This window comes from Rhizobium sp. 05N49 (assembly GCF_056396805.1).
In genome coordinates this window covers 111,128-168,798 of record NZ_JBFTME010000009.1, presented here as the reverse complement: position 1 = coordinate 168,798, position 57,671 = coordinate 111,128, and the positions used below count along the sequence as shown (strand labels likewise).

Annotated in this window: 49 protein-coding genes and 1 tRNA gene (2 of these 50 running past the window's edge); 22 read left to right on the top strand and 28 right to left on the bottom strand. The window is 60.1% G+C overall.

Annotated elements, in window-relative coordinates:
- The 5 genes from AC1DF8_RS19565 to AC1DF8_RS19545 form a co-directional block, all read left to right on the top strand.
- Positions 1-621, top strand: the 3' portion of a protein-coding gene (locus AC1DF8_RS19565; RefSeq protein WP_112544232.1) for an N-acyl amino acid synthase FeeM domain-containing protein. Its footprint begins 132 nt before the window's first position; only the last 621 of its 753 coding nucleotides appear in the window; its start codon lies beyond the left edge, outside the window; the stop codon is at positions 619-621.
- 162 nt (positions 622-783) lie between these two features.
- Positions 784-1,008 (top strand): aa3-type cytochrome c oxidase subunit IV, encoded by a 225-nt coding sequence (locus AC1DF8_RS19560; RefSeq protein WP_112544230.1) that lies wholly within the window; start codon positions 784-786, stop codon positions 1,006-1,008.
- Positions 1,009-1,114: 106 nt separating this feature from the next.
- Complete coding sequence (locus tag AC1DF8_RS19555; RefSeq protein WP_478154494.1) at positions 1,115-2,263, top strand: Re/Si-specific NAD(P)(+) transhydrogenase subunit alpha; 1,149 nt, start codon at positions 1,115-1,117, stop codon at positions 2,261-2,263.
- Positions 2,263-2,661, top strand: coding sequence for a proton-translocating transhydrogenase family protein (locus tag AC1DF8_RS19550; protein ID WP_112544227.1), 399 nt, complete (start codon positions 2,263-2,265; stop codon positions 2,659-2,661). The genes AC1DF8_RS19555 and AC1DF8_RS19550 overlap by 1 nt, the downstream gene beginning before the upstream one ends.
- Positions 2,662-2,671: 10 nt before the next feature.
- On the top strand, positions 2,672-4,066 hold the full coding sequence (locus AC1DF8_RS19545; protein ID WP_112968760.1) for an NAD(P)(+) transhydrogenase (Re/Si-specific) subunit beta: 1,395 nt from the start codon (positions 2,672-2,674) through the stop codon (positions 4,064-4,066).
- A 46-nt stretch (positions 4,067-4,112) separates the two neighbouring features.
- Here the strand turns inward: AC1DF8_RS19545 and AC1DF8_RS19540 are convergent, their stop codons facing one another.
- The 6 genes from AC1DF8_RS19540 to AC1DF8_RS19515 all read right to left on the bottom strand — a co-directional run bounded on the left by AC1DF8_RS19540 (position 4,113) and on the right by AC1DF8_RS19515 (position 10,637).
- Complete coding sequence (locus tag AC1DF8_RS19540; RefSeq protein ID WP_478154493.1) at positions 4,113-4,595, bottom strand: DUF992 domain-containing protein; 483 nt, start codon at positions 4,593-4,595, stop codon at positions 4,113-4,115.
- Positions 4,596-4,657: 62 nt separating this feature from the next.
- Positions 4,658-6,301, bottom strand: coding sequence for a sensor histidine kinase (locus AC1DF8_RS19535; protein ID WP_112968762.1), 1,644 nt, complete (start codon positions 6,299-6,301; stop codon positions 4,658-4,660).
- Between the two features lie 213 nt (positions 6,302-6,514).
- Positions 6,515-7,585 (bottom strand): NAD(P)/FAD-dependent oxidoreductase, encoded by a 1,071-nt coding sequence (locus AC1DF8_RS19530; RefSeq protein WP_478154492.1) that lies wholly within the window; start codon positions 7,583-7,585, stop codon positions 6,515-6,517.
- A 24-nt stretch (positions 7,586-7,609) separates the two neighbouring features.
- Positions 7,610-8,476: a tetratricopeptide repeat protein gene (locus AC1DF8_RS19525; protein ID WP_112544219.1), complete on the bottom strand. Its 867-nt coding sequence runs from the start codon at positions 8,474-8,476 to the stop codon at positions 7,610-7,612.
- A gap of 140 nt (positions 8,477-8,616) precedes the next feature.
- Positions 8,617-8,829, bottom strand: a complete 213-nt coding sequence (gene rpsU / locus AC1DF8_RS19520; protein WP_003585885.1) for a 30S ribosomal protein S21 — start codon at positions 8,827-8,829, stop codon at positions 8,617-8,619.
- A 179-nt stretch (positions 8,830-9,008) separates the two neighbouring features.
- Positions 9,009-10,637, bottom strand: coding sequence for an adenylate/guanylate cyclase domain-containing protein (locus AC1DF8_RS19515; RefSeq protein WP_478154491.1), 1,629 nt, complete (start codon positions 10,635-10,637; stop codon positions 9,009-9,011).
- A gap of 255 nt (positions 10,638-10,892) precedes the next feature.
- Between AC1DF8_RS19515 and AC1DF8_RS19510 the strand changes: the two genes are divergently transcribed.
- A complete protein-coding gene (locus AC1DF8_RS19510) occupies positions 10,893-13,064 on the top strand; it encodes a CHASE2 domain-containing protein (RefSeq protein ID WP_478154490.1) in 2,172 nt (723 codons plus the stop codon).
- A gap of 4 nt (positions 13,065-13,068) precedes the next feature.
- Here the strand turns inward: AC1DF8_RS19510 and AC1DF8_RS19505 are convergent, their stop codons facing one another.
- Positions 13,069-14,283, bottom strand: coding sequence for a FecR family protein (locus AC1DF8_RS19505; RefSeq protein ID WP_478154489.1), 1,215 nt, complete (start codon positions 14,281-14,283; stop codon positions 13,069-13,071).
- Positions 14,284-14,523: 240 nt separating this feature from the next.
- On the opposite strand from AC1DF8_RS19505, the gene AC1DF8_RS19500 reads away from it, so the two are divergent.
- The 4 genes from AC1DF8_RS19500 to AC1DF8_RS19485 are packed head-to-tail and all read left to right on the top strand — an operon-like array spanning position 14,524 to position 19,663.
- Positions 14,524-15,777: a sarcosine oxidase subunit beta family protein gene (locus AC1DF8_RS19500; RefSeq protein ID WP_478154488.1), complete on the top strand. Its 1,254-nt coding sequence runs from the start codon at positions 14,524-14,526 to the stop codon at positions 15,775-15,777.
- Positions 15,778-15,790: 13 nt separating this feature from the next.
- Complete coding sequence (locus tag AC1DF8_RS19495) at positions 15,791-16,132, top strand: sarcosine oxidase subunit delta (protein ID WP_478154487.1); 342 nt, start codon at positions 15,791-15,793, stop codon at positions 16,130-16,132.
- Positions 16,129-19,122, top strand: a complete 2,994-nt coding sequence (locus tag AC1DF8_RS19490) for a sarcosine oxidase subunit alpha (RefSeq protein WP_478154486.1) — start codon at positions 16,129-16,131, stop codon at positions 19,120-19,122. The genes AC1DF8_RS19495 and AC1DF8_RS19490 overlap by 4 nt, the downstream gene beginning before the upstream one ends.
- Positions 19,115-19,663 (top strand): sarcosine oxidase subunit gamma, encoded by a 549-nt coding sequence (locus AC1DF8_RS19485; protein ID WP_478154485.1) that lies wholly within the window; start codon positions 19,115-19,117, stop codon positions 19,661-19,663. Before AC1DF8_RS19490 ends, AC1DF8_RS19485 begins: the two co-directional genes overlap by 8 nt.
- 14 nt (positions 19,664-19,677) lie before the next feature.
- Here the strand turns inward: AC1DF8_RS19485 and AC1DF8_RS19480 are convergent, their stop codons facing one another.
- The 13 genes from AC1DF8_RS19480 to AC1DF8_RS19420 all read right to left on the bottom strand — a co-directional run bounded on the left by AC1DF8_RS19480 (position 19,678) and on the right by AC1DF8_RS19420 (position 41,663).
- Positions 19,678-20,166, bottom strand: coding sequence for a MaoC family dehydratase (locus AC1DF8_RS19480; protein WP_112968770.1), 489 nt, complete (start codon positions 20,164-20,166; stop codon positions 19,678-19,680).
- A gap of 88 nt (positions 20,167-20,254) precedes the next feature.
- Positions 20,255-22,225 carry a glycogen debranching protein GlgX gene (gene glgX, locus AC1DF8_RS19475; protein WP_478154484.1) on the bottom strand — a complete coding sequence of 657 codons (1,971 nt, stop codon included), beginning with the start codon at positions 22,223-22,225 and terminating at the stop codon, positions 20,255-20,257.
- A 13-nt stretch (positions 22,226-22,238) separates the two neighbouring features.
- Entirely contained in the window at positions 22,239-23,870 is a 1,632-nt protein-coding gene (locus AC1DF8_RS19470) for an alpha-D-glucose phosphate-specific phosphoglucomutase (RefSeq protein WP_112968772.1), read from the bottom strand.
- Positions 23,871-23,876: 6 nt separating this feature from the next.
- Entirely contained in the window at positions 23,877-25,319 is a 1,443-nt protein-coding gene (glgA, locus tag AC1DF8_RS19465) for a glycogen synthase GlgA (protein WP_478154483.1), read from the bottom strand.
- 3 nt (positions 25,320-25,322) lie between these two features.
- Positions 25,323-26,585, bottom strand: a complete 1,263-nt coding sequence (gene glgC / locus AC1DF8_RS19460) for a glucose-1-phosphate adenylyltransferase (RefSeq protein ID WP_113117262.1) — start codon at positions 26,583-26,585, stop codon at positions 25,323-25,325.
- Between the two features lie 19 nt (positions 26,586-26,604).
- Positions 26,605-28,812 (bottom strand): 1,4-alpha-glucan branching protein GlgB, encoded by a 2,208-nt coding sequence (glgB, locus tag AC1DF8_RS19455; protein WP_113204547.1) that lies wholly within the window; start codon positions 28,810-28,812, stop codon positions 26,605-26,607.
- Positions 28,812-31,271 (bottom strand): glycogen/starch/alpha-glucan phosphorylase, encoded by a 2,460-nt coding sequence (locus tag AC1DF8_RS19450; RefSeq protein WP_112544181.1) that lies wholly within the window; start codon positions 31,269-31,271, stop codon positions 28,812-28,814. The genes glgB and AC1DF8_RS19450 overlap by 1 nt, the downstream gene beginning before the upstream one ends.
- 279 nt (positions 31,272-31,550) lie before the next feature.
- Positions 31,551-32,744 carry a vWA domain-containing protein gene (locus AC1DF8_RS19445; RefSeq protein ID WP_478154630.1) on the bottom strand — a complete coding sequence of 398 codons (1,194 nt, stop codon included), beginning with the start codon at positions 32,742-32,744 and terminating at the stop codon, positions 31,551-31,553.
- A 117-nt stretch (positions 32,745-32,861) separates the two neighbouring features.
- Positions 32,862-33,749, bottom strand: a complete 888-nt coding sequence (locus AC1DF8_RS19440) for a transglutaminase family protein (RefSeq protein WP_478154482.1) — start codon at positions 33,747-33,749, stop codon at positions 32,862-32,864.
- A complete protein-coding gene (locus tag AC1DF8_RS19435) occupies positions 33,746-36,163 on the bottom strand; it encodes a circularly permuted type 2 ATP-grasp protein (protein ID WP_478154481.1) in 2,418 nt (805 codons plus the stop codon). The genes AC1DF8_RS19440 and AC1DF8_RS19435 overlap by 4 nt, the downstream gene beginning before the upstream one ends.
- A gap of 14 nt (positions 36,164-36,177) precedes the next feature.
- Complete coding sequence (locus tag AC1DF8_RS19430; protein WP_478154480.1) at positions 36,178-39,498, bottom strand: transglutaminase family protein; 3,321 nt, start codon at positions 39,496-39,498, stop codon at positions 36,178-36,180.
- 108 nt (positions 39,499-39,606) lie between these two features.
- On the bottom strand, positions 39,607-40,989 hold the full coding sequence (locus AC1DF8_RS19425; protein ID WP_478154479.1) for a sensor histidine kinase: 1,383 nt from the start codon (positions 40,987-40,989) through the stop codon (positions 39,607-39,609).
- Positions 40,986-41,663, bottom strand: a complete 678-nt coding sequence (locus AC1DF8_RS19420) for a response regulator (RefSeq protein ID WP_478154478.1) — start codon at positions 41,661-41,663, stop codon at positions 40,986-40,988. Before AC1DF8_RS19420 ends, AC1DF8_RS19425 begins: the two co-directional genes overlap by 4 nt.
- A 262-nt stretch (positions 41,664-41,925) precedes the next feature.
- On the opposite strand from AC1DF8_RS19420, the gene AC1DF8_RS19415 reads away from it, so the two are divergent.
- Positions 41,926-42,438, top strand: a complete 513-nt coding sequence (locus tag AC1DF8_RS19415) for a GNAT family N-acetyltransferase (protein WP_112544175.1) — start codon at positions 41,926-41,928, stop codon at positions 42,436-42,438.
- Between the two features lie 65 nt (positions 42,439-42,503).
- Positions 42,504-43,568 (top strand): ABC transporter substrate-binding protein, encoded by a 1,065-nt coding sequence (locus tag AC1DF8_RS19410; protein WP_183890143.1) that lies wholly within the window; start codon positions 42,504-42,506, stop codon positions 43,566-43,568.
- A gap of 109 nt (positions 43,569-43,677) precedes the next feature.
- On the opposite strand, the gene AC1DF8_RS19405 is transcribed toward AC1DF8_RS19410, so the two are convergent.
- Positions 43,678-44,511 (bottom strand): class I SAM-dependent methyltransferase, encoded by an 834-nt coding sequence (locus AC1DF8_RS19405; protein WP_478154477.1) that lies wholly within the window; start codon positions 44,509-44,511, stop codon positions 43,678-43,680.
- 528 nt (positions 44,512-45,039) lie between these two features.
- Here AC1DF8_RS19405 and AC1DF8_RS19400 point away from each other — a divergent pair.
- The 4 genes from AC1DF8_RS19400 (at position 45,040) to AC1DF8_RS19385 (ending at position 48,544) form a co-directional block, all read left to right on the top strand.
- Positions 45,040-45,984, top strand: coding sequence for a Bug family tripartite tricarboxylate transporter substrate binding protein (locus AC1DF8_RS19400; RefSeq protein WP_112544171.1), 945 nt, complete (start codon positions 45,040-45,042; stop codon positions 45,982-45,984).
- Positions 45,981-46,472, top strand: coding sequence for a tripartite tricarboxylate transporter TctB family protein (locus tag AC1DF8_RS19395; protein WP_478154476.1), 492 nt, complete (start codon positions 45,981-45,983; stop codon positions 46,470-46,472). Before AC1DF8_RS19400 ends, AC1DF8_RS19395 begins: the two co-directional genes overlap by 4 nt.
- 93 nt (positions 46,473-46,565) lie before the next feature.
- Complete coding sequence (locus AC1DF8_RS19390; RefSeq protein ID WP_478154475.1) at positions 46,566-48,083, top strand: tripartite tricarboxylate transporter permease; 1,518 nt, start codon at positions 46,566-46,568, stop codon at positions 48,081-48,083.
- Positions 48,084-48,373: 290 nt separating this feature from the next.
- Positions 48,374-48,544, top strand: coding sequence for a hypothetical protein (locus AC1DF8_RS19385; RefSeq protein WP_007822797.1), 171 nt, complete (start codon positions 48,374-48,376; stop codon positions 48,542-48,544).
- A gap of 127 nt (positions 48,545-48,671) precedes the next feature.
- On the opposite strand, the gene AC1DF8_RS19380 is transcribed toward AC1DF8_RS19385, so the two are convergent.
- The gene (locus AC1DF8_RS19380; RefSeq protein WP_112544167.1) at positions 48,672-49,766 is read right to left on the bottom strand and encodes a DUF475 domain-containing protein; all 1,095 of its coding nucleotides are present in this window, start codon (positions 49,764-49,766) and stop codon (positions 48,672-48,674) included.
- A gap of 371 nt (positions 49,767-50,137) precedes the next feature.
- Between AC1DF8_RS19380 and AC1DF8_RS19375 the strand changes: the two genes are divergently transcribed.
- From AC1DF8_RS19375 to AC1DF8_RS19365, 3 genes are all read left to right on the top strand, one after another.
- The gene (locus AC1DF8_RS19375) at positions 50,138-50,377 is read left to right on the top strand and encodes a hypothetical protein (protein WP_112544165.1); all 240 of its coding nucleotides are present in this window, start codon (positions 50,138-50,140) and stop codon (positions 50,375-50,377) included.
- A gap of 38 nt (positions 50,378-50,415) precedes the next feature.
- On the top strand, positions 50,416-50,595 hold the full coding sequence (locus AC1DF8_RS19370) for a hypothetical protein (protein ID WP_113015503.1): 180 nt from the start codon (positions 50,416-50,418) through the stop codon (positions 50,593-50,595).
- Positions 50,596-50,753: 158 nt separating this feature from the next.
- Complete coding sequence (locus AC1DF8_RS19365) at positions 50,754-51,470, top strand: hypothetical protein (protein ID WP_478154474.1); 717 nt, start codon at positions 50,754-50,756, stop codon at positions 51,468-51,470.
- Positions 51,471-51,490: 20 nt separating this feature from the next.
- On the opposite strand, the gene AC1DF8_RS19360 is transcribed toward AC1DF8_RS19365, so the two are convergent.
- The 4 genes from AC1DF8_RS19360 to cpdR1 form a co-directional block, all read right to left on the bottom strand.
- Positions 51,491-51,979: a hypothetical protein gene (locus AC1DF8_RS19360; protein WP_113015505.1), complete on the bottom strand. Its 489-nt coding sequence runs from the start codon at positions 51,977-51,979 to the stop codon at positions 51,491-51,493.
- A gap of 180 nt (positions 51,980-52,159) precedes the next feature.
- Positions 52,160-52,438 carry a hypothetical protein gene (locus AC1DF8_RS19355; protein WP_478154473.1) on the bottom strand — a complete coding sequence of 93 codons (279 nt, stop codon included), beginning with the start codon at positions 52,436-52,438 and terminating at the stop codon, positions 52,160-52,162.
- Between the two features lie 196 nt (positions 52,439-52,634).
- Positions 52,635-52,709 (bottom strand) — tRNA-Val (locus AC1DF8_RS19350).
- Between the two features lie 84 nt (positions 52,710-52,793).
- Positions 52,794-53,156 carry a response regulator CpdR1 gene (cpdR1, locus tag AC1DF8_RS19345; RefSeq protein ID WP_007527565.1) on the bottom strand — a complete coding sequence of 121 codons (363 nt, stop codon included), beginning with the start codon at positions 53,154-53,156 and terminating at the stop codon, positions 52,794-52,796.
- 190 nt (positions 53,157-53,346) lie between these two features.
- Between cpdR1 and AC1DF8_RS19340 the strand changes: the two genes are divergently transcribed.
- Together AC1DF8_RS19340 and hisN are read left to right on the top strand one after the other, a co-directional pair.
- Positions 53,347-54,228, top strand: coding sequence for an N-formylglutamate amidohydrolase (locus AC1DF8_RS19340; RefSeq protein WP_112544156.1), 882 nt, complete (start codon positions 53,347-53,349; stop codon positions 54,226-54,228).
- Positions 54,229-54,478: 250 nt separating this feature from the next.
- Entirely contained in the window at positions 54,479-55,252 is a 774-nt protein-coding gene (hisN, locus tag AC1DF8_RS19335) for a histidinol-phosphatase (RefSeq protein ID WP_112544154.1), read from the top strand.
- A gap of 3 nt (positions 55,253-55,255) precedes the next feature.
- Here the strand turns inward: hisN and AC1DF8_RS19330 are convergent, their stop codons facing one another.
- On the bottom strand, positions 55,256-56,227 hold the full coding sequence (locus AC1DF8_RS19330) for an alpha/beta hydrolase (protein ID WP_113204539.1): 972 nt from the start codon (positions 56,225-56,227) through the stop codon (positions 55,256-55,258).
- Positions 56,228-56,910: 683 nt separating this feature from the next.
- Here AC1DF8_RS19330 and AC1DF8_RS19325 point away from each other — a divergent pair.
- On the top strand, positions 56,911-57,381 hold the full coding sequence (locus tag AC1DF8_RS19325) for an Hsp20 family protein (RefSeq protein ID WP_112544150.1): 471 nt from the start codon (positions 56,911-56,913) through the stop codon (positions 57,379-57,381).
- Between the two features lie 74 nt (positions 57,382-57,455).
- On the opposite strand, the gene AC1DF8_RS19320 is transcribed toward AC1DF8_RS19325, so the two are convergent.
- Positions 57,456-57,671: the final stretch of a bile acid:sodium symporter family protein gene (locus tag AC1DF8_RS19320; protein ID WP_183890137.1), read on the bottom strand. 789 nt of this gene lie beyond the right edge of the window; only the last 216 of its 1,005 coding nucleotides appear in the window; its start codon lies beyond the right edge, outside the window; the stop codon is at positions 57,456-57,458.

Here is a 57,671-nt window from a genome sequence, read left to right as displayed (position 1 = left end):
AAGGCGCACGACACGCTTGCCCTGGCACCGAAGGGACTGCTCGACGACACCGATTTCGACAGCCATGCCTATGTTTTCGGGCTCTATTATTACGGCGAGCTGGTCAGTACGATCCGCATCCACCATGTGACGCCTGAGCATCGCGTCAGTCAGTCGGCCGGCGCCTTTCCAGAAGCGATCGACGCGTTGCTGGATGCCGGTCTCAGCCTGATCGATCCGGCGCGTTTTGCTGCTGATCCGGAGCTGACGGCCGATCTGACCTGGATCCCATACCTGACGCTGCGACCGAGCATTGTCGCCGCGGCGCATTTCCGTGCGCACCGGGTGCTGCAGTTCGTTCGTCCTCCGCATGCGGCCTTCTACAAGCGTGTCTTTTACGCCGACACCGTCGTGCCGGGCCAGAGGGCCAAGAATTACGGGATCGATATGACGCTGATGGCGACCAATGTCATCGAGGTCGGCCGCAAGCTTCTCACGCGTTATCCGTTCTTCATTTCCAGCGCCAGCGAGCAGCGGATGATGTTCGCGCGCGGCCCGGAAAACACGCTGCCTTCGCTCACTATCGTCCCGACCGCGCGCTTCGTACCAGAAGGCCAGCTTGGAACTGACCTGCCGCTTTGATTCCCCGAGGGAGCGCCTTTTCCGCCCCCAGCGAAGGCGTTCCTGCGGCATTCTCATGCATTGCGCTTTCGCCCGTCATTGTGTAATCCCTGCGGAGAGGGATTTGCCTCGCTGACGCGGGGGAATCAGGCAGCGCTAAGGCATTTCAGGGAGACGATATTCATGGCCGAACATCATACCGGACCGGTCGAGACCGGCGCGCCGATGGACTACAAGGAACATGAAAAGACGTACGACATGTTCATTGCCGGCACGAAATACGGCACGATGTTTCTGATCGCCCTGATGCTTGCCATGACTGCCGGTTTCTTCGGCGGTGCCGGTTTCCTCGGCGGCATCCTCGTCTTCCTCATCATCCTCGTCGCCGGCATCTTCCTGCTCCGCTAAACGCGGCCCGTGGGAAGGCCCGGTCTTCCGAATTTTGTGATGTAGATGCTTGGCCCGTGCAGGCAAGCAGCCTGCCACGGCCCAGCTGACCCGGAGGAGGGGGCAGTTGGCCAATATTGTTTTCGTAGCCAAGGAAATCACGGGCGATGAGACTCGCGTTGCCGCGTCCGTCGAAACCGTGAAAAAGATAAAGGCGCTCGGCTTCGATGTCATCGTCGAAGCGGGCGCCGGGGCGCTTTCGCGCATTCCGGACAGTGAATTCGAGGCCGTCGGTGCCGCAATCGGCACCTTTGCGGATGCCGCGTCCGCCGATGTAATCCTCAAGGTTCGCCGGCCGGGCGAAAGCGAGATCGCCGGCTATAAGACCGGGGCGGTCGTCATTGCCATCATGGATCCCTATGGCAATGACGAGGCGGTCGCCGCGATGGCGCGGGCAGGTCTTTCCACCTTCGCCATGGAGCTGATGCCGCGCATCACGCGTGCGCAGTCGATGGACGTGCTGTCATCGCAGGCAAATCTTGCAGGTTATCAAGCGGTTGTCGAGGCAGCCGCCGTTTACGACCGGGCGATGCCGATGATGATGACGGCAGCGGGCACTATTCCTGCCGCCAAGGTTTTCGTGATGGGTGCAGGCGTTGCAGGCCTCCAGGCGATTGCGACGGCGCGCCGTCTCGGTGCCGCCGTTTCGGCAACCGACGTTCGCCCCGCGGCAAAGGAACAGGTTGCATCTCTTGGCGCGAAGTTCATCGCCGTCGAGGATAACGAGTTCAAGGCGGCGGAAACGGCTGGCGGCTATGCCAAGGAAATGTCGGCCGACTATCAGGCCAGGCAGGCCGCACTCGTGGCCGAACACATCGCCAAGCAGGACATTGTCATTACCACGGCTCTCATTCCCGGGCGTCCGGCGCCGCGGCTCGTTTCGCGTGCGATGCTCGCTTCGATGAAGCCCGGTGCAGTTGCCATCGATCTTGCGGTCGAGCGTGGAGGCAATATTGAAGGCGTGGTTACAGGACAGGTCGCCGATGTCGAAGGTGTGAAGGTGATCGGCTTTCCGAACATGGCGGGCCGTGTAGCGGCCAGCGCCTCAGCGCTCTACGCCAAGAACCTCGTCACTTTCCTGGAGACGATGGTGAACAAGGAAACGAAATCGGTTGTGCTCAACCTCGAGGACGAGCTCATCAAGGCGACGATGCTGACCTATGCGGGGGATGTCGTGCATCCGGCATTCGGCGGCGCCAAGAAGGGGGATAACTGATGGCCAGTGAAGCAATGGACAAGGCCCTGGAGCAGCTCGACCAGGCCGTTACCGCGGTTATCACCGCCGCTGCCCAGGCGCCGGAAGCGGCAAGCGCTGCCACTGGCGGCGCGATCGATCCCTTCGTCTTCCAGTTCGCGATCTTCGTATTGTCGATCTTCGTCGGCTACTATGTCGTCTGGTCGGTCACGCCCGCGCTGCATACGCCGCTGATGGCCGTTACCAACGCGATTTCCTCGGTCATCGTCGTCGGGGCTCTGCTTGCCGTCGGCATCTCGAGCAGCGGGCTTGCCACCGGCTTCGGTTTCGTGGCGCTCGTTCTTGTCTCGGTGAATATCTTCGGCGGCTTCCTCGTCACGCAGCGCATGCTGGCGATGTACCGCAAGAAGGACAAGTGAGGCCGCACGAATGACCAATATTGCAGCCTTCCTCTATCTTGTCTCCGGCGTCCTGTTCATTCTGGCGCTTCGCGGGCTCTCGCATCCTGCCACCAGCCGCAAGGGCAATCTCTACGGCATGATCGGCATGGGGATCGCCATCCTCACGACTCTGGCGCTGGCGACGCCGAATTTCGGCGGTTTCGTGCTCATCATTCTCGGCCTTGCCATCGGCGGCAGCGCTGGTGCCTATATCGCCCGCACCATTGCGATGACATCGATGCCGCAGCTTGTTGCCGGTTTCCACTCGCTGGTAGGCCTCGCGGCGGTTCTTGTCGCCGCATCAGCCCTCTATACGCCGGGCTCTTTCGGCATTGGCGAGATTGGCCAGATCCACACTGAAGCCCGTATCGAAATGGCGATCGGCGTGGCGATTGGTGCGCTGACCTTCACCGGCTCGATCATCGCCTTCCTGAAACTCGACGGGCGCATGTCCGGCAAGCCGATCCTGCTACCCTTCCGTCATGTGATCAACATCGCTTTGCTTGCCCTGATCGTGCTCTTCATCGTCGGGCTGGCGGTAACGGAAAGCCATTTCGATTTCTGGGCCGTCGTCGCCTTGTCGCTGGCTCTCGGCGTGCTGCTCATCGTGCCGATCGGTGGCGCCGACATGCCGGTTGTCGTATCCATGCTCAACTCTTACTCGGGCTGGGCTGCTGCCGGCATCGGCTTCACGCTCGGTAATCTGGCGCTCATCATCACCGGCGCACTGGTCGGTTCTTCGGGCGCGATCCTGTCCTACATCATGTGCAAGGGCATGAATCGCTCTTTCATCTCCGTGATCCTGGGCGGTTTTGGTGGGGAGACGGGCGGTAATGCGGCGGATAATTCGGACAAGACCGTCAAGCTCGGCTCGGCGGAGGACGCTGCCTACCTGATGGCGAACGCTTCCAAGGTCATCATCGTGCCGGGATATGGCATGGCGGTGGCGCAGGCGCAGCATGCATTGCGCGAGCTGGTCGACAATCTCAAGAAAAACGGCGTGGAAGTGAAATACGCGATCCATCCGGTCGCAGGCCGTATGCCTGGCCATATGAACGTGCTGCTCGCGGAAGCCAATGTGCCTTATGACGAGGTGTTCGAGCTTGAGGATATCAACTCGGAATTCGCCCAGGCTGACGTTGCCTATGTCATCGGCGCCAATGACGTCACCAATCCGGCCGCGCGTGACGACAAGACCTCGCCGATCTACGGGATGCCGATCCTTGACGTCGACAAGGCCAAGACCTGCCTCTTCGTCAAACGCTCGCTCGGCTCGGGTTACGCCGGCATCGACAACACGCTGTTCTACAAGGACGGCACGATGATGCTGCTTGGGGACGCCAAGAAGGTGACCGAAGAGATCAACAAGGCAATCGCGCACTGACCGAGGAGCCCGCTTTCGCGGGCTTTTCTCCTATTGTTGCAAACCGTCAGATTTCGCCCGGCACAAGCGTCATTTTCTCGACGCCGACCGCGAGATTGAGACCTTCCTGGGCCTGCACATTGAGCGGCTGCAGCATGAAGGCCTTGTTCGTGCCGCCGGCAATGACCTTGGCGCCGCCGCCGGCACCGAGGCTGGCGTCTGCGCCGATACCGTAATATTCGCCGGCGAGCGCGAAATCCGGCATATTGGTGCCGGTCTTTGCTAGTACCTGCCAGATCATTACGCTCTTGCCGGTCTGGCCGATATCGATGCCGAATTTTTCGATCTTGCCGGCATAGACTGCCTTAGGGCCGCCCGAAGCGGGCGTATAGGTGCAGATCAGATTCTTCTCGGATGTGACGATCAGTCCCTGGCCGCCATCCGATCCGCAGACGAGCCGGCCAAGCGAAATATAGTCGGCTGCTGCGGCCGAACTGGCCCAGGCTGCGGCCGAAACGATTGCCGCAGCAATCACGGTTTGCTTGAACATGGTCCTTCTCCTTTTGAATGACCTGTTCGAAACGGGTGGTTGCAGTGATTGTTCCGGCTGCGCTAGTCGCGCTCCATTGTTCCACGCTGGGCTGTGAGGGTCCAGACGAGACCTTCGGGACGGAAGTCGACATCGACCTTGCCCCGGAAAGCGGAAGCAGCATGTGCCTTGATGACGGTCGTGCCGAAACCGGTGCGCGCCGGCGGTTTGACCGGCGGCCCGCCACTTTCAGTCCAGGTGAAGCGCAGCATATTGTCCTCTGCCGGCTGCCATTCGAAGCGTACGCGACCCTGTGGCACGGAGAGCGCTCCGTATTTTACCGAATTGGTGGCGAGTTCATGGAGCGCGAGGCCGAGGTTCTGCACGGCATCGGGTTTGAGGATAAAATCTTTGCCCTCGATCTCCACCTGCTCGCGGGCCTGGGGAAAAGCCTGGAGATGAATATCGATGACGCGATGCAGCAAGACGCCGGACCACTGTTCGCCTGTCAGAAGCTCAATCGAGCGGACGAGCCCTTCGAGGCGATGGGCGACGGCCAGACGAAATGTCTCGACGCTGTCTGCCTGCTTGGAGAGCTGTCGCATCATGGCGAGAACGAGCGTCAGCAGGTTCTTTGTGCGATGGACCAGCTCATGCATGACGAAGCGCAGCCGGTCCTCGCTCTGACTGCGGTCGAAAGAGGCATTAGACAGTGCAATGGCCACCTGGTTGGCCTCGATGACACTGGTTTCGACCGGCGAAACGATGTGACCTTCGCCAAGCCGGTTCGCCATGTCGGCAATTTCACGGATCGTGGAGCGGACCTGACGGGCAACGGCATAGGTAGCAAGCACGGCGACGAGCAGCAGCACAAGACCACCGATCAGAAGGAAGCGCCAGGTGCTGAGAATCGGTGCCTGTGCGGTGGCAATCGGCCCCCATACCACCGTCTTCCAGGACCAGCCGGGAATTTGCGCATAGCCCAACAGGGCATGTGGAAGAATATCGCTGTCTTCAAATACGCCGCTGGATGCGACGAGCGAGGGCAGAATGCGCGGGTCGAAGGGTTCGCCAGGCTGCAGATTGGCAGGGCCTCGGCTCGCTACCACATGGCCTCCCTGATCGATGACGGCCGCCGACCAGCCGGAGGCAAGGCCCTCTGTCGTGACGAGTCTTGCAAGGTCGTTGGCATTCTGGGTGATGATCAATGCGGAGACGGGATCGTCATCGCGCGGCAGGGTGACGTTATAGACCCACATGCCGCTCGTTGCGCCCATGAAGACGTCGGAGGCTTCGATCCGCCCGGACTTCATCGCGGCCTCCAAAGCCGCGATGTTCGTCGTCTTGCCGAGCGGCGTGCCAAAGGCGCGACGGGTATTCAGAAATTGCTGCCCGGTCCTGTCGACGGCAATCACATAAAGCGTATCGCCGCGCAGCGCGGTTTCCGTGCGATTGTAGAAAGATTCATAGTCGCCGCTTTCCAGCTCCGGCGAGGAGGACAGCAGCCGCAATGTCGTTGCCATATCCTGAAGCTGGCGGTCGATGGTGCGTGAGAGGGCGAGCGCATCCTGTGCGGTTTCACGCTTGAGCGTAGATCGCTGGTTGTCCTCCAGCTGCATGAGAAGAAGGGCAACGAAAGCGAAGATCGGCAAGGCGATCGCCACTGCCATGGCGATGAGATATGTCCCGATCGAAGCTTTCGGAAAAAGACGTGTGGCGAACCTCATCGATGTCGCCCCCGAACTGCCGGGGTGGGATGCTGGGGAAGCTCGGTTTCGCAGAGTCCAACGAAAGCAAGAATCCGCATCGCTCGCAAACGCCCCTTACATCCGTACCGCCCAATAGCCTGCCATCAAAGCACGGTCATGTTAGGGGGCGGGGCATTTGGTTGCAACCTACTAAAATAGTCAGGTGCAAAATCGTCAATATTTAATGAACTGCTACCGGTCGGCGAAGCGTTGCAATCGGAAGGGCAGAAGGCTTTCGTCATTCTTGCCTGACAGAAGCTCGTCGGCGGCAAGCAGGCCGACAAGCGGAGCAAGCGTGACGCCGGAATGCATCACCGTTACATAGAGACCCGGCAAGCCAGTATTGCCGATGATGGGAAAACCATCGGCAGGAGTCGGGCGAAAACCGACCGTGAAGAAATCGAGCTTCAGATCGGCATTGTCCAAGATCGTCGCTTTCACGCGTGCAAAGAGTTCCGCTGCACTTGCCCGATGATCTTCACCCGGATCGCCGCCACCGAAATCCGAGCCAGCGATGATGCGGCCTTCCGCCGTCTGGCGCATATGCAGACGGGGTGTCATGACGAGACCGTTCAAGCGTTTGGAGACAGGACGGGAGTGTACGATCAGACCGGCGGGTGCTGACAGCGGCAACGTTATTCCTGCCGAGGCGGCGATCGGAACTGCGCCGGCACCTGCGGCCAGTACGACATGATCGGCTTCGAGCATGCCTTCGGAGGTTACAAGCCCGACTATTCGTCCAGCACTTTGGAGCAGGCCGTTGACCGTGGCATGAACGAACGTCGCGCCATGCGCTTTGGCATCCGCGAGCAGCAAACGTGCTGCGGCAACAGGCTCCGCCGCGCCTTCTTCTGCAACATGGAGGGCGAAATTAGGATATTCGCCAAGGCCGGGTTCGATCAGCGCGCTTTCTTGCCGGTTCAGCCGGCTGATCCCGTAGCCCCAACGGCCGTGTTCATCGGCATAGGCTTCGAGATCGGCTGCGGGCATATCCCAGCAGAGACCGCCGCACCACGCAAGCGGCAGGCCGGGCAGTTCCCGCGCCAGCCGCTTCCACTCGGCCATCGCCCGGCGGCGAAAGTGGAAATAGAATTCGGGATTACCCCAGCTTGCATTGATCCATGCAAAGGAACAGGGCGTTGCCACGCCGCCAAGCTCCTCGCCGACGACGGTGACCGTTGCACCCTTGCGTGTGAGATGCCAGGCAATGGAGGCGCCAATTATGCCTGCGCCGACGACGATCACATGCGGTTTCGCCGTCATCGTCGCCCTCCCTTTTCGAGTCCGTTAGCCGGTCGTGCCGCCGACGCGGGCAAGTCCGTCCCTTGCCGGCTGATATTTCGGATCGAGGCCGACAGCGTGGCGATAGGAGCGGATTGCCTTATCCTTTTCGCCACGGCGCTCATAGACGAGAGCCTGGTTTGCCCAGGATTCGGCAAGATTGCCGTTGAGTTCGATCGCGTGGTTGAAGTCGGCGAATGCGTTGTCGTTGTCGTTCAGCGCGATATAGGAAATGCCGCGGCCATTATAGGGCTCGGGTGAGTTCGGCGACAGCGAGATCGCCTTCGAGAAATCGTCGATCGCCTTGTCCTGCTGATTGCGCTTCTGGTAGATCAGGCCGCGATTGTGATAGGCGCGACCATCGGTGGTGCCGAGCTGAATCGCTTTTGAGAAATCATTGAAGGCCTGATCGTCCTGGCCGGCCATGCGATAGACGTTGCCGCGACCGATATAGGCGACGTCATAGCTCGGATTGATCTGCAGGGCGGCATTGTAGTCGGCGATCGCCTGCGGCTGCTGACCCATGTTGCGATACACCAGCGCGCGGTTGGCATAGGCCTGGAAGAAGCGCGGGTTGATCTGCAGCGCGGTGTTGAAGTCGTCGAGCGCCTTGCGGAATTCGCCGGCGCGACCATAGGCGGAACCGCGAACATTGTAGCCTTCCGGATCGCGCGGATTAGCGTTGATGACGGCCGTGAGCGACGCAATGTTTTCCTGTGAGCCCTGCGCCTTGTCGATGCGGATCACAGCATCCGACGTGTTGGTCGTTTCGCAACCGGCAAGGCCGAGCGCCGCGGCAAGTGCCAGCGAGGCGAATACGGCCGATTTCTGCGAACGCGACGAGCGGGACGGATAGAAGTTTATGACAGCCATTCGGGCTCGCTTTCCCCCATGCACCATATCCGGCAAAGCGGATATGCAATCTTCAGCAGCAAATTAAAAAAGGCGGCGGCGAAACCTATCGCCCCCGCCACACATGCATCTGAAAACGTCGAAAAAACGACGGCACCGCCTTAGCGTGCAACCAGACCTTCGCGCTGAGCGCGCTTGCGGGCCAGCTTGCGAACACGACGAACAGCCTCGGCCTTTTCGCGAGCACGCTTCTGCGACGGCTTTTCGTAGTAGTCGCGCATCTTCATTTCGCGAAAAATGCCTTCGCGCTGCATCTTCTTCTTGAGAGCGCGGAGAGCCTGGTCAACATTGTTATCGCGGACAAGTACCTGCACGAGAATCACGTTCCTTTGGTTTGGTTGATGCCGAAAGGCGGCGCAGCGCCTGGGGCAAAAAAATAACGTTCGCGCGGCCGCGGCCTTGCGATTGGTGTTGCGGGATATCAGATCGACCGAATGAAGTCCAGACGGGATATGCGCCCGCGCAGAAAAATCCCTCCCGTGCCTATAAGGAGCTAGGGGTGGGCCTTCTCGGGCTTCGTTTCGTCCAGAGCGGCGATCGCTTCCTTCAGCGCAGCGACAACACGGGCGCGGTCCGCCGGCTCAAGCCGAGCCGTGTCCAGATGCAGGTCCAGTCCTGCGAGATGTTCGCTGAGAACGCGGCTCTTGTGATCGGCGCCGAGCATCAGTCCGTCCACGGCGTAGGGTACGATCTCTCGCTGGATGCCCTTCATGGTGATCGGCGGCAAAGGATGGGCATCGACGATATCCTTCACCAGCGCATAGGTTTCGTAGCTGACGACGATTTCTCCACCCTGGGCGATCGATTGCAGACGTGCGGCGAGGTTCGCTTCGGCACCGATGATCGTATAGTCCATGCGGTCGCTGCTGCCGAAATTGCCGACGTTGCAATAGCCGCTGTTAATTCCCATGCGAACGACGAAGGGCTCTTCCGTCCCGTTCCGACGCCATCTCTCCTTCAGTTCGCCAAGCCGGCGCTGCATGTCGACTGCCATGCGCAGGCAAGCCTTTGCGTCTTCCTCTGCTCCCTTGGTTTCCGGATCGCCGAAGAAGACCAGCATGGCATCGCCAATGAACTTGTCCACCGTGCCGCCATGCTTGAGTGCAATCGTCGACATTTCGGTCAGATATTCATTCAGCATTTCTGTCAGCGCCTCCGGCTGCAGGCGCTCGGTCGTGGCAGTGAAATCCTTGATGTCCGAGAAGAAGATCGTCAGGCGTTTTCGCTCGGTATGGACGACCACATCCTTCTGGCCGCTGAAGATGCTCTTGTAGATCTGCGGCGACAGATAGCGGGAAATCTTCAGGGAGACGCTGGCGAGGAACTCGTTAGCCGCTTCGAGGTCTCGGTTGGCACTGTGAATGACACGCGTCTGCTGGCGCTGCAGAAAAATGAAGCTGATGCCGATGATGGCGACGAAGAAGAAATAGCAGAGCAGATATTTGAAGGCGAGAACATTGCTTGCATAGGGCTGGCGGATGATGACCTCCTGAATGCCGCGCACATCGCCTACCTTCCAATCCCTTTTCGGGCTTTCAGGATGCGTGTTGTGGCAGGCGACGCAAGCCTGGCCCATGATCACAGGCGTGATGAGCCGCAAAGTATCGGTGAATCCGACGCGAGTGAGGTCAGTCAGTGTTTGGCTGGAATTGGCGCGCAGGGATGCGAGTGATGCCGTTTCGAAGTTGTCGAGATCATGAGGCGCGCGATTCTTGAAGGGCAGGTCAGAGAGGAAGCGATAGGTGATGTTGGCCTGCTGCTCCTTGATGACATCGCCAAGTTCCAGCGAAAGCGTGGCGGGAAGTGGAATGGCGCCTGGAATATTGGCGTAGTTGTGCGAGACGACCGTGCCGCTGACATCGCCAGCCTGATGGGCAGCGAGGACCCTGCCGACGACATTCGCCGAATAATAGGAGCGTATACTGGTGACGAGAGAACTCATGTCCCGCGCCTGCCGGCGCAGCGCGCTTTCAGAGAGGTCGCTAATATCCAGCCAGACAGCGAGCGGCAGCCCGGCCAGCATCGCCAGCACGACGGCGATCAGCCAATAGCCGCTTCTGCGGGCGGCAGAGGCCGAATTTTCCGCAGTTCTTGCCGTGGTCGCTCCTTGCGGATCTGCCATGGCTCATCCCCTCGACAATGATTGAATTATCAAATCCCTGAGACACAAAAACATTTCGCCGCAGGCGCGGCAAGGCCGGCGCTCAAAGGTCGGGCCAAAAGCGATGACCAAATCTGGAAGTAATTTCGTGCTGGGTTGCCGTTCGGTTTGTTTTTCAGCTTGTGCGCATGAACGAATGGTCATTGGCGTCAAACAGGCGTAGCTTGCCTGCGGCGGGACGGCCCCGGGGCCGTCTCGAGGGGAGGTCGGAAACGCATGACGCGATTGCAGCAGATCGGTGTGCTGATCGGCCTCATCATCGTGGCTGCGCTTACGATGTTCCGGGCAAGCGATCCGCCGGTACTGAAGCAGATCCGCGACGTTACCTTCGATGAGTATCAGCGCATCGTGCCGCGCAGTTTCGAAGCAATGCCGGTCCGGGTGGTCGATATCGACGAGGCTTCCCTGCGGGAGTTCGGTCAGTGGCCGTGGCCGCGCGACAGGCTGGCCATGCTGGTCAACCGTCTCTCCGACATGGGAGCGGCGGCCATCGCCTTCGACGTCATCTTTGCCGAACCTGACCGGATGTCCCCACGCAATGTCATCCGGGAGGTCGAAGGGATCGATCCGTCTCTGGCGGCACAGTTGCCCGACAATGACGAGATATTCGCGCAATCGATCGAAGGAAAACCCGTCGTTCTCGGCTTCGGGCTTTCAAACGAGGGCAATTACAAGCCGCCGGTGAAGGCCGGCTTTGCCTTTACCGGTGAAAGCCCGCTCGCCGCACCTCCGCATCTCGGCGCTTCGACGCCGCTCCGGCCGGGGCTGGAGGCGAAAGCCGCAGGGCTTGGTCATGTCAGTCTCAATCCCGGCAGTCCTTCATCCGTCGTTCGCGCGGTGCCGCTGTTCCTTAGCGATGGGGAGCAGTTTTATCCCAATCTTGCGATCGAAGCGCTGCGGGTCGCGCAGGGTGCCTCCACCTATGTGTTGGCCGGCGCGCCAGACCAAGCAGGGATCATTACATCGGCGAAGATCGGCGACTTCATCGTTCCCCTGACGGCTGCCGGAGAGATCTGGCTTTATGTGACGCCGAACCGGGCAGAGCGTTATGTCTCGGCCGGAAAGATCCTTGCTGCCGGTGGAGTGGCCCCTGACGTCGCTGCACAGATTGACGGCAGTATCATTTTCATCGGCACATCGGCGGTCGGGCTGCAGGACATCCGCACCACAGCACTCGGGGAGAACGTGCCGGGTGTCTCACTGCAGGCACAGACGGTCGAGCAGATCCTTTCAGGCCGGTACCTGTCACGGCCGGACTGGGCCGACGGGCTGGAGATCTTGTCCATCGCCGTGCTCGGCTTCATGCTCGTCATCATCACGACCTTCGTCAGTCCGGCAGTGGCGCTTGTCTGCGGCCTGGCAATCACCGCGATGGCACTTGTCGCATCGTGGTTCTCTTTTCTTTATGCCGGTCTGCTCTTCGATCCGCTGGCGCCCATTCTCAGCGGCTCCATCACGCATTTTGCGGCAACATCGTTTCGTATCCTTGTCATCGACAGGGAGCGACGGGAGGTGCGGCGCGCCTTCGGCCATTACCTTTCGCCTTCGCTGCTGCATCGCATCGAGCATACGCCCGATGCGTTGAAACTCGGCGGGGACGAGCGTGAGCTCACCATGATGTTCGTCGATGTCCGGAATTTCACCGAGATCAGTGAAAAGCTCACGCCGATTGCCGTCGTCCAGTTTTTGAACACGCTGCTTGATGCACTCAGCCGCCATGTCGTCGGGAATGAGGGGACGCTCGATAAATTTATCGGCGATTCCATCATGGCCTTCTGGAATGCGCCGGTCGATGTTTCCGATCATGCGGCAAAGGCGCTTCGGGCGGCACTTGCCATGCGCGAGACGCTTGATGAACTCAACGCTCAAGACGCTTTCGGTTTCGGCAGCGCACGGCAGGTCAGGATAGGCATCGGTATCCATACCGGTCTCGCCTGTGTCGGCAATATGGGCGCGAAGACACGCTTCAACTATTCGGCGGTGGGCGATGCGGTGAATGTTGCGGCGCGTATCGAATCCTGCTGCAAGGACGTCGGCTTCGATATCCTGATCTCCGACACCACGGCGCGGGCGCAAAGCGGCGCGGCGCTCCTGGAGGCGGGCGCCCTTCCGCTCAAGGGAAAGAGCAACCGGACGCAGATCTTTGCTGTGGTCGGCGACGAGAAGGTTGCTGCCTCGCCGCAATTCGGTGCCCTGCATCTCGCCCATGAGGAGGTGATGGGTGCCTTGCGCGAGCGTTCGCGGAACAGTCGCAAGCTGATTGGCGCGGCGAAACTCGCCGGCCTACAGGTCATGGCCGGCCTTACCGAATTCTATGAGCGGATATCGGCCAGAAACGATCATTTTCGAGAGGATATCGGCCTGCCGGAAAAGCAGGCCGTCGAATAGCCAGTCAGCGATTGTGGTTCCGACCACCGTTTCGGTCCCGGTTTTCTTTTCCGCCCCAGCCGTGATCCCGATCGTGGTTACGGTCGCGATCGCGATCTCTTCGCCCGCTCTGGCCGCTGCCGGCAGTCTGGTTTTGACCGCTGCTTGTCTCCTGCCTGCTCGGTCTGTCCTGATGGTTGCGGTCCTGGCGGTTGTCAGCTCTTTCCGTGCGGCTCGGCCTGTCAGGTCCATCATGTCTGTCCGATCGACCGAACCCTTCGTGCCGGTCCGGTCTTCCATGATCGTGATGGTGGTCGTGTCTGTCGTCCCTGTCCTTCCAGCCGTGCCTGTCGTGTTTGTCGTGCCAGCCACCCTTCGGCCTATCGTGGTGGGGCTTGTCATGGTGCGGCTTATCATGGTGGGGCTTATCATGATGCGGTTTTCCTGGCGGTTTTTCTGGCAGTTGTTTTGGTGGGTCATCCCGCCGCGGGGATTGTTGAGGCGGCTGCGGATCCGGATCACGCAGCCGGAGCTCCCGGCGAGGCCGGTCTTTGCGATCGGGATCAACCGAGGCCATCCGGCAGCCGCCGAGCAGGCCGAGGCCGCCCGTCAAACTCTGATTGCCGGAGAGGAATGGGAGGGCGCGCTGGTTGCCCAGTCTCTGCAGAACGCTGGTATTGACGGGTTGCGCATCCGTCATATTGCCGTTCGGCCTCGCAATGACGCAATCGCAACGTTGCTGTAACTGCCGGCAGCCGCCCGGGCCGCAGAAGGTAGCCGCGCCGTTCAGCAGCACCACTGCGGTGGTGCCGTCCGGGCCGACATAAAAATCGAAAGCGGTGCCACGTACGCCAATGGTGCCCGCAGGCGTCTGGATCTGGTAGGCGGAGGATTTCGAGTTGCCGCTGACCCAGCGGAACGTGCCCTTGGCCGCCTTGATGGAAAGGCGTTTGACGGAATCGGAATCGTCGAAGACATATTTGTCGATGACGACTGACGAGCCCCAGCCGACGGCAAGCTTGGTGCCGTCGCGGAAAATGAACTGGCCGAGTCCCGATGGAGATGTGCGGATACGCTCGTCCCGATGGACCTCATCATTGACGATGATCGGGCCGCCCTGTCCCGTCACTTCGGTTCTGATGAGGGTCGCCTGGCCGACAGGTTCAGCGGCAGCCGCAGGCCATGCGCCTAACAGCGCGAAGCAGAAGCCCGCGATCCATATGCTACGCCAACCCAACATCTAACACCCCACATAAGGGGATACTAACATTTGCGGCAGGCTCGTTCTGCCTGCCCTGTTGGGTGAGAAAAGGATTATGCCGCAGCCGCGAAGGGAGATCGCGCCAATAGAAGCGATATGCTGCGCGTCGTGTCAAAACAAAAGCTCTTTCACGTCGCAAAAGAACCGTTGTGCCGCAATTCGATTTGCGATTTGTATTGCCACGACGAAAATGCCTTTGCCTGAAGGAGATGATGGCGGATGCGGAAATATTCGGTTTTTGCCGTAGCGCGGGAGGCTCTGCGCGGGCACAGGGGCTGGGAAAAGCAGTGGACTTCGCCGGAGCCGCGACCCGAATATGACGTCATCATCATTGGTGGCGGCGGCCACGGGCTCGGCGCAGCCTATTACCTCGCCAAGGAACACGGCATCACCAATGTTGCAGTCCTGGAAAAGGGTTGGCTCGGAGGCGGCAATACCGGCCGCAACACCACCATCATCCGCTCCAACTATCTCTATGAAGAGAGCATGCACATTTACGAGCACTCGATGAAGCTCTGGGAAGGGCTGTCACAGGAGCTCAATTATAACGTCATGTATTCGCCGCGCGGCGTGATGATGCTGTCGCACAATGTGCACGACCAGCAGAGCTTCAAGCGGCATATCCATGCCAACCGGCTCTATGGCATCGACAATGAATGGCTGACGCCGGAGCAGGCCAAGGCCTATTGTCCGCCGCTCGATATTTCGGCGACGGCACGATACCCGATCAACGGGGCTGCCTTGCAGCGCCGCGGTGGTACCGCGCGTCACGATGCGGTTGCCTGGGGCTATGCGCGTGCGGCGTCCGACCGTGGCGTTCACATCATCCAGAATTGCGAAGTCACCGGCATCCGCCGCGGTCCGGACGGCCGCGTGACCGGCGTCGAGACCAGCAGGGGTTTCATCGGCGCAAAGAAGGTCGCGGTCTCTGCTGCCGGCCATACGACAACAGTCATGAAGATGGCGGATGTGCGCGTGCCGCTGCAATCGAGCCCACTGCAGGCTCTGGTTTCCGAGCCACTGAAACCGATCTTCCCCTGCGTCGTCATGTCGAACACGGTGCACGCCTACATCTCGCAGTCCGATAAGGGCGAACTCGTCATCGGTGCGGGCACGGACCAGTATAATTCCTACTCCCAGACCGGCGGCCTGCAGATCATCACGCATACGCTTGACGCCATCTGCGAGCTCTTCCCGATGTTCCGCCGCGTGAAGATGATGCGCCAGTGGGGCGGTATCGTCGACAATACGCCGGACCGGTCAGCCATCCAGTCGAAGACGCCGGTTCCCGGGCTCTACGTCAATTGCGGCTGGGGTACCGGCGGCTTCAAGGCGACACCTGGTTCGGCCAATCTCTTTGCCCATCTGATTGCCCGCGACGAGCCGCATAAGTTCAATGCCGGACTGACGCTGGAGCGTTTCCGCAGCGGGCGGCTGATCGACGAGGCGGCCGCTGCCGCCGTTGCGCACTGACACGAGGACAATCATGCTGCTGATCTACTGCCCTTACTGTCAGGAAGAGCGCTCGGAGCTTGAATTCCGGGGTGCCGGCGACGCCCATATCGCCCGGCCGACCAACATCGCTTCGATCTCGGATGAAGAGTTCGAGGAATATTTCTTCCTGCGCGATAACCCGAAAGGCCTGATTTTCGAACGCTGGCGTCACATGCATGGCTGCGGGCGCTTCTTCAATGCGGCGCGCGATACCGTGAGCGACAAATTCATCATGACCTACAAGGCCGGACAACCGAAGCCTGAGATCGGCGCAGCGGCCGAGCCGCATGCACCGGTCGAGACCTATGAAGCTGTTGAAGGAGAGGCGCAATGAGCGGCGCGAACCGTATCGTCGGCAAGGGCCGGCTGACGCCCGCGAGGACTGCGCGTTTTACCTTCGATGGTAAGAGCTATATGGCGCTCGAAGGCGATACCGTCGCCTCGGCCTTGATTGCCCACGGTGTGCACCTTGTCGGACGTTCGTTCAAATATCATCGCGCGCGCGGCATTCTTTCGGCGGGTGCCGAGGAGCCGAATGCGTTGATCGATGTCGCGCGCGACAGCGCCCGCAAGCAGCCGAATGTGCGGGCAACCGTGCAGGAAGTCTTCGACGGCATGATCGTGAAGTCGCAAAACCGTTGGCCGTCGCTTTCCTTCGACGTCGGTGCGGTCAATAACCTGTTTTCGCCCTTCTTCGCGGCGGGTTTCTACTACAAGACCTTCATGTGGCCGCGGGCCGCCTGGAAGCGGGTCTACGAGCCGATGATCCGCCGTGCTGCAGGTCTTGGTGTCGCGCCGACGGAGGATGATCCGGATCACTACGCCGGCCGCTACGCCCATTGCGACGTGCTGGTCGTCGGTGCCGGCATTGCCGGCCTTTCGGCGGCATTGGCCGCTGCGGAAGCGGGCGCGAAAGTCGTGCTTTGCGACGAGCAGGCGGAAGCCGGCGGCGCGTTGCGCTTCGATGCCGGCGTGAAGGTGGATGGGCTTGATGGTTACGCCTGGGTGCAGAGGACCCTTGCCCGGCTGAAGGCCATAGAGAATGTCGAGGTCCTGACGCGCACCACGGCCTTCGGTTACTACAACCACAACTTCGTCGGCCTTGTCGAACGCGTCACGGATCATATCGCCCGCCCCGGCCGCGATCTGCCGCGCGAACGGCTCTGGCAGGTCCGCGCCAAGCGCGTCATCCTGGCGACGGGTGCCATTGAGCGGCACATGGTGTTCCCGAACAACGATCGCCCCGGCATCATGCTCGCTTCGGCCGGGCGGATGTATCTCAATCACTATGGTGTTGCCGTCGGCCAGACGGTCGGCGTTTATACGGCCCATGACTCTGCCTACGAGGCTGCTTTCGACCTGAAACGAGCGGGCATTTCGATTGCCGCGATCGTCGATGTCAGGCAGGCGCCGGGTGCTGCAGTGCTCGCTGAAGCCCGTGCGCTCGGCATCGATGTTCTGACCGGCCAGTCGGTCGTCAATACGTCGGGTGCGCTTCGCATTTCTTCGATGACGGTCGCGCGCAACGGCGGCGGGTCACCGCGCAAGATCAGCGTTGACGCGCTGCTCGTCTGCGCCGGATGGACACCCTCCGTGCATCTTTTCTCACAGTCGCGCGGCAAGGTTGCCTTCGATGCCGAGACGCAGCGTTTCCTGCCCGGCACCTATGCGCAGGACTGCCTTTCCGTGGGCGCCTGCAACGGTACGGATGGACTGCAGCAGACCGTCGAGGAATCGCTCGCCGCCGGTGAACTGATGGCGCAGGCCGTCGGCAAAAAGACCGGCAGCAAGATCGGTGTTTCCGTCGAACAGGCGTTCGACTGGACGGGCGGCATGATTGGTGCTGCCGAAGGGGCCGGACCGGAGACGAACGCCAAGGCGTTCATCGACTTCCAGCATGATGTCTGCGCCAAGGATATCCGCCTTGCGGTACGCGAAGGCATGCATTCGATCGAGCACATCAAGCGCTTTACGACGAACGGCATGGCCTCCGACCAAGGCAAGCTGTCCAACATGCATGGTCTGGCGATTGCCGCAGAAACGCTCGGCAAGGATATTCCGCAGGTCGGCCTCACCACCTTCCGCGCGCCCTATACGCCGGTGACCTATGGTGCGCTGATCGCGCATTCGCGTGGGCCGCTGTTTGACCCTACGCGCAAGACTCCGCTGCATGGCTGGGAAGAAGCCAAGGGTGCAGTCTTCGAGGATGTCGGCAACTGGAAGCGCGCCTGGTTCTATCCGCGTGCCGGTGAAACTATGCATCAGGCGGTTGCTCGCGAGTGCCGCACGGCGCGTGAGGTCGCCGGCATCTTCGACGCTTCGACGCTCGGCAAGATCGAGATCGTCGGGCCGGATGCCGCCGAATTCATGAACCTCATGTACACCAATGCCTGGGACACATTGAAACCTGGCAGATGCCGCTATGGCATCATGCTGCGGGAGGATGGTTTCATTTATGACGACGGCGTCGTCGGTCGTCTCGCCGATGACCGTTTCCATGTCACGACCACGACCGGTGGGGCGCCGCGTGTTCTCAACCACATGGAAGACTATCTGCAGACGGAATTCCCGCATCTGAAGGTCTGGCTGACCTCTGTCACCGAGCAATGGGCTGTTATCGCGGTGCAAGGACCGAAAGCACGTGAGATCGTCGCGCCTCTGGTCGAAGGGCTTGATATTTCCAACGAGGCCTTCCCGCACATGAGTGTGGCCGAGTGCAAGGTGGCGGGCGTTCCGGCGCGTCTCTTCCGCGTCTCCTTCACCGGTGAAACAGGCTTCGAAATCAATGTGCCAGCCGATTACGGGCAGTCGGTGCTGGAGGCGGTCTGGACCAATGCGGAGCCGCTCGGCGCCTGCGTCTACGGCACGGAGACCATGCATGTGCTTCGCGCGGAAAAGGGCTATATCATCGTCGGCCAGGATACGGATGGCACGGTGACGCCCGATGACGCTGGCCTCTCCTGGGCGGTCTCCAAGAAGAAAGCGGATTTTGTCGGCATTCGCGGGCTGAAGCGACCTGATCTCGTCAAGGAAGGGCGCAAGCAGCTCGTCGGCCTCGCGACAAAGGATGTGAAGCTGGTGCTGGAGGAGGGGGCGCAGATCGTCGCCAACCCGAACCAGCCGAAGCCGATGAAGATGCTCGGCCACGTAACATCGGCCTACTGGTCTGATAATTGCGGTCGTTCGATTGCTTTTGCGTTGGTCGAAGGTGGCCGCAATCTGGTGGGCGAAACGCTTTACGTGCCGATGCCGGATCGGACCATTCCGGTCGAGGTGACGGATCTGGTGTTCTTTGACAAGGAAGGAGGCCGTATCCATGGCTGAGGTCGCAATTCGCAAGCCGGCTCTCTCCGGTCTCCTTGCCGGTTCGGCGACGGTACGCCTGACGGTAGCACCAGTCGCGACCCGTCTTGCGCTGCGTGCGCCGGCCGAATCCGTATCCGTGCTGTCTTCTGCGCTGGGGGTGACTTTGCCGACAGCACCCAAGACCTCCGGCAGTGCCGGAGGACGCTCGGCGCTCTGGCTGGGACCGGACGAGTGGCTCGTTATCGACGAGGCCGGCTCGGATCTTCTGTCGCTTCTTTCCGGGGCGGATGCTCTTCATTCGGCGGTCGATGTTTCTCACCGCAATGTGGGTATCATTGTTTCCGGACCGGGCGCGGAGGTGACGCTGTCGGCCGGCTGCCCGCAGGATCTCTCTCTGGAGATTTTCCCGGTGGGCGCTTGCTCGCGGACAATCTTCGGCAAAGCCGAGATCGTGCTCTTCCGCACCGAGGACGATACGTTCCGGGTGGAATGCTGGCGGTCGTTTTCGGAGTATGTTTTTGGACTGCTCGCCGAAGGCGCAGAGGATGCGAGCCACTAAGGCCCGCAAGGAACCTAGGCGTCTTCCGGCCGGTCCTTCGGGTCGAACTGGATGATGGTGATCCAGCGGGCGGTCAGTGCCGGCTTCTTTTCGTTTTCGATTTCGATCGAGACATCATAGGTCGTCATCAGCATGCCGGCGCCGCGAAAGCGGGCGTCCGCGAGCACGAAGTGGCCGCGAATGCGGGTGCCACTCCTGACCGGCGACATGAAGCGGATCTTATCGAAACCGTAGTTGATGCCCATCGTCTGCTCGCGCACTTTGGGCAAGCAATTGTAATTCATCGTCGACAACAGCGAGAGCGTCAGGAAGCCGTGGGCGATGGTTCCGCCGAAAGGACTTTCGGCTGCTGCGCGAACAGGATCGACGTGAATGAACTGGTGGTCGCTGGTTGCTCCGGCAAAGGCATCGATCATCTCCTGATCGACAAGGATCCAGTCAGACAATCCTGTTTCCGTGCCGACCAGCCCCCGGACCTCCGAGAGCGAAATATCCATGACCATGCATTCCTCGTAAAAAGCCGCAGCCGCAAAGCCTTATCGCGCATTCATGACGATTGCGATAATGATTCGCACTGGCGTGTTTCGTGGATCAATTTTCCACGAAAAAGGCGACAGAACGTGGTTCAACGGTAGCGCGGCCGCCAACTTTTCGCGCACCATCCGGTAAAAGCTGCCGCCAGTTTGCTTCGCCGGCTGAGGGAAGCGTAAAGACCTGGTGTTGTTCTGAGCGATTGAACAGGACGGCGAGGCGGGTCTGTTTGCGGCTGGAGCGATCGCCGGTCGCAAGGATCATGCCGAGGATGGAGAACGACGGCGTTTCCCATTCGCCTGTTGTCATCGGCTCGCCGGAGAGCGAAATCCATTCCACATCGCCGTTACCGGAGAAGAAGCCCAGGTCGGAGAAGACCGAGAAGCGGTGGCGAAGCGCTGCGACGAAGGCTGTGTGGGCGATCAGGCCCTCGTCCAGCTGCTTCCAGTCGACCCAGGTGATCTCGTTGTCCTGACAATAGGCATTGTTGTTGCCATGCTGCGTGCGACCACCTTCGTCTCCGGCCGTCAGCATGATGCTGCCGCGGCTGGCAAAGAGGGTGGAGATCAGCGCCCTGACATCAGCCTTGCGACGTTCACGGATGACAGGATAGGCGGTTTCACCTTCGACGCCGTTGTTCCAGGAATGGTTCTCGTTGTGGCCGTCGCGATTGTTCTCACCGTTCGCCTCGTTGTGCTTGCCGTTGTACGACACGAGGTCCATGAGCGTGAAACCGTCATGGGCGGCGAGGAAATTGACACTGCGGGTTTCTGTTCCGCCGTTGGCCGAGAAGATGTTCGACGAGCCGGCGAGCACCGTCGCGAGTGAGCCAGTCTTCCAGTCATCACCGCGCCAATAGCACCTGACGTCATCGCGGGCACGGTCGTTCCATTCCTGGAACGGTGCCGGAAAGTTGCCGAGCTGATAGCCGCTTGGACCGATATCCCAGGGCTCGGCAATCATGATGCGATCGCCGAGCAGATCGTCGGCGAGAATTGCAGCCAGCGTGCCGTTTCGGTCGAAACCGTTTGCCGTGCGGCCGAGAACCGGAGCCAGATCGAAGCGGAAGCCGTCGATGCCTGCATTGCGGACGAAATGGCGCAGGCTGTCGATGATGAGCCGCTGGACATGGGGATGGTCGCAAGCAACCGTATTGCCGGTGCCGGTATCGTTGACGAGCACGGATGGCCGATCCGCCACGTAGCGATAGTAGCTGAGATTATCGAGACCGCGGAGTGACAGCGTCGTGCCGTAGCGGTCGCTTTCGCCCGTATGGTTGAAAACGAGGTCGAGGATGACGGCGATCCCTTCCTCATGCAGCTTCGCCACGGTGTCGCTCAGCTCTGCGATACCTCCTGGCACGATACGCGGGTCGAGCGCCATGAAGGCGACAGGATTGTAGCCCCAGCCATTCGTCAGTCCAAGCGGCGGCAGATGGCGTTCGTCGATCCAGGCGGTGATGGGCATAAGCTCGACGGCATCGACGCCGATGCGTTTCAGATGAGCGACGACGGAGGGATGGGCAAGGGCGGCGACCGTGCCGCGCTGAGCTTCCGGCACGTCCGGATGCAGTATGGTGAAGGGCTTGACGGCCACCTCGTAAATAAAGCCGCCCGGTTTGAAGAGCGGCTTTTGAATCTTGACAGGCGCGTCCTTGGTGACGACCGACTTCGGTATCAGATGCTGCGTATCTTCACCGAAGATGCCAAGACGCGGATCGTAGTGGAATGGCCCGTCGACTGCCTTGGCATAGGGATCGATCAGCAGTTTTGAAGGGTCGAACCAGAGGCCGTTGTCCGGAGCATAGATACCATCCGCCCGGTAGCCGTAGCGGGCGCCTTCCTTCAATCCATCGACGAAAAGGCGGAAAACATGGTCGCTGTCGCGGGCCATGGGGAGCCTTGCATATTCCTTGTCGGCATCGTCGAAGAGGCAGAGATCAATCTGCGCTGCATGATGCGACCAGACAGAAAATTCAACGCCTGTTTCGAAAACGATGGCGCCGCCCTGCGCGGAACTGTTGCCCCCCATATGCCCCCCGGGATCAGGTGATCACGGTCGGCTCGTTGCGTCCCGTGCGCTCACGAATGTTTGCGATGCTTTCGGCGGCCGCGATCAGATCCGCGAGCGCTTCCTGCGTTTCGATATTATGGCGAGTCGAATCCGGCTCATAGCGCTCGATATAGACGCGAAGGGTTGCGCCAGACGTGCCGGTGCCGGAAAGGCGGAAGACCACGCGGGAGCCGCCCGCAAACAGGACGCGGATACCCTGATGTTCGCTGACCGATTTGTCGACCGGATCGTGATAGGCGAAATCATCTGCTTTTTCGACGGTCAGATCGCCGAAGGTCTTCCCGGGCAGCGTAGAAAGCTGGGCGCGCAGGTTGTCCACCAGGCCGTTTGCGGCATCGCTGTCGACACCTTCATAGTCATGACGGGAATAGTAATTGCGGCCGTAAGTCTGCCAATGCTGGGTCACGATGTCCTGCACGCTTTCACCGCGTACGGCCAGAACGTTCAGCCATAGCAGGACGGCCCAGAGACCGTCCTTCTCGCGGACATGGTTCGAACCGGTGCCGGCGCTTTCTTCGCCGCAGATCGTCGCCATGCCGGCGTCGAGCAGGTTGCCGAAGAATTTCCAGCCGGTCGGGGTCTCGTAAATGCCGATGCCGCGCTTTTCAGCCACGCGGTCGGCCGCGCCCGATGTCGGCATGGAGCGTGCGATACCGGCGAGGCCGCCGGAATAGCCGGGCGCCAGATTGGCATTCGCAGCAAGGATCGCAAGACTGTCGGACGGGGTTACGAAAATGCCGCGTCCGATAATGAGGTTGCGGTCGCCGTCGCCGTCGGATGCGGCGCCGAAATCGGGCGCATCCTCACCCATCATCTCGTCGTAGAGCTCCTTGGCATGAACGAGGTTCGGATCCGGATGATGGCCGCCAAAATCCGGGAGTGGCATGAAATTGCGAACGGAGCCCGAGGGAGAGCCGAGACGGTTCTCGAAGATCTCCTTGGCATAGGGGCCAGTCACGGCGCTCATGGCATCGAAGGCGATGCGGAAGCCAAGGCTGATGAGATTACGGATCGCGCCGAAATCGAAGAGTTCTTCCATCAGCGCGGCATAGTCTTCGACCGGGTCGATAACCGAGAGGATCGTGCCACCCGGCAGCTCTTCCTTGCCGATGCGATCGATGTTGACGTCGGCGAAATCGGCAATCTTGTAGCTGTCGATCACCTTGGAGCGGGCAAAGATCGCGTCGGTGATCTTTTCCGGCGCCGGGCCGCCATTGTTGACGTTGTATTTGATGCCGAAGTCTTCGGTCGGGCCACCAGGATTATGGCTGGCCGAGAGAATGATGCCGCCGAAAGCCTTGTACTTGCGGATGATGTGAGAGGCTGCCGGTGTCGAAAGTATGCCGCCCTTGCCCACCATGACCTTGCCGAAGCCATTGGCGGCGGCCATCTTGATCGCCTTCTGGATGACTTCGCGATTGTAGTAGCGTCCGTCGCCGCCGATGACCAGGCACTTGCCCTGATAGCCTTCCAGTGAATCGAAGATCGACTGGATGAAGTTCTCCGCATAGTTCGGCTGCTGGAAGACGGGAACCTTCTTGCGCAGACCCGAGGTGCCGGGTTTCTGGTCCTGATAGGGCGTGGAGGGAACGGACTTGATCATTTTAGCTCACATGCCTTTCGAGACGAGGCTTGAATACAGGGCAACATAACGTTCGGCGCTCTTCTCCCAAGAGACATCCGACTTCATGCCTTGCTTTTGCAATTGGGTCCAGACTTTTTGATCCGCGTAAAGGTGCATGGCGCGGCGCAGTGCCTGTAGCATGCTTTCTTCGTTTACGGGTGCGAATTGTATGCCTGTCGCCACCTTTGCCGCAAGTGCGGCATGGTTGGCGTCGATGACCGTGTCGTTGAGACCGCCGGTGCGCGCCACGATCGGCACGCAGCCGTAACGCAGTCCATAGAGCTGGGTGAGACCGCAAGGTTCGAAGCGCGAGGGTATGATGATCGCGTCGCAGCCAGCCTGCATGAGGTGCGACATCGGCTCGTTGTAGCCGATGGAAACGCCGATACGGCCGGGATTACGATGGGCGGCGGCCAGCAGCGCGCCTTCGAGGGCTGCCTCGCCGGATCCCAGCACCACGAGCTTGCCGCCGAGTGCGACGATCCTGTCGGCAGTGCTTGCGACAAGATCCATGCCCTTTTGCCAGGTCAGGCGGCTGATGACGCAGAAGATCGGCGCATCGTCATGGTCGAGATGAAAGAATTCTTCGATCGACCTGCGGTTTTCGAGCCGATTTTTCAGCGTCGTCGGGCCGTAATGCGTGTGGACGACCGGATCGGTCGCCGGATTCCAGATGTCGGCGTCGATGCCGTTGACAATACCGTGCAACACGTCGCGGCGGCTGGCGATGACACCTTCCAACCCCATGCCGAATTCAGAGGTCAGGATTTCATCGGCATAGGAGGGGCTGACCGTGGTGAGGGCCGTGGCAGTCTGCAGGCCACCCTTCAGGAAGCCGACGGTGCCATAGTATTCTATACTTTCGGTGGCAAAGGCATGGGGCGGCAGACGCAGGCCGGGGAAGATGTCGGCGCCAAATTGACCCTGGAAGGCAACATTGTGGATCGTCAGGATGCTCGGCAGCTCGGGCGTCGGGTAATAGCGCATATAGACTGGCACCAGCGCGGCCTGCCAGTCATGGGCATGCACGAGATCAGGCCGCCAGCCCGGCAGCAGGCCTGCGGCGATCTCGGAGCCTGCCAGCGACAGGGCGGCAAAACGGCGCCAGTTGTCCGGATGATCCTTGCCTGTCGTATCGAGATAGGGACCGCCGGGGCGGTCGTAATAGGCTGGAGCGTCAAGCACGAGGATATCGAGACCCTGATGCTCCACCTCCAATATTCTTGCCGGCTGGCCGAGCAGATCCGGAAGCTCCAGGCGGACGACCGGATTCTGCAGCATCTTCATGACGCTGGGATAGCCGGGCATGAGGGTCTTGGTTTCAACGCCGAAGGATTTGAGGGCTATGGGCAGGGCGCCTGCCACATCGGCAAGGCCCCCTGTCTTGATCAAAGGGAAGACTTCGGACGAGACCGAAAGAACTTTCATAAGTCAGATATCCAGCTTGTCGATCATCGGTTGCGTGATCAGGCAAATGCCGCTTTCCGTCAGTCTGAAGCGCCGTGCGTCGAGTTCTGGGTCCTCGCCAACGACAAGACCTTCCGGGATGACGACACCGTGGTCGATCACAACGTTCTTGAGCTGCGCGCGCCGCCCGATCTTCACATTGGGCAGAATGACCGCTCCGTCCAGCTTGGAGAAGGAATTGGCCCTGACACCGGTGAAGAGAAGGCTCCGGTTGAGGCTTGCGCCTGAGATGATGCAGTCGCCGGCGACGACGGAGGAAGTTGCCGAACCGCGGCGGTCTTCGTCGTCATGGACGAATTTCGCCGGTGGAGTGATCTCGGCATAGGTCCAGATCGGCCAGGACTTGTCATAGATATCGAGAGCGGGGACGATGGCCGTCAGGTCGATATTGGCCTGCCAATAGGCGTCGATCGTCCCTACGTCGCGCCAGTAGGGCTCGTGCTCGAAATCCGAACGCACGCAGGACTTGGCGAAGCGATGGGCAACGGCCTTACCGTTCTTGACGATGTAAGGGATAATGTCCTTGCCGAAGTCTCGGCTCGAGGTCGGGTCGGCCGCATCGCGGCGCAACAGATCGAGCAGGAACTTCGTGCGGAAGACGTAGATGCCCATCGAGGCCAGCGCGAAATCCGGCTTGTCGGGAATGCCGGGCGGGTTGGCCGGCTTTTCGATGAAGGCGAAGATCTCGTCCTTCTCGTTGACATGCATGACGCCGAAACCGACTGCTTCCATGCGCGGTACTTCCAGGCAGCCGATCGTTACATCAGCGCCGGAATCGACATGCTGCTGGAGCATGTATTCGTAGTCCATCTTGTAGACATGGTCGCCGGCGAGGATGACCATGTATTCGACGCCGTAATCCTCGATGATATCGATGTTCTGATAGACGGCGTCGGCGGTGCCTTCATACCATTGCGTTTCGGAGACGCGCTGGGAGGCTGGCAGGATATCGAAGCTTTCATTTCGTTCCGGACGGAAGAAGTTCCAGCCGCGCTGCATATGGCGGATCAGCGAATGCGCCTTGTACTGCGTGGCGACGCCGATACGGCGGATGCCGGAATTCAAGGCATTGGACAATGCGAAGTCGATGATGCGCGCCTTGCCGCCGAAATAGACGGCTGGCTTGGCACGCCGGTCCGTCAGTTCCTTGAGGCGACTTCCCCTACCGCCGGCCAGAACATAGGCCATTGCATCGCGGGCAAGTGGCTGAATGCGTTTTTCTACCATTTTCTCCTCCCACCAGTCACTAATTCTCAGGTTCAAGCATGATCGTCGCCAGCGGCGGCAGGGTTATCGAGCAGCTTATCTCGCCGCCGGCATCGACGGCCTGCACGCGCCCGCCATTGCCTTTTCCGCTGCCCCCATAGATGTCGGCATCGGTATTGAGGATTTCCCGCCAGCGTCCCGGCGAAGGCAGCCGGATCGAATAGTTCTCGCGATAGACAGGTGTAAGGTTGCTGATGACGACGACAGGCTTCTGGCCGGGCGCCTTGCGCAGCCAGGCAAAGACAGAGTTCTCGTAATCGTCCGCAATCAGCCATTCGAAGCCGTCGCCCTCACAGTCGCGGGCGTGTAGTGCTGCCTTGCTGCGGTAGGTGAAGTTGAGGTCGCGCACCAGGCGACGCATGCCTTCGTGCATGCGGTATTGCAGCAGGTTCCAGTCGAGCGATTTGTTTTCGCTCCATTCGGCCCATTGAGCGAATTCCTGCCCCATGAAGAGCAGCTTCTTGCCGGGATAACCCCACATGAAGGCATAATAGGCGCGCAGATTTGCGAATTTCTGCCAGTCGTCGCCGGGCATCTTGGCGATCAGCGAACCCTTGCCGTGCACGACTTCGTCATGTGACAGCGGCAGGACGAAATTCTCCGAATAGGCATAGAGCAGGCCGAAGGTCAGCTCATTATGGTGATGCCTGCGATGGATGGGATCGCGGCTCATGTAGCTCAGCGTATCGTGCATGAAGCCCATGTTCCATTTGAAGCCGAAGCCGAGGCCGCCTTCGTGGACCGGCTGGGACACCTTCGGCCAGGACGTTGATTCCTCCGCGATGGTCATGACACCGGGATGCTCGCCGTAGATGCGGGTATTGAGATTCTGCAGGAAGCGGACGGCTTCCAGGTTTTCGTTGCCGCCATACTCGTTCGGAATCCATTCGCCGTGCTTGCGCGAATAGTCGAGGTAGAGCATCGAAGCGACCGCATCGACGCGCAGGCCGTCGAGATGGAATTTCTCGGCCCAGTAGAGCGCATTGTTGACGAGGTAGGAGACGACTTCGGTGCGCCCGAAATTGTAGATCGCCGTGTTCCAGTCCGGATGAAAGCCCTTTCGCGGATCGGCGTGTTCGTAAAGAGCGGTACCGTCGAACCAGCCCAGACCATGTTCGTCGGTCGGGAAATGTGCGGGCACCCAATCGAGAATGACGCCGATGCCAACCTTGTGACAGCCGTTGACGAAACGGGCAAAACCTTCCGGCTCGCCGAAGCGGGCGGTCGGCGCGTATAGGCCGGTCGTCTGGTAGCCCCAGGAGGGGTCGTAGGGGTGTTCGGTGATCGGCAGGAATTCGATATGGGTAAAGCCCATGTCGACACAATAGGGGATGAGGCTCGAGGCAAGTTCGTCCCAGGACAGCATGGAGCCGTCCTGCCGGCGCTGCCAGGAGCCTGCGTGCACCTCGTAGATACTGATTGGTTGCCGGCGCTTGTCGGTTTCGCGCCAGTGCTTCAGATGCTCCTCGTCCTGCCAATCCTGCACCAGTTCGGCAGCCGTCACCGAGGCCGTCTTCGGACGAAGTTCGCTGCGGCGGGCGAAGGGGTCCGCCTTCAACGGCAGAAGGACGCCATCCTGACCGCGGATTTCGAATTTGTAGGGAACGCCAAGCGGAACATCGGGAGCAAAGATTTCCCAGATGCCGCTGTCGGAACGGAAGCGCATGACATGACGTCGTCCGTCCCAATTGTTGAAATCGCCGACGACGGAAACGCGCTGGGCGTTCGGTGCCCAGACGGCAAAATGGATGCCGGTCCCGCCTTCATGCTTGATGCGATGGGCGCCCATCTTGTCGAAGAGCCGGAGATGCGAACCCTGCCTGGCGTAGTAATCGTCCATCGGCCCGAGTACAGGGCCGAAGCTGTATGGGTCCGTCACCGCCCATTCGGCGTCGGCGCGCCGGGCGCGATAACGAACGGGCTGGAGTTTTGTCACGGAAATCTGCCCGCCGAAAACACCGTCGGGATGGAGCTGATGGAGCTCGCCGATCGGTGTTCCATCCAGCGTCATTGCCGTGACAGCTTCAGCGCCTGGAAGGAAGCACCTGGTGATGAAGGTGTCGCCGGCCTGGTGCACGCCCAGGACGGCAAAGGGATTGGCATGCGATCCACTGAAGATTGCCGCGATTTCGTCTGCCGAAATTTCCCAGGGAAGCTTCACTTCAGGGGCAGCTTTCGGCGGCTTCATCAAGCTCTCCAGATCTCGTCTGCATATTGCCGGATCGTGCGGTCGGACGAGAACCAGCCCATCCGCGCCGTATTGTTGATCGTCTTCTGGTACCAGGAGGACTGGTTGGTCCAGATCTGGTCGACCTCGCGCTGGGCGGCAGCATAGGCATCGAAATCGCCGGCGACCATAAACCAGTCGTGGGAATAGATGCCGTCGATGAGGCCGGTGTAGCGGTTGCGGTCATCGGGAGAGAAAACGCCGGAGCTGATGGCGGCCAGCGCCTGCGACAGCTCACGCGAACCTTCGATGATCGCACGGGGATTGTGGCCCTCGCTGCGGATCTTGGCGACTTCATCGGCCTGCAGGCCGAAGATGACGATATTGTCCTCGCCGACATTGTCGCGCATCTCGACATTGGCGCCGTCGAGCGTGCCGATCGTCAGCGCGCCATTCAGGCCGAACTTCATGTTGCCGGTGCCTGATGCCTCCATGCCGGCCGTCGAGATCTGCTCGGAAAGGTCGGCGGCCGGGACCATGACTTCCGCAAGCGAGACATTGTAGTTCGGCACGAAAACGACTTTCAGCAGGCCGCGGACCGACGGGTCGCTGTTGATGGTACGGGCGACGTCGTTGATGAGCTTGATGATTAGCTTGGCGTTGTAATAGCTTGGTGCCGCCTTGCCGGCAAAGAGTTTTACACGCGGCACCCAGTCCAGCTCCGGATGCGAGCGGATCTGATCGTAGAGCGCAACGGCTTCGACGATATTGAGGAGCTGGCGCTTGTATTCGTGGATGCGCTTGATCTGGATGTCGAACATGGCAGACGGATCGAGCTTCACGCCCATGCGGCTGGCGACGAGATTGGATAGTGCCACCTTGTTGGCGCGCTTCACGGCGGCGAATTTTTGTTGGAAGCTCGGGTCCGTGGCAAATTTGTCGAGTGCACGCAGCTTTTCGGCGTCATCGAGGAATTCATCGCCGATCGCTTCGCGCACCAGATTGGTGAGACCCGGATTGCACTGTTGCAGCCAGCGGCGAGGTGTAATGCCGTTGGTCTTGTTGTTGATGCGGTCAGGGTAGAGTTTGTGCAGGTCTGCAAAGACCGTGACCTTCATCAGGTCGGTGTGCAGCGCCGAGACGCCGTTGATCGAGTGTGAGCCGACGAAAGCGAGGTTGCCCATGCGTACGCGACGATCACCGTTCTCGTCGATCAGCGAGATCGAGCGGATTTCCGTATCGGAGAAATTGCGCGCCTTGCGCGCTTCGATCAGGATCTTGGCGTTGATCGCGTAGATGATCTGCATGTGGCGCGGCAGCAAGCGCTCGAAGAGCGGAACCGGCCAGCTTTCCAGCGCTTCAGGAAGAAGCGTGTGATTGGTGTAGGAGAAGGTACGGCGAGTGATATCCCAGGCCGTATCGAAGTCCATGCCGTGCACGTCGCAGAGCAGGCGGGTCAGTTCAGCGACGGAGACTGCCGGATGGGTATCGTTGAGCTGGATCGCGACCTTGTCCGGCAGCGAGGTGAAGTCGTCATACTGTTGCAGGTGACGGCGAAGGATGTCCTGCAGCGAGGCCGACGAGAAGAAATATTCCTGGCGCAGGCGCAGTTCCTGACCGGCAGGCGTTGCGTCTGCAGGATAGAGCACACGGGTCAGGCTTTCGGCCTTGTTGCTCTCGCGCAGCGCGCCGATGTGGTCGCCGGCGTTGAAAGCGTCGAGCAGGATCGGGTCGATCGGCTGTGCCGACCAGAGGCGAAGCGTATTGACGCGCTTGCCGCGCCAGCCGACGACAGGCGTGTCGAAGGCGGCTGCGATGACACGCTCGGCCGGCTTCCAGACATAGCGTGGCTGTTCATCATGACCGGCAATGACTTCGATCGATCCGCCGAATCCGACTTCATAGGCGCTTTCGCGGCGCTCGAATTCCCAGGGATTGCCGTGCGCAAGCCAGTTTTCGGGGAGCTCTACCTGCCAGCCGTCCGCCATCTGCTGGCGGAAAAGGCCGTGAACGTAGCGGATGCCGTAGCCATAGGCCGGCACGTCAACAGTGGCCATCGATTCCATGAAACAGGCGGCGAGACGGCCGAGACCGCCATTGCCGAGGGCTGCATCGGGCTCGAGGCCCGCAATGACGGTGACATCGACGCCGAGCGACGCCAGCGCATCGCGAACCTCTTCCATAAGGTTGAGGTTGGACACGGCATCGCGCATCAGGCGGCCGATCAGGAATTCGAGCGACATGTAATAGACGCGCTTGGCGCCAGTCTCGTAGACCTTGCGGGTCGATTCCATCCATTTGTCGATGATGCGGTCACGCACCACCAGAATGGTTGCGGTCAGCCAGTCATGCGGCTTTGCGACCTTGGCATCCTTGCCGATGCGGTAGGTCAGACGCTCGATAATTTCCTCAGCGAGGATTTCTGGCCGGGAACTGCGCGGAGCTGGGGAGAGGATGGTCGGCTTCGAAACAGTATTCATGTCAGGTCTCGCCAATTTTGATTTGGTTACAGTATCTTACGCCTGATTCAATCGATTTGTCGCTTGCACCGACAGGGCAGTTTATGCACCGTTATCACGCACTTGCAACAAGGGAATTGGGCAAACGAAAAATTTGCGGAACCTTCATATTCGACAGGCCCAAGGGACTTGATTTCAATCGGTTTTCCCGATTTGATGGGCCGAATAAAGTTTAAACGAAAAGCCGCCCCGGTTTGTTCCGGAGCGGCTTTTTGCTGCGGTAGATTATGACTGCGGCTGTCAGTTTGTAAGCAGGGTAAGAGCTTTGGTTGCTTCCTTTGCAATGCTGGTAAAGGAAGCTACCAGATTTTCCATTGTTTCGGCTTCGTAATAGTTGCCGCCCGGCGAAGCACAATATTGGAGCAGTTGCTTGCCTTTGTCCGGAGCCATAAAGGCGACGGTAAAAATCTTGATGCCCGCGAGCTTGGTAGCGTCGCACTGGTCACGAACATTTTGGTCATATGTCTTTTGCCATACGCCTGTGTTGCCGGTCATTTCGCCATCGGTCATCAGGATAATATAGCGGGATACGATTTTGTTGTCCTTGGTTGCGTGCGCTTGACTCTCTACATCCGAACCGTCCGAGGCTTTGGAAATTGAAAGAGTCGCTTGCCTCATCGGCTCTGCCGCATCTGTACCGCCGCTTGCGGTAATGCTGTTAACATAGGTCGAGGTCGTAGCGGTGCCCCAAACCATGCCACTCATGCTTTTAATCTGGGTCTTTTTCGCATCTTTGTAGATTAGGCCGTTGTTATAAGAATACGCACCGGTCCGCACGAGGTTGTGGTCGGGATCGGCGGTGTTCAATGCCGTGAAGAGAGCGCTGGCTGCTTTCTTCAATGCATCGATCTTAATGACGTAAGTCTTGCATTTCGTGCCGTCATAGGTGGCGCAAGTTGAGGTTTTGTCGCCCATCGACCCAGATTGGTCGAGCACAAGTTCCATCGAGAGGGCAGTCTTTGTATCGCTGGTGCCGCTCGAAGTCGAGCTCGAGGCTCCGATATTCATTGTCTTGTAGCCGAGAACGCCGATTAACGGCGTGGTGGGGATCGCATAGGAGCTGTTGACCGTTACCTTATAGCTCTTGCTGGTTGCTGTCGTGCTGGTATCGACCTTGACGCTCGTTCCGGCCTTGATGCTGTCCATGGCCGAGGTATCCAGATAATTGGCCATCTGACCGCTGACGAAATCCTTTGCTATGGTCTCGGCTGCTGCGGCGTTGGTCGCCGTTCCGTTGGCAAGCGCGGTTGCGGCCGCCAGCGCGCCGGCATCCGTGGCTTCCTGCAGCGTACGTTTGGAGAGGATCGCATTCGAGTAGTCGATCGCCAGGCCCGCAGTGCCGATAAGCACAGGCAGCAGGATGGCCGTCATGATACCGAAATTGCCGCCACGGTCGCGCCGCAGGCGATCAAAAAGCGAATGCAGGGTGTTCATCATGTCCACCGGTTCAAAGGAGCCCTATCAGGCTCTTCATGGACCAGATGACTTTAATGGCCGCTAAAGCCAGTGTGTAAAATTGTCGGCAACTGGCTGTTTTTTCCAGTTTCGGGATTATTTGAGCGGAATTACGTCCACTGCCTGCACGGAACGCTGGCTGCCATAGCTCTTGAGTACACCGATAACGGGAGCGACATCGGCATAGTCGCGGCCATATGCGACGACGATGTGGTCGGTTCCAGCAGGGATATTGTTGGTGGGATCGAGCTCGATCCAGCCGGCCATCTCACCGCACCAGACGCGGACCCAGGCATGCATGGCATCAGCGCCCTCCAACCGCTCCTTGCCCGGCGGCGGGATGGTGCGCAGGAAACCGGAGACATAACCGGCGGGAATGCCGAGGCTGCGCAGCGCAAGGATCATGACATGCGTGAAGTCCTGGCAGACGCCGCGTTTCAGCTTGAAGGACTCCAGCGGTGTCGTGTCGACAGTCGTCGCTTCCGGATCGTAGGTGAAATCCTTGTTGATGCGGGCGCAGAGCGCATAGGCGATCTGCATGACGGTCAGCGATGGCTGGACACAGCTCTTTGCGTATTCGCTGATCGCCTTGGTTTCCGTCAGGCGCGGACTGTCGCCAAGGAAATGGTGGGGCGATTCAGGATCGAGCGACCAGATCCCCGAGACTTCCTCCGGCAGATCGGCCAGCAACGGCGAGAAATCCGCCGATATGACCTGGCTTTCGACCTGGACGCGGGCCTGCATGCGGATATCGAGCGTTTCATGCGGCGAGCGCAGCAGGAAGGACGTTGCCGGATGCTGAAAGAAATCGACGAAATGCGACTGTTCGTCCGGCTGCGGCGAAATGCTGATCGAGCCTGCGACAAGCCGCTGCCGGTTCGTCAGCGAGAGTGGCATGAGACGCATGATATGGCGCGCGCCGGATGCCGGCGTGTCGTAGCTGTAGCCCATGTGCAGGGTGAGATCGTAGAGCACGACCGTCATCCGAGGTAGGTCTGCGCCAAGAGATCGGAGAGATGTTCCAACTCGCGTTCGAGCCTGTGGTAGACATCACCGTTCATTGTCTCCGGGGTCATGACAGCCAGACCGGAATGCAGCCGCATCGCCTCGCGGTAGAAGGGCGACATCTGGCCGTTGATGAAGGCGTTCGGAAGCTGTTCGACTTCGCGATGGATCTCGTTCATCTGGAAGAGGATCGAGCGCGGATTAAGAGGATCGAGCGCCAGAAGATCGGTGACTGTCAGCCGGGCAGTATTAACGTTGTAGCGCCGGCGATGGGTCATGACGCTGTCGCCGATTTCGAGCAGCATGTCGAGCGCGCCATCGGGTGCTTCCGGGCCGGACATGTGGCCGAGAAGCCGTGTCATATGCAGGCCGCGTTCAATATATCGGCCAAGCGAGAGAAAGCGCCAGCCGGTGAAGCGGTACATGTTTTCATGCACGAGACCGGCAAAGCCCGCGAGCTTGCGCAGCAGGATGGTCATCGCATGGCTGGCATCGTCGCCTGCCAGGATGGTCGAGTGGAAGCGGCGGGCGGTCTTGGCGAGATCGTTCAGTGCCAGCCATCCGTCCGGCGAGAAGCGGTCACGGATATTGCTCGCCGAATAGACGGCACTGTCGATATTGCGCAGCAGCGATTCCGGCACCGGTTCGGTCGTGTCGATATCGACGGCGGCAAGATATTGCGTGACGTCTGCAAGCAGCGGTTGGCTCGGGTCGGCAGCTTCGGCGTAGCGTCCGTGCCAGGCGCGCAGGATGCGTAGCGCTCCCTCGGCGCGCTCGATATAGCGTCCGAGCCAGAAGAGGTTGTCGGCCGCACGGCTCGGCAGGCTGCCCGGCATGTTGCGGGTGAAGCTGCCTTCGGCGGGCAGGAGTGTGTGGCGCTCGACCGGCTTGTCGCTGACGATCCAGACGTCGGCCGCAGCACCGCCGGATTGCATTGCGATCGCGGCGGCATCGTCTCCCGCGCCGATACGGGCAAAGCCACCGGGCATGATCTGCCAGCCGTTGGCGGTACGGGCGGCGAATACGCGCAACGACATCGGCCGCGGCGTCAGTTTGCCGTTGACCCAAGCTGGTGTCGTCGAGAGGGTAACGACCTCCTGACCGACGAGTTTTGCACCGTCGCTCGTCAGCCAATCCGCAATCGAAGTCTTCGCAGTGGCGCGCAGCGACGAGCCGAGAACGGATTCGCCACTATCATCGAAGAAGGGGGCACGGGAATAGGCTGGGCCGATCACCATCTTTTCGATGTTGGCCGCCACGTGATCGCGTTCGTCCTTCTGGCCGCACCACCATGTCGCAATGGAGGGCAGGCGAAGATCCTCGCCCAGCAACTGGCGACAGACGGCGGGCATGAAGGCGAGCAGGGCGCGTGTTTCCAGAACACCGGTGCCGAGCGCATTGACGATCGTGACGGTTTCGGCGCGCAACGCTTCGACAAGGCCAGGCGTGCCGATATGCGAGTTCTGGTTCAGTTCCAGCGGATCGGCATAGGCGGAATCAAGACGCCGCCAGAGCACCCCAATCGGCTTCAGGCCGGCGACGGTGCGAACCATGACACGGCCGTTGACGACAGTCAGGTCCTCCCCCTCCAGCAGCATGAAGCCGAGGTAGCGGGCGATATAGGCGTGTTCGTAATAAGTCTCGTTGGCCGGGCCGGGCGTCAGAACCGCGATGCGGTCGTCGCCCGAATGTTTCATCGTCTGCAGAGCGTCGCGGAAGGCGCCGAAGAAGGAAGCGAGGCGGTGAACCGGTGTTTCGGCATAAACGTCGGAGAAGGATCGCGTGGTCGCCACGCGGTTTTCAAGCGCGAAGCCCGCGCCGGATGGCGCCTGCGTCCGATCAGCGAGCACCCACCAGTTGCCGTCAGGCCCGCGGCCGATTTCGAAGGCGCAGAAATGCAGATAGTGCCCGGTCGCCGGCTTTGCGCCAACCAGAGACCGCTGAAATTCCGGATTGGCGGCGATGAGCGCGGGTGGGAGAATGCCTTCTTCGACGAGCTTGTTGTCGCCATAGATATCGGCAACCATCGCTTCGAGGAGATTGGCGCGCTGCACGAGGCCCGCCGAAAGAGCCTGCCATTCGCGCTCGTCGATCAAAACCGGAATGTGTGAGAGCGGCCAGGCGCGCTCGCCGCTGCCTTTGGCGCCGTAGGCGCGATAGAAGACGCCTGCATCACGCAGGTAGCGGTCGGCGCGGGCGAAACGCTCGGCCAGATCCTTTTCCGGCATAAGGTTCAGATGGGCGAGGAAACGCTGCCAGACCGGGCGGATTGCGCCGCTGTTGTCCACCATCTCGTCGGCGATGCCGGGCAAGGGAGCATAGTCGAAGGCCGCATCCGCGCCGGCGCGTTCCTCGATTTCGTCCCTCAATTCCAATGCAGGCTTCTTGCCCATCAGACCCAGTTTCTTCAAATTCCAGCGGGTCGCCTCAGATCCAGCGTGAGCGGGAATTCAGGCGAGACCGTCTCGGCGCGCGGAATATAACCGCCCGCCGTGTGTCCCCACGGTTCGAAGCGGGCGAGTCGGCGCGCTTCCGCCTCGTTGCCGTTGACCGGGAAGGTGTCATAGTTCCGCCCGCCCGGATGGGCAACGTGATAGATGCAGCCGCCAATCGAACGTTTCGACCATGTATCATAAATATCAAAAGTCAAAGGCGTATTCACGGGCAGCACGGGGTGTAAACCGGAAGCCGGCTGCCAGGCCTTGAAACGCACGCCTGCGATCGACACGCCAGATGTGCCCGTCGGTGTCAGCGGTACGATGCGCCCGTTGCAGGTGACGGCGTAGCGCGAGGCATTGCTGGATTCGAGGCGGACCTGCAGGCGTTCGACGGACGAATCGACGTAGCGCACCGTGCCGCCGACCGCTCCTTGTTCGCCCATGACGTGCCAGGGCTCCAGCGCCTGGCGCAACTCCAGCTTCGAGCCCTCGTATTCGACTTCGCCGCAGAAGGGGAAGCGGAATTCGAGTTGAGCCTTGAACCAGTCCGAGCTGAGATCGAACCCGTTTTCACGAAGGTCGGAGAGCACATCGAGGAAGTCCTGCCAGACATAGTGCGGCAGCATGAAACGGTCATGCAGTGACGTGCCCCAGCGCACGAACCTGCCTTCGGCCGGATTCGTCCAGAAGCGGGCGATGAGTGCCCGCACCAGCAATTGCTGGGCGAGCGACATGCGGGCATTCGGCGGCATTTCGAAGCCACGAAATTCGACGAGGCCGAGGCGGCCGGTAGGGCCGTCGGGTGAGAAGAGCTTGTCGATGCAGATTTCGGCGCGATGGGTATTTCCGGTCACGTCGATCAGCAGGTTGCGGAACAGGCGATCGACGAGCCAGGGCAGGGGCTGCAGGCCGCGTCCGGGAGCGGGGATCTGCGCCAGCGCGATTTCCAGTTCGTAGAGACTGTCGTGACGGGCTTCGTCGATGCGTGGCGCCTGGCTGGTCGGGCCGATGAAGAGGCCGGAGAAGAGATAGGAGAGCGACGGATGGCGCTGCCAGTGCAGCACCAGGCTTTTCAGCAGGTCCGGACGGCGCAAGAACGGACTGTTGTTCGGATTGCTGCCGCCGACGACGACGTGATTGCCGCCGCCGGTGCCGGTGTGACGGCCGTCGATCATGAACTTGTCGGCGCCGAGGCGGCTCTTTCGCGCTTCCTCGTAAATGGCGGTGGTGATGTCCACCGTCTCCTTCCAGGTCGAGGAAGGGTGAATGTTGACCTCGATGACGCCAGGATCGGGCGCCACGCGGATGACGTTGATGCGCTCATCCTGTGGCGGCGCATAACCTTCGATATGGACGGCAAGGCCGAGAGCGGCGGCGGCGCGTTCGGTCGAGGCGATGAGATCGAGATAATCTTCGAGCGTCTCGGTTGGTGGCATGAATACGCAGAGGCGGCCATCGCGCGGCTCGACGGAAAGGGCGGTACGAATGTGTCCGCCAATTTCGCTGGCCGACTGCGGCATGGTCGGTTGCTGGCCGGTGAAAGGCTGGAAGTGTGCGGCCTGCAACGCTCTCCCGCTATCTCGTACGAAATCCGGTAGTTCGGGCCGCTGCACGAAGGGATCGAGCGGATTGATGTAAGGATATTGCGACGGCGGGATATAGGCGAGGGAGTTGAGCGGAAGGCGGTAGCCGACCGGACTGTCGCCCGGCATGAGGAAGATCCGGCCGCGCCGTGTCGACCATTTCTCGCTCGTCCAGCTGCGACCGGTGGCGCGCGCGTTCCATGCCTGAACGGGCAGAACGTAGCCGGTCGGACGGGTCAGCCCACGATCGAAGACGCGGGCGATACGGCTGCGCTCCTCTGCATTCTCCAGCTTGGAGTTCGAAGGATCAACGTTTTCGGGTAGGCTCGCTTCCTTGATCAGCCATTCGGCGGGGTCTTCGAAGGCCGGTGCGACATAGTCGGGCGAAAGATCGAGTTCGCCGGCAATCGCAGTCAGCAGCCGGCCGGCATCATCCTCGGTGACCTGATAGTTGCGGCCCTCGGTGGCAACGAGATTGTCATTCGACCAGATCGGCAGGCCATCCTTGCGCCAGTACAGCGAGAAGGTCCAGCGCGGCAGGCTTTCGCCCGGATACCACTTGCCCTGGCCGTAGTGCAGGAAGCCATTTGGAGCAAAACGGGTGCGCAGCCGGCGGATCAAGGCATCCGCCTTTTCGCGTTTCGTCGGGCCGACGGCTTCGGTGTTCCATTCATCAGACTGGAAATCGTCGATGGAGACAAAGGTCGGTTCGCCACCCATGGTGAGGCGCACATCTTCGACTTCGAGGATGCGGTCGACCTTTTCGCCAAGCTCGTTGAGTTGGTCCCAGGCGCCGTCTGAAAAGGGCTTGGTGATGCGCGGATGCTCGGCGACGCGGGCAACCTTCATGTCGAAGGCGAATTCGGTCTCGGCTTCGCCAAAATAGCCACCCGAGATCGGCGCGGCATTGCGGAAATGCGGGGTGGCGGCAAGCGGGATATGGCTCTCGCCGGTCAAGAGGCCCGAGGTCGGGTCCAGCCCTATCCAGCCGGCGCCGGGAAGATAGACTTCGGCCCAGGCATGAAGGTCGGTGAAATCATATTCCGTGCCGGACGGCCCATCGAGCGCCTTGAGGTCCGGGGTCAGCTGGATGAGATAACCGGAGACGAAGCGGGTGGCGAGGCCGAGGTGGCGCAATATCTGGACAAGCAGCCAGCTCGTGTCGCGGCAAGAGCCCTTGGCAGTCTCGAGCGTCTCTTCCGGTGTCTGGACGCCGGCTTCCATGCGGATCACATAGCCGATCTGCTGCTGCAGGCGCATGTTCAGGCCGACGACCATGTCGACCGTCTTCTGCTCCGAGCGGTCGAGCGTTTCGAGGAAGGCCCTCAGGCGCGGGCCGGGCTCTTCCGGCTTCATGTATATCGACAGGTCTTCGCGGATCGTTTCCGGATAGTCGAAGGGCCACATCGTCGCTTCCTCTTCGACGAAGAAGTCGAAGGGATTGTAAACCGTCATGTCGGCGACGAGATCGACCTCGATCTTGAATTCGGTCACCGGGTCGGGGAAGACGAAGCGGGCGAGGTAATTGCCGTATGGATCCTGCTGCAAGTTCACAAAATGGTTCGACGGCGTGACCTTCAGCGAATGGCTCAGGACCCGCGTCTTCGAATGCGAGGCGGGCTTCAGGCGGATAATCTGTGGGCCAAGGCGGACCGGTTTGTCATATTGATAATGGGTCAGATGATAGATGCTGGCTTTGATCGACATATTGCTCTTTTTGTCCGCGCGCCATTGATCGGCTTAGCTGTTCCCAAGGCCAGTGTGTGCAATGCAGCGAAAGAATGCAAGGCAGAAAGGTTAACGCGGGGATGACGTTCAGGCAGCTCTGTTGAAGGTCACCGACGCCTTCAAGCCCCTGCCGCCGCGGCCGGGGATGAGTGTCAGTCTTGCGTTGAAAAGATTGGCGATTTCCTCAACGATCGGCAAGCCGAGACCGGCGCCGGGCGCACCGGATTCATTTCCGCGGGAGAAACGCTTTCTGACCGCTTCGAGCTTTTCGGGTGGAATGCCCGGGCCATTGTCCTCGACCTCCAGCCGCACCGTCTCGGCATCTTCAAGGATACGCACGGTCACTTCTGCGCCCTGGCCGGCATAGGCAATGGCGTTGCCGGCAAGATTGCGCAGCATTTCGCCGATCAGCAGCGGTTCGGCGCGGATCATGGCAGGGCCTTCCCCCTCGAAGCCGAGATCGATGCCGGCTTCGGCAGCCCGCGGGATCTGCTCGCCGGTGATCTCCTGGGCGATGGCGGTGAGATCGATGGCCGAGGCCGTCAGCGCTTCCTTGGCGGTGGCGGCATCGATCTTGGCCATGAGCAGAAGCTGCGCAATGATGCGCTCGGCATGGGCGACCGCCTGATCGCCCTTGAGGGCAGCGTGCTGTGCCTCATCCAGTGAGCTGGAGCGAGCGGAGAGGGCAAGCTGGGTGCGGATGATGGCAAGCGGCGTGCGCAGCTGATGGCTGGCATTGCCGGTGAAATTGCGCAGCGCATCGAGGGCCGATTGCAGACGCACCATGAAGGAGTTGACGGTATCGACGAGCGGCTGCACCTCGCTCGGCACGGATTGTTCGATCGGGTGCAGGTCGTCGGGGCTGCGTTCGCCGATAGCGTCGCCAAGCTTGTAGAGCGGTCGCAGTGCCACCGTGACGGAGATCCAGACGATGACGGCAGCACCGGCAATCATGACAGCGAGACGCAGGGCCGAGCGCACGAGGATCGCTTGGGCAAGCTGACGGCGGGCGATGGTCGTTTCTGCGACGGTGACAACGAACGGCACGGAGCGGATACCGGTCGAGGCGGATCGTCCCAAGGTCGCGACGCGGATCGGCTCGCCACGGAAGATATCGTCGGCGAAGGCGGCGGTTTCGCCCTGCGTTTCCTTCAATACCGGAAGCGCCTGATATCCGGTGATGAACGTTCCGGGCGGGCCGTCTACACGGTAGAAGACACGGTCCTGCGCTGCCGAGGTGAGCATCTCCAGCGCGACATAGGGAATGTCGACCTCGAGCGTGCCGTCTTCGGCGACGACCACGCGTTCGGCAATCGCCAGTGCCGAGCCGGCCAGCACGCGGTCGGAAACGATATTCGATGTCTGCACGGCCTCGCGCCAGGTATCGGCAAGCGCCAGCGTGCCGATGACGGCGGTCGAGACAAGCAGCCAGAAAAGCAGTCGGCGCCGGAGCGAATAGGCAGCCGTCATGAGGCCTCGGGCAGTTTGTCGAGGTAATAGCCGATGCCGCGTGCGGTCTTGACCGTCAGGCCGTGCGGCGAGAGCCTTTTCCGCAGCCGGCTGACATATTGCTCGATGGCATTGGACGAAATGTCGTCATCGAAAGCGGTCAGCGACTGCATGATTGCTTCCTTGGCGACAACCTTGCCAGCACGCATGAAGAGGATTTCCAGAAGGCCGAGTTCGCGGGCGGGAATATCGAGCGGGGTATTACCGGCCGAAAAGGCGCGAGAGTTAAGGTCGAGCGAGATCGCCCCGAAACTGACGGTCGAGGAATGCAGCCCARCCTGGCGACGCAGGAGCACGCGGACGCGCGCTTCGAATTCGGCAATGTCGAAGGGCTTTATAAGATAGTCATCAGCGCCGAGATCCAACCCTTTGACGCGTTCTTCCGGAGAGCCGCGCGCTGTCAGGATAAGCACTGCAGCCCTGCTGCCGCGGGCGCGCATGGCGCGCAGCACATCGAGCCCGTCCATCTCAGGCAGGTTCAGGTCAAGAATGACGAGATCGAAATTTTCGGCTGCAATCACGGCGTTGGCCGAGGCTCCGTCATGGACGACATCTACGGCATGGCCCGTACCACGCAAGATCGCCGACAGGCCGTCGGCCAGCGCGATATTGTCTTCGGTCAGCAGGATGCGCAACGGATGTTTCCCTCGAATTTTTGAGGGAGTTTATCAGGGACGGCAGCCCGATGTCACAGCGATTCTGGTAATTGGTGAATGGAGAGTGGTGCGTGGGAACTCACACCTCGCGGCAGCAAACTGCCGAGGGAAGAAACGCGCCGCATGTCGTGAGCCGGACCCGCTGCGACGCCGTTGACCAGTGTCGATGCGCCGACATGCCGATGGCGGGGCGCAGCCTGTCATGATAAATATAGGAGAGAAGCTCGGGGAGGCTTTGCGGATGGGGAATCTGTCGGTTGCACTGGTGGAAGGCCCTGAAGAGATCGATGCTGTTCGGCATCTCAGCCGGGCCTTCCGACAATGGCTCTACGACAACTATCCGGACGAGCGGGCACAGATCGAACTTTACTACAGCCCGGAAAAATTCGAGGCGATGCTCGCCGATTTGCCGAAGATCCACGCAAGACCACAAGGCGCAATGTTCCTGGCGCGGCTGGATGGAGAGATTGTCGGCTGCGTGATGCAGCATGAGATTGCGCCGGGCATATCGGAGATGAAGCGGCTCTTCGTTTCCGAGCTGGCACGTGGCAGCGGGGCGGCGCAGGCACTCTGTGAGGCGTCCCTTGCCCAGGCCAAGAAGGATGGCTACCGGATGATGCGGCTCGATACCGGCCATCGGCAGGTCGCTGCTCAGAAGCTCTATCGCCGCCTGGGTTTTCGCGAGCGAGACGCCTATTACGACATTCCCGATGATCTGAAGCCGATCCTGCTGTTCTTCGAGCGTGAGCTTTGAAGCCTGGTAATGGCCGTTGGAAACGGCCCCTTGTCTGGCCTGTGCAGCTCGGGCATTCTTTCTCGATGAGGAGCGTTTTTATTCTGTTTTTGTGCCTGGTGCCCGGCTTTGCGGTCGCGGATCAGGTCTTCTATCCGGCGAGGTCGGGCAATGCCGGCGCGCCGGTGCTGACCGTCTATTCCTCGCTCGACGAGCCGCTGGCCCAGCCCATGATCGCCGGCTTTCAGGACGCCAATCCGGATGTGGCGGTCAAATATGAGGACATGCTGACAGGAGATATATACGACCGTATCGTCAAGGAGACAGATGCAGGTCACAAGACGGCGGACTTCGCCTTCTCCTCTGCAATGGACCTGCAGGTAAAGCTTTCGAATGACGGTTATGCGCAGGTGAGCAATCTGCCGATGAGCGCCCAATGGCCGAAATGGGCGAACTGGCGCAACACGGCCTATGCATTGACCTTCGAACCGGCCGTCTTCGTCTATCACAAGCCGAGCTTCGTTCATGAATCTGTCCCGAGCTCGCGAGCAGAATTCGTCGATTACCTCAAGCGCAAGGGCAATGAAGTCTATGGACGGATCGGGACTTATGACATCGAACGTTCCGGCGTGGGCTTTTTGTTCATGGCGCGCGATCAGGAGCAGTTCGGCGACATCTGGTCGGTGATCGGCGCGATGGGCGCGGCCGGCGTGAAACTCTACTCCACGAGTTCGGCGATCCTCGAGCGGGTCGCCGACGGGCGCTTCGTGCTCGGCTACAATATTCTTGGTTCCTATGCGGCCGATTGGGCTTCGCGTCATCCTGATGTCGGCATCGTGTTGCCGAAGGACTATACGGTCGTGATGTCACGTATCGGCCTGGTGCCGCAGGCGGCCGCCGAACCGGAACTCGGGCGGCGATACCTTGCCTTCTTCATGTCGAAGGAAGGCCAGACGATCATGGCGCGCGAGTTGCAGATACCGGCCGTCAGCCCGGAAGTTGCCGGCGAGAACACCGCCAATACCCTGCAGGAACTGCTCGGCGCACAGTTGCGTCCGGTGCCGGTCAGCCCGGGTCTCATGGTCTATCTCGACCAGGTGAAACGCGCCCGACTGATTGCGCACTGGAATGAGGTGCTGCGGACGCAATAGGAACCCGCTCGCCGGTGCCGCCGCTTGGCAGCGCCGGTAATGGCAAGGGGCGAAGCTCGCTTGCCGCAAACCTCACCCTTTCGCATCGATGCTGCCATAACCGCAGCAATCAGCCTTTGTGAATCACCACTTCCAGATATTCCGCCGGCACGACCATGGTGCCATCCTTGGCGCGGTTGAAGCGTGCGATGAGCGCGAGGAAGTCCTCCTCGAGAGCCGTCTTTCCCGGCTGCGGCAGAGCCTCGAAAGCCTTGTAGACGGGACCATACCAGGTGCGGAAAACCTCCAGCCAGTGTGCCGGCGAGCGATAGCGGAAATTATACATCCGCGACGTTGCCTCGATGCCGGCCTGGCCGCCGAACATTTCCTCCAGCCGGGCCTTCGTACCCCAGAGTGCAGGCGACCTGACGCCCGGCATGGGCGGAATATGCTTGCCTATCGTTTTGAAGACCTGGCCGATGAAGCTCTCCGGCGTCCAGTTGGCCATGCCGATGCGCCCGCCGCGCCGGGAGACTCGCAGCATTTCCTTTGCCGCCTTGTCCTGATCCGGCGTAAACATGACGCCGAACGTGGAGACGACGACATCGAAGCTTGCATCCTTGAAGGGCAATGCTTCCGCGTCGGCCTGCTGGAAGTTCACCGCCAGGCCGTTTGCTATCGCCCGCTCTCGGCCGCGCTCCAGAAGTTCAGGAACGTAGTCGGTCGAGGTCACCTCGGCCCAGCGACGCGCAGCAGCAAGCGTCGCATTGCCGTTGCCGGCAGCAATATCGAGAACCTTTTCGCCGGAACGCAGGTCGAGGGCCTCGCATAGATTCTCGCCGACGATCTGCAGCCGGGCGCCGATGACGGAATAGTCGCCGGATGCCCAGGCCGACTGCTGACGCGACTTCAGCGCGGCGAGATCTGGCGTGGGTTGAGCTGTGGCATCTCCTGTGGTTTGCATGGCATGTTTCCCCTCATGTCGGCGAGGATGGGCCATTGCCGCGATCGTTCGCCGGTTTCGCCTAATTCAGGTTTTGAGCGCAGCCTTCGACCGGTTTCTTGAAGTGCTCCAGGTCGGCTCGCAGGCGGAACGTGCCTCGGGATGGCAATCGGCCTAGGTACTCATCCGCCATTTGCCTTCCGATCGTCCCCCGCGCCAAAGTATCCGCCATGTGCCAGCTGGCGTCCAGTACAGACAATGTACTAGTCATATGCCTGCCCTGGGTAAGTGCTGCCGTCTTTCGCGCGAAGGTAGCCGAATTGCGGCAAAAAAGTGTCCTGCCGCACTGGATATCCCGAGGATGTCAGCTAAATGACAGCTTCATATGATGGCTTGGGCTACTTCTTCTCCGTGGAGGCGGAGAGTTGAAGAATTCCGGGAGGACTTCCGCTCGCTATCAGGACAATTGCGTCCACCGATCGGTGATCTCTCCTCATTTTCAAAAAATAGCACAGGCGGTTCGCTCAGCCGCAGTACGGAGGACACATCGTGAAGCACACTTTCATCGCAACTCTTTTGGCAGCGGCTATTGCGCTGCCGGCCTACGCCGCCGATTACACCATCATCGCTCCGGCAGCGCCCGGCGGCGGCTGGGACCAGACGGCTCGCTCACTGCAGACGGTGCTGCAGCAGGAAGGTATTTCCAAGAGCGTTCAGGTTCAGAACGTACCCGGCGCCGGCGGCTCCATCGGTCTTGCGCAATTCAGCAGCCAGAGCGCAGGCAATCCGAACGCTCTGATCGTCGGCGGCTACGTCATGGTTGGCGCGCTGCTGACCAACAAGTCGGTCGTCACGCTGAAGGATGTCACCCCGATCGCTCGCCTGACCGGCGAGTATGAAGCTGTCGTCGTTCCCGCCGCGTCCGACATCAAGACGCTCGCCGATCTCGTCACCAAGCTGAAGGCCGATCCCGGCGCCGTTTCCTGGGGCGGCGGTTCTGCCGGCGGCACGGACCACATCGCCGTTGGTCTGATCGCCAAAGCTTCCGGTGTCGATCCGACCAAGATCAACTATGTCGCCTTCTCGGGCGGCGGCGAAGCACTCGCCGCTATCCTCGGCGGCCAGGTCACAGCTGGCATTTCGAGCTACAGCGAATTCGAATCGCAGGTGAAAGCCGGCACGCTGCGTCTGCTCGGCGTTTCCAGCGATGCCCGCATCGACGGCGTCGATGCACCGACCTTCAAGGAAGCCGGTACCGACGTTTCCATCCAGAACTGGCGCATGGTTGCCGCCGCTCCGGGCCTGACCGATGAAGAAGTCGCCTCGATTGCGGCTGACTTCGACAAGCTGCACAAGTCTGCCGCCTGGCAGGAAACCCTGAAGACCAAGGGCTGGGCCGACACCTACCTTGCAGGCGACGAGTTCAAGGCGCAGCTCGAAAAGGATGTCTCGGCTACCGCGGGCATTCTCAAAGATATCGGTCTCGTTCAATGAGTGAAGCCGATACCTCATCGGCAACGAAGCGCCGCCCCGATTGGGCGGCGCTGATCATTGCCCCTTTCCTCATCGTGGTCGCCGTCGTGGTCTTCTGGGATGCCTCGCATCTGAAGACGATCGCGCAGTATGACCGCATCGGACCGTCGACAGTGCCGAAAGTCGTAGCACTCGGCCTCTTCTGTCTTGGCATCTGGACGGCTTTCGAAGCCTGGCGCGGCGATTTTCCGGAACGCGAACATCAGGAAGTGGCGCCAGTCATCTGGGTTGTGGCGGGCCTTGCCGGACAGATGCTGCTCCTGCGCACCGCCGGTTTCTCGATTGCGACGGGCGTACTCTTTGCACTGACCGCGCGCGGTTTCGGCAAGCGCCAGATCTGGTTCTCGCTGCCTATCGGCATCGTGATGAGTTTCATTGTCTGGACGATCTTCTCGCAGCTCCTGCAGCTCTCGCTGCCGGCCGGGCCGCTCGAACACCTGTTCTTCTGATAGCGCTCGCCTCGCACCGGGCGCTCTCAGTTTCGTTGCTTTTTGCGCGGATGGTCCTGTGCCCCCTCAGGAGCCGCCGCTTGGGAAAAAACCATGAGCACATTCGAATTCCTCTGGCAGGGCATTCTGGTTGCTGCGCAGCCGATCAACCTGCTTTACGCCCTCATCGGCGTAACCCTCGGCACCGCCGTCGGCGTGCTGCCGGGAATCGGCCCGGCGCTGACGGTCGCGCTGCTTCTTCCTGCCACCTACAAGCTCGACCCGGGCGGCTCGCTCATCATGTTCGCCGGCATCTATTACGGCGGCATGTATGGCGGCTCGACAACGTCGATCCTCCTGAACACACCGGGTGAAAGCTCTTCGATCGTCACTGCGCTCGAAGGCAACAAGATGGCGCGGGCAGGGCGCGGCGGACCGGCGCTGGCGACAGCGGCCATCGGCTCGTTCGTCGCCGGCCTTATCGCCACACTCGGCCTTGCTTTCGTGGCGCCCTACATCGTGAAGCTGGCGCTGGTTTTCGGTCCACGCGAATATTTCGCACTGATGGTGCTTGCCTTCGTCACCGTCTCCTCGGCCTTCGGGGATTCGGCACTGCGCGGTCTCACCTCGCTCTTCATCGGCTTCGCGCTCGCCATGGTCGGCATTGACCAGCAGACGGGGCAGGCGCGCCTGTCCTTCGGCATTCCCGATCTGCTCGACGGTATTGAGGTGACGACGCTTGCCGTTGCGATGTTCGCGATTGGCGAGACACTCTATATCGCCGCCCAGGGGAAGCGCGGCGAAGACAAGGTGGAGGCGGTACGCGGCTCGCTCTGGATGAATGCGCAGGACTGGGCGCGTTCCTGGAAGCCCTGGCTGCGTGGCACGATCATCGGCTTCCCGATCGGCGCCATGCCGGCGGGCGGTGCTGAAATCGGCACGTTCCTTTCCTATGCCACCGAAAAGCGTCTTTCGAAGAACCCGGAGGAATTCGGTCATGGCGCGATTGAAGGCGTTGCCGGTCCGGAGGCTGCCAACAATGCTTCGGCTGCCGGCACTCTGGTGCCGCTCCTGACGCTCGGTCTGCCGACATCGGCGACGGCGGCGATCATGCTCGCTGGCTTCCAGCAATATGGTCTGCAGCCGGGACCGCTGCTGTTTGCCACCAACCCACAGCTCGTCTGGGGTCTCATCGCCAGCCTGCTCATCGCCAATGCGATGCTGCTGGTGTTGAACCTGCCGATGATCGGCCTCTGGGTCCGCCTGCTGACGGTCCCGAAACCGTGGCTTTACGCCGGCATCCTGCTGTTTGCCACGCTCGGCACGATCGGCGCCAACCCCTCGGTCTTCGAACTCGGCATGCTGCTCGGCTTTGGCGTTCTCGGTTATGTCATGCGGATCTTCGGCTATCCGATCGCGCCTGCCGTCGTCGGTCTCATTCTCGGACCGCTGGCCGAGCAGCAGCTTCGCCGTGCGCTCTCGATCAGTCAGGGTGACGTAACCACACTCGTCATGTCGCCGATCGCCTGCGGCCTGCTGATCGTGGCGGCTGCCGCCTTCCTCATCCCGCTGATCCTGAGATTGCGTGGCCGCGGCCAGGTTCTCTCTCAGCTCGCGGCAAATGAAGACTAAAACAAAAAGACGACCTAACCCCTAATTCAGGCCGGCCGTGGCAACATGGCCGGCCTTTCTTTTGGCGTTTAACAATTTTTTTCCGGCTGAAATCCGCTGTCCTCTCCAATCATATGATTGAAATCGAATGATAAAATTGGATTTGTAGTAACGTTTCCCGGACTGTTTTTCATTTGCCGGCGAAAGAAATATGCGCTTTTTGCATGGCAGCGGTGATTTCTTGCGCGTTGTGAGTGCATGCGGATTTTCCCATCTAGGAAAGGTCAACGAAAGAGCGAGAGGAAAAGAAGATGTCCGCTTTCAGAAAGTCGATCCACAATGGTTTCCTGGCCCGCGCCTTTGCAGCGCTTGGTGCCGCAAACGCAGTCAGCGCCGCTGTCGAAGGTGGCCGCAAGCCGCGCGCACGCGACCTGCAAGAACTCGGTATCGATCCGGTAAGTTTCGGCCGTGTCATCCGGTAAGACGTGCCGAATGCGCAGATTGAATGCCAAATCAGATATTGAATGAATGAGCCCGCAACCGATGGTCGCGGGCTTTGTTTTTTGGACTATCCGAGCCGCAGCGCCAGACCGCAGCGGCTTTTGCTTATCAGGCGTGAAGGCGCTCCCGTTCGGGCATATGCGCTTCCTTCTGTCGCTCCTGTCTGTTGTAGCGGATCGAGGACCAGAGCGAGATGCCGATGAGGGCAGCGCCGCCAAGGCCAGTGATGACCTCGGGTATGTGCGTCAAGGTCTGCACATACATGATCACCGAGAGGATCAGGATCGCGTAGAAGGCGCCGTGTTCCAGGTAGCGGTATTCGGCAAGCGTTCCCTTCTCCACCAGCATGATCGTCATCGAGCGCACATACATGGCGCCGATGCCGAGACCGATGGCGATGATGAAGAGATTCTGCGTCAGTGCGAAGGCGCCGATGACGCCATCGAAGGAGAAGCTGGCATCCAGAACTTCCAGATAGATGAAGGCGCCGAGGCCACCCTTTGCCGCTTCGCTCATCGCGCGCTGCGATGCGTCGAGGAGACCGCCGATGACTTCGACCACCAGGAAGGTCACGAGACCGTAGATGGCGCAGTAGACGAAGGTGGTCGCGTCTTCACCCTCCAGGAGAGAGGAGAAGAGCAGGATCAGCAGGAGCACGAAGGCGATCTCGATGCCCTTGATCGCGGCCGAACGCGCCATGATCCGCTCCAGTGAGCCGATCCAGTGGACTTCCTTCTCATGGTTGAAGAAGTAGGTAAGGCCGACCATCATCAGGAAGGTACCGCCGAAGGCGGCGATCGGCAGATGCGCGTCATTCATGATGCGGGCATATTCTGCCGGCTCGCGGGCCGCCAACACGAGCGCTTCCCACGGACCGATCTGGGCCGCGATGGCGACGATCGCCAACGGGAAGACGATGCGCATGCCGAAGACGGCGATGATGATGCCCCAGGTCAAGAACCTGTGCTGCCAGACCGGAGTCATTTCCTTCAGCTTGTTGGCGTTGACGATGGCATTGTCGAAGGAGAGCGAGATCTCCAGAACGGCCAGCACGCTGCAGATGAAGAAGACGGTTGCCATGCCGCCCAGCGTGCCGGTCGATTGCCAGCCGAGAAATGCGCCGAGCGCAAGGCCGAGCGCCGTGACGATGAAGGCCCAGCGGAAATAGCCGAGCGAAGACTTGTGGGATTGAGGCTGGCTCATGACTGCACCTCGCAGCCGCAAACCGTTTTTGAAGATGAGGTGAAAACAGAAAAACGCATACCGCAACGGGCATGCGCGTTTGGCATGGTGAGCTTTTTCATCGATGAAAAATCCGCCGGCTAATTTGCAGGCGGTACCGACATCACGAGAGCGCCGTAAAAACTCTCGCCAGAGGGGCCCGGCACCAGGGTTCCCCCGCAACCGATGTCTGGATGAGGTGCGGGTGCCTCACTAGGTAGTGAAGTTGCTGCCCCAGTCAAGACGTGGGCTGGGCCACGGTTACCGATTTCTTTGGAACCATGCGAGCGCTCACCCGTTAGAACCTAGCTGAGCCGACGAACGCAGCTCAGAATTCTTGAAGGAGGGCGACGATGCATAATTCGACCCATGTTCCCGACAGGCGCACGGAAGCCTCGGACCGCATCAAGCGGGCGAAACCCAATCGTATGCAGAAGGCGCAGGTTCTTCCGCCGCATCATGTGGACCTGACGCTGACGCCGGGTGTTATCCACGACATTCACGTGCCGGCGCATGTGACCGGCAGCGATCTTTCAAAGGGCGGTCCCGACATCAAAAGCGACAATGCTCATGTCGCAAAACCGGTCCGCTGAAAACCAGTTCCGCAATCCATCAAACAGGTGAGACACGAATGACGATCAATCTTGTGCCGCGCGATATTTTCATCCAGCACGAATATGAATGGCAGGCCGTGCGTGATGCGGCGGAGCGCCGGATAGATATTGGCAAGCGCGAGAGGCCATCCGTGCAGCCGAGCGGGCAAACAGCGAAGACGCCCGCAGCGGCACCTTCGGCAGCGCAGGGCTGCTGAGTCCCAGGCAGAATTTATACGAGACGCCCGGCCATCAAGCCGGGCGTTTTCGTTTCCGGCGAATTTCGGCTTGGGAAAGCGATCCGCGGCGATGCTTTGCCAACCTTTCGGAAAGGATTGCGCGGCGATAATCCGGCCCGTTCAAGGGAATCGGATCGATGGCCAAGACAGCAACACGCGGCCGCCGCAAGGCGCCGGCAAAAAGGAAGAGCAGCTCATCCTCCGGAGGCGCGATGCCCTGGCTGGTGCTCGGCATCGCCGCGGTGGGCGCCATTGCCGCCTATGACAACTGGAAGACCATCCGCCCGATGTTAGGGAAGGAACCGGCTGCCGTTATCCGCGAAGCGGCTGAAGCCAAGCCTCAGGCACCCAAGGAAGCACCGAAGCAAGTTGCCGTCGCAGCACCTGCCGCCAAGCCGCGGCGGACGAACGATCCGGTGCCGCCTGCGGCGATCCCCTCGGCTCCAGTGCCGACCGCAAAGATCGTGCCGGCCTCTATTTCCCCTGTTGCCCCGTCCTCTTCGGAAACCGCCAAGGCCGCCTTTGGATATTGCGGGCAAGGCGAGCATATCAATTGCGTCGGCGATGCCGGCACCTTCTGGTACAAGGGTGAGAAGATCATCATCGCTGATATGGTGAGCCCGGATGTCGACCGCGCTCGCTGTGAAGACGAACGGAAGATCGCCTTTGCCGCCAAATCCCGTCTGCTCGCGCTGCTGAACGCCGGTCCGTTCAACATGAATGCTGCCGGCAAGGTGGATGACCGTGGCGCGCCGCGTGTCATTTCGCGCGACGGGCGCTCCTTCGGTACGCGTCTTATCAATGAGGGCCTGGCGAGGAAGCCGGGATCTGCCTCGGGCTCCTGGTGCGCCTGAGGCCGTCAGTCCAGCGCTCTCTATTTTCCACCGTTTTTCCGTGCCGGCGCCTTGCCGTTGGTGCGGAAGCTGCCCGTGAAGGCCGAATCCTTGCTTTCCGCCGTGCACTCGATGGCCATCGGCTTGCCGGCATAAGGATTGCCGAAGGTGCAGAAGCCGGCAACCTTCACTTCACCCGTCATCTTGTTGCCGACGCCCGTGGTGACGAGGCTGAGTGGCAGGCGGGCATTGCCATTGGATGCGGGCTTGATGCCCTTGCCGTCGCCCTGGAAGCCCAACAGCTTGCCATCAGAGGTGAAGATGAAGGTGACCGTGCCGTTGACGAGCGTCACACTTGCCAGCTCTCCCTTGCAGCCCTTCGTGGCATCAAACTTGGCAACGACCAGCTTCTGGCACTTGCCGCCAAGCGCAATGACGCCGGGCGCACCCGGAAAATTGTCATCCGCCTGCGCTGCAGCGGCAAAAGTGAGGGTGGAGAAGGCGGCGATGGCAAGCGCAGATAATTTCATTTCGATTCGAACCCCGTGAACTGACGAGGCGAATCAACACCTCGGGCTCCATTATCGCGCATGGCATGGCTCTGTGTCCGAATTTGGTTTGGCGTCGAAGATGGATTTCTATCGTCTCAGCACGGATACATTTGCTCCAGTGACCTGAGCAGGACCAAGGGATAAGCCTGGAACGTCTTCTCACCGATATCCGGGTGCCGCTCCAGATATCTCTTCACGATTTCGACGTACTCGGTTTGCGAAATCGTGACGTTCCGCGGTGAGCAATATAAGGGGCTTGCCCTCAGCTGCGAGGTGGGTGTTCACCATTCGAAGTGTCAATCCCGCCCCGCCAATCAGCATCGTGACGACGCTTGTCTCCTTGCTCTCCATGAGCGCGCGGAGCGTCATGTCTTCTTTTGCGGAAGCCGGGCTCCAGCTCAACATCAGCAGCAATATCAATCCGATGAAAATTTTCATGTGCACCCCCAATGAGGGAGAGCGAAGCAACATTGCAACCGTTTGGTCAAGCCACTTTTCAGGGAAGTTTCGGCAAATGCGGCACGAACAAGCAGACACTTCGTACCGGTCTTAGAAGAGCCTGCGAAGGCCACAGCGCCAAAACTAAAAAGGCCTTTCGATTCCTCGAAAGGCCTTGCTTTTCAGCGAATTAGGATGGTGGGCGTGACAAGGATCGAACTTGTGACCCCTACGATGTCAACGTAGTGCTCTCCCGCTGAGCTACACGCCCATCCGATGTCGGCGCATAGACCACAAAACCTCCGGAGCCGTCAATAGGCTTTTTTGAAGTTTTGTGACGATCCGCCAAGACGCCTTATGCGGCAAGCATCTTGTTGACCTCTTCGACGAGGTCGCGCAGGTGGAAAGGCTTAGAAAGGACCTTCGCATCCTTGGGAGCCTTCGAATCAGGGTTCAGTGCAACGGCTGCAAAACCGGTGATGAACATCACCTTCAGGTCGGGATCGAGTTCGGTCGCGCGCCGCGCCAGTTCGATGCCATCCATTTCCGGCATGACGATATCGGTCAAGAGCAGGGAGAAGGGCTCCTCACGCAGGCGGTCATAAGCGCTAGCGCCGTTGTCGTAGGAAAGGACCTTGTAGCCGGCCTTTTCAAGCGCCTTCACCAGGAAGCGGCGCATATCATTGTCGTCTTCGGCGAGAAGTATCTTCTGAGTCATTAATCCGGACCGCTGATCACTACGTTTTTTATGGGATACCAGCCGTCTACACTATACTTCGCCCGGTAAACAACCGGTGAAATCGCCCTAGCCGCGGCCGCTATCCCTTCCATGTAGTATGGACTTAAGGGCAGGCAACTGGCAACATAGCCCTCACAGCCACTTGATGACATGGTAAAGAGGGCAGAAAGTGCCGGAAATACGCGAATACGAGCTTTTTGAAGTGCATGAGCCCGTGTCGCAGACCATCCCCTTCGTCTACAACTCCCCTCACAGCGGCCGTATTTATCCACCGGAATTCATCGCACAGTCGCGGCTGGAAGGCATCTCGATACGCCGGTCCGAAGACCATTATGTCGATGAACTGTTCGGTGCGGCCGTGGACCTCGGCGCGCCACTCCTGCTTGCGAACTTCCCGCGCGCTTATCTGGACGTCAACCGAGAGCCGTATGAGCTCGATCCGCGCATGTTCGACGGCCTGCTGCCGCCTTATGCGAATATCAATTCGCTGAGGGTTGCCGGTGGACTTGGTACCATTCCGCGCATCGTGGCCGAGAACATGGAAATCTATGCGCGCCGGCTGCCTGTGCAGGAAGGGCTGGAACGTGTCGAAAGCGTCTACAAGCCCTATCATTCGACGCTGCGGCGGCTGATTGCGCGCACGCATGTACAGTTTGGCTTTGGTGTCCTGATCGATTGCCATTCCATGCCCGGCAATGTGCGCGTTGCCGGCAGCAATGCGCGACCCGATTTCATCATAGGCGACCGCTACGGGACCAGCGCTTCGTCAGAGCTTTCGCGCACGGCGATCGGTATCCTCGAGGAAATGGGTTTTGCCGCGATCCGCAACAAACCTTATGCCGGCGGCTTCATCACCGAACATTACGGCCGCCCGTCGCGCGGGCTGCATGCGCTGCAGATCGAGGTCAATCGTTCGATCTATGTCGATGAGGTCACGCTGGAGAAGCGACCCGATTTCGACATCGTGGTGACCGCCATTACGTCGTTCATGCGGCAGATGGCCGACTACGTCGAGAAATTCTCCGGCGACCGGGCGCTTGCTGCCGAGTAATTTTCTCACTCAGGTCAAAAAAAACCGCGCCTTGTCAGCGCGGCTAAGTCTAGGGAGGAAACACCCAAGGAGGGTATTTACAGTCAGAAGACTGTAATCAGGAAACTACTGTTGCATTGCACAAATGTCAAGCATTATATTGCACTGCAAAATCTTTAGGCAGCTAAGCCAAAATTGCCCGTTTCATTTGCATTCCACTGCTTTTTCGCTATGAAAAGCGCCATTTCCCGCCAGCTAAACGGATTTCTCCATGCTTCCTGACCGTTCGTTCTTCAACCGTCTTGCCGAAGCTGCGAAGGCGGAAACCCTGCCGCGTTTTCGCTCGGGCACCAATGTCACCAACAAGCTGTCTTCCGGCTTCGACCCGGTCACCGAAGGCGACAGGGCGGCGGAAACCGCCATCCGCGCGCTGATTGAGGCGCATTTCCCCGACCACGGCATTCTGGGCGAAGAGCACGGCAATGTCGGCCTTGATCGAGAGCATGTGTGGGTGATCGACCCGATCGACGGCACGCGCGCATTCATCTCGGGCGTCCCTGTCTGGGGGACACTGATCGGCCTGCAGAAGAACGGCCGGGCTATTGCCGGCATGATCGAGCAGCCTTTCACCGGCGAACGCTATTTCGGCGACGAGAATGGTTCGACCTACAGCGGACCTGAGGGCGAGCGCCGGCTGCAGGTGCGTGATTGCGGCGCTCTTTCCAATGCCATCCTGTTCACGACATCGCCACATCTCTTCGTCGGTGAGGAGATGGACAAGTACCGCGAAATCGAAAGCAAGGTACGGCTCTTCCGCTATGGTTGCGATTGTTATGCCTATGCGCTGCTGGCGGCGGGCCATGTCGATCTTGTTGTCGAAAACAGCCTCAAGCCTTACGACGTAGGCGGCATCATTCCTGTCATCGAGGGTGCCGGCGGCATCATGACCACCTGGGATGGCGGGCGGCCGGAAAATGGCGGTTCGATCATCGCTGCCGGCAGCAGGGCGGTTTATGAAGAAGCGATCGAGATTCTGCAGCGCTAAGGCTCATGCGCCGATTGCAGCCACATCCTCGGTCGCCTCAGCATCGCTGCCTGGAATGAAGGCGTGGAGCGCTGCGAGCGCGGCGGCGCGGTACATATCTCTTTCCTGGAATACCTCGTGTCGGGCGCCATTGATCGGCACGAGTTGGCCGGCACGGAAATAGCGCGAAAGCCGTTCTTGCGCCGTATAGGGCACCAGGCCGTCGCGCGTCGGTGCGATGACGACAGAGGGGATTGTGATCGAGAAGAGATGATAGGGCTGGGTCACCCGGTCGATCGCTTTCATGCATTCGTGCATCCAGCGGGCAGTCGGCGCTCCCAGAGCAAGTTCCGGGTGAGCCCTTGCGATCGCCGCGTTTCGCTCGAAACGCGTTTCATCCGATGTCAGAGGGTTATCGGGGAACTGCAATTCTTTCATCTTGCCGAGCGGCAAGGCACCAAGGCCGATCGCGCTGAGCGTCGCCGACACCGCGCGGATCATGCCCTCGGAAGCGGCCTGGCCAATAAGGCCGAGGAAAGGGGCGGACAGCACCATGCGCTCAATACGCGTCGAAAGATAAGGTGCGGCAGAAAGCGCGATCAGTCCGCCGGTCGAATGGGCGAGCATGTAGAAGGGCAGCCTTGTATCCGGCAGCACGACTTTCTCGAGGAAGGTGTCGAGATCGCGCTCGTAGTCGGAAAAGCGGCGCAGGTGGCCGTGATTGCGCTTCTTGATCAGCCGTGGTGAGCCGCCCTGGCCGCGCAGGTCGTAGGTCGCGACCCAGAGACCCTTGGAAGTGAGGTCGCGGATCGTTTCGAAATACTTCTCGATACATTCGCTACGGCCGTGCAGAAGCACCACCGTTCCATGGGCCGCCGGTGTTTGCGACCGGAAGACGGCATAACGCAACCTATGGCCGTCGTGGGTCTCGAAGAAACCTTCGGTGCGGTTCTCCGGCGCCGGATTTTCTGGAGTTGAGTAAAGCACCTGTTCCATGGCCAGTGTTTCTTCGCGTGAGAGATTTACTAGGGGATACCGCAGGGATTGGGAAAATCAATGGCGAAATTACCGCTTAATATAAGCGAAGTATAATGGAACGAGATTTCTCCATGCGACAAGCTCGGCGAAAGCTGAGACACGCTAAAGTTAGTGCGAACGAACGATTTGTCCCGGCATGAAGCCGGTTATCCGCACGTTCATGACAGAAGATTGCGGCGCCGGGATGCCGGTCACGAATTTGGGTCTTCCACTAGTCCTGTTAATTCCGGCGCCCGCCAATCAGTCGGCTCGACCATCTGCAGCTGGATTGTCTCGATATCGATCCGCGGATCGACTTGCAGAGCTCTATGCTTGAAGAAAAGTGGCCGGCGGAGCTGAGGGAGCTCTTGGCCGGCCGAATTGAGGCTGAAGAAGAAGGGACGATACACTTCAGCCGTCGGGCCAGTATCACCCGATGCGCCTATCTCTAGTGAGAGGCGGCTGAACCTTCTCCGAACCTGCCGTTCATGCAGGGTTCACGCAGAAATCCCAGCGTTTTGAAGAGGGCTTGAAGTCCATGAAGGCCATCCCCATCTGAACTTTGCGGACGCCAGAAGGGTCCGCGCAATCGTCCCGGAGCCGCCAAGAATGGGGTTTCACGGACATGCTATCGCAACACGTCGCTTCCCTAGGAGGACATCATGCGTCACGTAGACTTCTCTCCCCTTTATCGTTCCACCGTTGGCTTCGACCGTCTGTTCACGATGCTCGACAGCCTTTCCCAGCCGGACCAGGTTCCGACCTATCCGCCTTACAATATCGAACGGACCGGTGAGAACACCTATCGCATCACCATGGCCGTTGCCGGCTTTGACGAAACCGAACTCGCCATTGAATCGCATGCCCACGCGCTCACCGTGAAGGGTGAAAAGCGCGAAGAAAATGCCGATGGCGGCGAATATCTCTACCGCGGCATTGCAAAGCGCGCTTTCGAGCGCCGCTTCCAGCTTGCCGACCATGTCGAAGTCACTGCCGCTTCGCTGAAGAACGGCCTCCTGCATATCGACCTTCTGCGCAGCATCCCGGAGGCTCTAAAGCCCCGCAAGATCGCTATTGCCGCTGAGCCGGTCGAGGCTCCGAAGTCGATCGAGGCGCAGGTCGTCAACAGCTAATCCGCTTTCAACCGGATCAGACCGAAACGGCGCCCGAAAGGGCGCCGTTTTTGTTTTGAAGCCGTCTCACCTGGTCAGGCCGGGCTTGTCGCTTCTTCCAGCTTTTTTTCTGATGTGCGGCGCGCTGCGGCAGCGGCATATTTCTGGGCGATGACGGCGCAGACCATCAGCTGGATCTGGTGAAAGAGCATCAGCGGCAGGACGATCGCGCCGATCGATTGGCCGGCAAAGATGACGTTTGCCATTGGAACACCGCTCGCAAGGCTCTTCTTCGACCCGCAGAAGGTGAT

Coding starts and splice junctions, on each gene's coding strand:
- AC1DF8_RS19560 (WP_112544230.1), top strand. CDS start 784: ATGGCCGAACATCATACCGGACCGGTCGAGACCGGCGCGCCGATGGAC.
- AC1DF8_RS19550 (WP_112544227.1), top strand. CDS start 2,263: ATGGCCAGTGAAGCAATGGACAAGGCCCTGGAGCAGCTCGACCAGGCC.
- AC1DF8_RS19545 (WP_112968760.1), top strand. CDS start 2,672: ATGACCAATATTGCAGCCTTCCTCTATCTTGTCTCCGGCGTCCTGTTC.
- AC1DF8_RS19540 (WP_478154493.1), bottom strand. CDS start 4,595: ATGTTCAAGCAAACCGTGATTGCTGCGGCAATCGTTTCGGCCGCAGCC.
- AC1DF8_RS19535 (WP_112968762.1), bottom strand. CDS start 6,301: ATGAGGTTCGCCACACGTCTTTTTCCGAAAGCTTCGATCGGGACATAT.
- AC1DF8_RS19530 (WP_478154492.1), bottom strand. CDS start 7,585: ATGACGGCGAAACCGCATGTGATCGTCGTCGGCGCAGGCATAATTGGC.
- AC1DF8_RS19525 (WP_112544219.1), bottom strand. CDS start 8,476: ATGGCTGTCATAAACTTCTATCCGTCCCGCTCGTCGCGTTCGCAGAAA.
- AC1DF8_RS19515 (WP_478154491.1), bottom strand. CDS start 10,637: ATGGCAGATCCGCAAGGAGCGACCACGGCAAGAACTGCGGAAAATTCG.
- AC1DF8_RS19510 (WP_478154490.1), top strand. CDS start 10,893: ATGACGCGATTGCAGCAGATCGGTGTGCTGATCGGCCTCATCATCGTG.
- AC1DF8_RS19505 (WP_478154489.1), bottom strand. CDS start 14,283: ATGTTGGGTTGGCGTAGCATATGGATCGCGGGCTTCTGCTTCGCGCTG.
- AC1DF8_RS19500 (WP_478154488.1), top strand. CDS start 14,524: ATGCGGAAATATTCGGTTTTTGCCGTAGCGCGGGAGGCTCTGCGCGGG.
- AC1DF8_RS19495 (WP_478154487.1), top strand. CDS start 15,791: ATGCTGCTGATCTACTGCCCTTACTGTCAGGAAGAGCGCTCGGAGCTT.
- AC1DF8_RS19490 (WP_478154486.1), top strand. CDS start 16,129: ATGAGCGGCGCGAACCGTATCGTCGGCAAGGGCCGGCTGACGCCCGCG.
- AC1DF8_RS19485 (WP_478154485.1), top strand. CDS start 19,115: ATGGCTGAGGTCGCAATTCGCAAGCCGGCTCTCTCCGGTCTCCTTGCC.
- AC1DF8_RS19480 (WP_112968770.1), bottom strand. CDS start 20,166: ATGGTCATGGATATTTCGCTCTCGGAGGTCCGGGGGCTGGTCGGCACG.
- glgX (WP_478154484.1), bottom strand. CDS start 22,225: ATGGGGGGCAACAGTTCCGCGCAGGGCGGCGCCATCGTTTTCGAAACA.
- AC1DF8_RS19470 (WP_112968772.1), bottom strand. CDS start 23,870: ATGATCAAGTCCGTTCCCTCCACGCCCTATCAGGACCAGAAACCCGGC.
- glgA (WP_478154483.1), bottom strand. CDS start 25,319: ATGAAAGTTCTTTCGGTCTCGTCCGAAGTCTTCCCTTTGATCAAGACA.
- glgC (WP_113117262.1), bottom strand. CDS start 26,585: ATGGTAGAAAAACGCATTCAGCCACTTGCCCGCGATGCAATGGCCTAT.
- glgB (WP_113204547.1), bottom strand. CDS start 28,812: ATGAAGCCGCCGAAAGCTGCCCCTGAAGTGAAGCTTCCCTGGGAAATT.
- AC1DF8_RS19450 (WP_112544181.1), bottom strand. CDS start 31,271: ATGAATACTGTTTCGAAGCCGACCATCCTCTCCCCAGCTCCGCGCAGT.
- AC1DF8_RS19445 (WP_478154630.1), bottom strand. CDS start 32,744: ATGAACACCCTGCATTCGCTTTTTGATCGCCTGCGGCGCGACCGTGGC.
- AC1DF8_RS19440 (WP_478154482.1), bottom strand. CDS start 33,749: ATGACGGTCGTGCTCTACGATCTCACCCTGCACATGGGCTACAGCTAC.
- AC1DF8_RS19435 (WP_478154481.1), bottom strand. CDS start 36,163: ATGGGCAAGAAGCCTGCATTGGAATTGAGGGACGAAATCGAGGAACGC.
- AC1DF8_RS19430 (WP_478154480.1), bottom strand. CDS start 39,498: ATGTCGATCAAAGCCAGCATCTATCATCTGACCCATTATCAATATGAC.
- AC1DF8_RS19425 (WP_478154479.1), bottom strand. CDS start 40,989: ATGACGGCTGCCTATTCGCTCCGGCGCCGACTGCTTTTCTGGCTGCTT.
- AC1DF8_RS19415 (WP_112544175.1), top strand. CDS start 41,926: ATGGGGAATCTGTCGGTTGCACTGGTGGAAGGCCCTGAAGAGATCGAT.
- AC1DF8_RS19410 (WP_183890143.1), top strand. CDS start 42,504: ATGAGGAGCGTTTTTATTCTGTTTTTGTGCCTGGTGCCCGGCTTTGCG.
- AC1DF8_RS19405 (WP_478154477.1), bottom strand. CDS start 44,511: ATGCAAACCACAGGAGATGCCACAGCTCAACCCACGCCAGATCTCGCC.
- AC1DF8_RS19395 (WP_478154476.1), top strand. CDS start 45,981: ATGAGTGAAGCCGATACCTCATCGGCAACGAAGCGCCGCCCCGATTGG.
- AC1DF8_RS19390 (WP_478154475.1), top strand. CDS start 46,566: ATGAGCACATTCGAATTCCTCTGGCAGGGCATTCTGGTTGCTGCGCAG.
- AC1DF8_RS19385 (WP_007822797.1), top strand. CDS start 48,374: ATGTCCGCTTTCAGAAAGTCGATCCACAATGGTTTCCTGGCCCGCGCC.
- AC1DF8_RS19380 (WP_112544167.1), bottom strand. CDS start 49,766: ATGAGCCAGCCTCAATCCCACAAGTCTTCGCTCGGCTATTTCCGCTGG.
- AC1DF8_RS19375 (WP_112544165.1), top strand. CDS start 50,138: ATGCATAATTCGACCCATGTTCCCGACAGGCGCACGGAAGCCTCGGAC.
- AC1DF8_RS19370 (WP_113015503.1), top strand. CDS start 50,416: ATGACGATCAATCTTGTGCCGCGCGATATTTTCATCCAGCACGAATAT.
- AC1DF8_RS19365 (WP_478154474.1), top strand. CDS start 50,754: ATGGCCAAGACAGCAACACGCGGCCGCCGCAAGGCGCCGGCAAAAAGG.
- AC1DF8_RS19360 (WP_113015505.1), bottom strand. CDS start 51,979: ATGAAATTATCTGCGCTTGCCATCGCCGCCTTCTCCACCCTCACTTTT.
- AC1DF8_RS19355 (WP_478154473.1), bottom strand. CDS start 52,438: ATGAAAATTTTCATCGGATTGATATTGCTGCTGATGTTGAGCTGGAGC.
- cpdR1 (WP_007527565.1), bottom strand. CDS start 53,156: ATGACTCAGAAGATACTTCTCGCCGAAGACGACAATGATATGCGCCGC.
- hisN (WP_112544154.1), top strand. CDS start 54,479: ATGCTTCCTGACCGTTCGTTCTTCAACCGTCTTGCCGAAGCTGCGAAG.
- AC1DF8_RS19330 (WP_113204539.1), bottom strand. CDS start 56,227: ATGGAACAGGTGCTTTACTCAACTCCAGAAAATCCGGCGCCGGAGAAC.
- AC1DF8_RS19325 (WP_112544150.1), top strand. CDS start 56,911: ATGCGTCACGTAGACTTCTCTCCCCTTTATCGTTCCACCGTTGGCTTC.